This is a genomic window from Actinomadura montaniterrae (genome assembly GCF_008923365.1).
Lineage (GTDB): Bacteria > Actinomycetota > Actinomycetes > Streptosporangiales > Streptosporangiaceae > Spirillospora > Spirillospora montaniterrae.
Genome location: NZ_WBMR01000069.1, coordinates 1 through 43,698, shown reverse-complemented (window position 1 = coordinate 43,698; position 43,698 = coordinate 1). Strand labels below are relative to the sequence as shown.

Below are 43,698 nucleotides of genomic sequence, written 5' to 3'. Positions count from 1 at the left end.
CAACGGGCACTGCGTGCGATCGCTGCATCGCTCCGGCTCGCCCAGGGGCTCGCTGCGCGATCGAGTTCTCGCAAGCTCGAACTCGGCTTCGCACGCGATCGCAACGCTCGGGTCCGCGCGGGCCGGGGTTCGGACCACTGACGATGGTCCCGGTCACCGGGGGCTTGCGGGGGGAGTCGGCGGAGGGGTTGTCACCCTGGGGCATGCGGCGCCCTCCTTCGGCGGGCAACTGGGCGAACGTGGGGGACGCTTCGGCTCGCTTCGCGTTCGGATTCTCGCAAGCGCGGCGCCGGGTTCGCAGACGTTCGGGGGTTCGCGGAGCAGACCGTGTCCGGACGGTCAGGTCCGGGCCGATCGCTCCCGTCGCGGGGGCCACACGGGTCATCCGCGCCTCCGGAACAGGCCGTAGCCGACGAGGGCGGCGATCGCGAGGGCGACGAACAGGCCCGTCCGGACGCCGCCGGCGTCGCGGTGGCCCTGGTCGGCGTTGTCCTTGCCGGTCTTCTCCGCGGCCTTCGCGGACGCCGGCGGCGAGGCGGACGGCGCGGCCGCGCCCGGCACGGGGACCTTGTAGACGGGCTGGTTCTCGCCTTCGGACCCGGCGAGGAAGTACCTGCCGTCGGGCGTGTAGGTGATCGACTCGCCCTGCGGCTGGAACGGCAGCGACACCGAGCCGAGCGACTTGCCGGGGCTCCCGTCCGGCTTCACGGCGTACATGCGGGCGCCGAAGTAGGTGCGGATGACGCAGGTGCGGCCGTCGGGGGCGAACGCCCCGTCCGTCGCGATCGCGGGCGCCTTGCCGATCTTGTGCATGACGTTGTAGCCGGACGTCCGCAGCCGCTTCGGCGCCTCGTAGACCGCGCCGCCGAACAGCTTGCTGGCGATGTACAGCCGGTTCGTGCGCGGGTTGACCATGAGGGTCTCGGCGTTGCGCGGCCCGTCCGCGTACTTGATCCTGAACGCGGTGGCGCGGATGGTCTGGCTGCGCATCTGCGCCGGCTCGGGGATCCGGTAGACGGTGACGTACGGCCAGGCGCCGCCGAGGTTGTCGCCGATGTCGCCCATGTAGATCGCGGGACGGCCCCGCTCGTCCTTGCCGAGCGCCATCGCCTCCCAGTCCCGTGCGGACGCGCCGCCGAGCGTCAGCACGGCCCGCACCCTCCCGTCCGGGCCCAGCGCGTAGATCTTGGGGACGCCGCCGGAGTCGTTGTGGGTGTAGACGATGCCGGGGTGCGCCGTGCTCGCCGCGAGGCCGCTGGACTCGGTGATCCGCGGGTCCCGGATCGTGAAGGCGGCGGTGTCGCCGGCCGCGGTGCCGGCCGCCGCGGGCGGGGCCCAGCAGGCGGTCGCGGCGGCGCCGAGCGCCACCGCGGCGGCGGCCCCGAGCAGGGCACGCGGGGCGGACGGACCCACTGACATCTCGCGATCAACCCCGTTCCCCCGCCCGGTCGATCATACGACGCGCCCCGCGAACCGGGCCCGCACCGGCGGTCAACGCAGCAGCGCGCCGACGACCACGGCCAGGATCAGCGCGGTCAGCACGGTGGGGAGCAGCCATTGGGGCGCGCGGTTCACGCATTGAGCTTATGCGGCCCCGCGCACGGCGCGAACCGGACGGCGATGATCTGCATCTCATCTGGCATGTGCGGTTTGTTCGGGGTGGTCCGCTCGCCCTTCGCCGATGATCCGGGACGGGCGTCGGACGTGTTCGTGACGCTGGGGGCGCTCGCGGAGGAGCGCGGCACGGACGCGGCGGGCGTGGCGCTGCTCGGCGGCTGGCCGGGGCTCGGGCACGACGGCTGCCGGGTGGTGAAGGGCCGCGGCCGGTTCTCCGCCGTCTGGCGCGCCGAGCTGCTCGCCGAGCTGGACCGGGCGCCGGTCGCGCTGGGCCACACCCGCTGGGCGACGCAGGGGTCCCCGGTGGAGCCGGCGAACGCGAGCCCGATGCTGGTCGGCGCCCCCGGGGCCGCCGGGATCGTCGGGACGCACAACGGCGACGTCGACGCCGCGGCGCTGCGGGCGCGGTTCGCGCTGCCCGCCCCGTCCGGCGGGACGGACAGCGAGGCGGTCTTCCAGTTGCTCGCCGGGCGGCGCGGCTCGTCCTGCGTCACCGGCGCCCTGGAGGCGCTGGTCGGACGGGCCGCGCTGGCCTGGGCCGACCGCGACCGCCCGGGCCAGGTGCATCTGGCGCGGGCCGCGCTGAGCCCGCTCGCCGTCGCGGTCGACTCCGAGCAGAACATCTACTGGGCGTCGAACCCGCGCTGGTTCCGGGTGGTGCAGCGGTACACGCGGGTCCGGTTCGTGACGATCGTCATGCTCCGCGAGGGCACGTACATGCGGGTCGGGACGGAACGGGCGCCGGGGCGCCGCGACCGGCCGCAGGTGCTGGCGGCGGCGTCGTTCGTCCCGACGGCGCGTCCGGTGGACCACGACGACCGGGTCTGGACGGGCTTCACCGAGGCCGACCGCGCCCGCGACCAGTCCACCCTCCGCCACCGCCTCGCGACCCCCGGCCTCGTGACGGTGGCCTGACCCCGGAGCCGAAGCCCCGGGGAAGGCACTCCGAACCGCTAGAGGCGCTCTACGACGTAGTCGATGCAGGCGGTGAGGGCTTCGACGTCGGCCGGGTCGATCGCCGGGAACATGCCGATGCGCAGCTGGTTGCGGCCGAGCTTGCGGTACGGCTCGGTGTCGACGATGCCGTTGGCGCGCAGCGCCTTGGCGACCGCCGCCGCGTCGACGTCGTCGTTGAAGTCGATCGTGCCGACGACCTGCGAGCGCTGCGCCGGGTCGGTCACGAACGGCGTCGTGTACGAGGTCTTCTCGGCCCAGGTGTACAGGCGCTGCGAGGAGTCGGCGGTGCGGGCCGTCGTCCAGGCCAGGCCGCCCTGCGCGTTCATCCACTCGATCTGCTCGGCGAGCAGGATCAGCGTGGCGACGGCCGGGGTGTTGTAGGTCTGGTCCTTGGACGAGTTGTCCCGGACGGTCTTCAGGTTGAAGAACTCCGGCACGTACCGGTCGGACGAGGCGATCTCGTCGATCCGCTCCAGCGCGGCGGGCGAGGCGAGCGCGACCCACAGGCCGCCGTCGGCGGCGAAGCACTTCTGCGGTGCGAAGTAGTAGACGTCGGTCTCGGCGACGTCGACGGGCAGGCCGCCCGCGCCGGACGTGGCGTCCACCAGGACGAGCCCGTCGCGCGCGGTGGTGCCGGCGGGACGCTTGATCGGCATGGCGACGCCGGTCGAGGTCTCGTTGTGGGTGAGCGCGTAGACGTCGACGTCCTCCTCGGCGGACGCCTCCGGGTGCTGGCCCGCGGGACTCTCGATGACCGTCGGGTCCCCCAGCCACGGCGCGCCCGTGGTGACCTTGGCGAACTTGCTGGAGAACTCACCGAACGTCAAGTGCTGCGAGCGCTGCCGGACGAGGCCGAACGCGGCGGCGTCCCAGAACGCGGTGGTGCCGCCGTTGCTGAGCAGCACCTCGTAGCCCTCGGGGAGGGAGAACAGCTGCGCCAGGCCCTCGCGGACCCGGCCGACCAGGGACTTGACCGGCTTCTGCCGGTGCGAGGTGCCCATGTACGTCGAGCCGGACTCGGCGAGCGCGGCGAGCTGCTCGGGGCGGACCTTGGACGGCCCGCATCCGAAGCGGCCGTCGGCGGGCTTGATGTCGGCGGGAATGGCTATGGCTGGATTCGCGCTTTCGGTCACTCGCAGAAGGCTACTTGGTGCGGTGTACGACCCAGGTAAGCAGGGCCACCAGCATCACTCCGCAGACAGCGGCGACGACCCCCGGCGGGTAGATCCAGTCGCGGCCGTGGGCGTGGTCGTCGACGGCGGCGCGGACGGCGTCGTAGGTGAGGAACGCGAGCAGGACGGCGCCGAGGGCGGCGGCGACGCGGCCGGAGACGGCGTTGGTGCGGCGGCGGCGTTCCTCGCGCTCCGCCGCGTACCGGCGCATCTCCTCGGCCGGGCCGGGCTCCGGCTCCGCGGGGCGGACGGCGCGGGCGGCGGGTCCGATGTCGCCTTCCAGCGGCTCGTCCGGGTCCTCGGTCATGACGCCCATGATGGCAAACACGTGCAGGTCGGGGCACCCCGCCCGGGCCGGCCGCGGTGGTGGAATTACCACGATCCGTAGTCGGATCTCGGAAATTTTCGATCCATTTCGCTGTACGCGACGTCCAATGTCTCAAAGGGGGCGCGCAAGGAGGCGCGCGCCGGGACGAGGAGCCGCCGGGGGACGAGCGCGAGAGCGAGGGGTTTTCCATGCCGGGCGACGGCGACCGGATCCTGTCGGAGGATCGGCTGCGCGGAGTGCTCGACCTGTTCGAACGGCTGCGGGAGCGGCCGCCGTGGCGCTGGCGGGAGCGGCTGCGGCCGCTGCTCCTGCTGCTCGGCCCGGCGGGACCCGCCGCGCACGTCGCGGAGATGCTCAAGAACCGGTGCGAGCAGGAGCGCGCGCCCGTCTCGCACATCGCGGCCGACACCCCCGCCACCGACGTCGCGGGCGTGCTGCGGGAGGCGAAGCGGGAGCTGTCGCAGCCGAGCAGCCGGGCGCGCGGCGAGCCGGCGCTGCGGTTCCCGCTGCTGGAGATGGCGCTGTGGCTACGGGACCTGCGGGAGATCCGGCTGGCCGGCGACCAGTCGCCGCCCCGGTACGCGTCCCCGTCGGAGCGGGAGAACTTCCAGCTCGTCCGGCGGCTCACGCACCCGCCCGTCGGCGACAACGAGAACGCGCGGCGCCGCGAGCTGAACCGGGTGATCCGGCGGCGCGGCCGGGACGTCCTGCGCGACCTGGAGGAGCCGCGCAGCCGCACCGCGACGTTCCTGTCGTTCCTGGAGCAGATCGCGCCGATCGGCGTCGCGGTCGTCGCGCTGATCAGCGCCGGGACCGCCGCCGCGCTGGACCTGGCGTCCGCGGTGCTGGCCGCCGTGGTCGGGCTGGCGTTCGTGACGGTGCAGATCGTCGCGCGGACGCGCGGCTGGTACGGGGTGCGGCGGTTCGGCTGGTTCGTCGGGCAGCCGTACTTGCAGCGCGACTCCACCGGCTTCCTCGGCTTCGCGCTGGGCGTGTTCGACCCGCGGCCCGTCGAGCCGGACGACCACGCGGAGCAGCTCGACCTGCTGCTGGTCGCCGCGTTCCTGGAGGACCTGCGGCGCAACTACCGGCGCGACTACCGGCGGGCGGCGTGGGCGCGTGTCCGCTACCCGGTGCTGATCTTCGAGCATCTGGCGCCCGGGCATCCCGGCGTGCGGGTGATCGAGTACATCGAGCACGTGCGCGCCGACAGCGGCGACGGCGCGGCGCTGCCGGGCTTTGACCCGCTGGTCGTCACGGCGGGCGTCGACCCGGCCACGCCCGCTGAAGACGGCCCGTCCGCCGCGTCCGGGCCCCGGCTGGTTGACCGGCTCGCGCAGGCGGTCCGGGTCGACCTGTGGTCGGGGGAGCCGCAGAGCGTGTTCGCGGCGCGCGCGCTGTGGGACCGGTACTGGCGCGAACAGCGGCGCGTGGGCGTCCTCGGGTCGCGGCGGGAGCTGCGCGTCGACATCACCCGCGACCCCGGCGGCGACATCCCGCCCGTTCGGCCGGTGCGGCGGCGTCCGCGGCTCACCCATCCGGCGCTGCCGTGGATCGTGATGGTCGCGGTCGCCGCCGCGTCGATCACCGTCATCTCCGTCCAGGTGGACCGGTACTGCTCGCCGTTCGGCATCAAGCGGACGGCGTCCGGCGAGTGCATCGGGATCACCGACGGGTCGTTCAAGTTCGGCGAGGCCAGCGACGGCGAGAACAACGACAACCGGCTGTCGTCGGTGCTCGGGCGGCTGAAGAAGCAGAACGACGCGGTGGCGCGGTCCGGCAAGCCGCACGCGACGATCGTCTACCTCGGGCCGATCACCGCCGACCCCGCCATCCAGAACCGGCAGCTCGACCTGCTCGCCGGCGCGGAGGGCGAGCTGGTCGGCCTCGCCATGGCGCAGGAGGAGTTCAACGCGGCCAGCCAGAGCCTGCGGATGCGGGTGCTGGTCGCGAACGCGGGCGCCCGGTTCCAGCACGCCCGGCAGGTCGCCGAGCAGATCCGCGGGCTCGCGCTGAAGGACCGGTCCGTCGTCGCGGTCGTCGGGTTCGAGCAGAGCCGCGCCGAGACGCAGGACGCGATCAAGGTGCTGTCGAAGTCGGCGCTGCCGATGGTCGGCACCGCCAACAGCTACAACGAGACGGGGATGCTCGACCACGACGCGGGCTTCTCCCCGTACTACTTCCGCCTCGCGCCGCCCAACCGGCGGCTGGCGCAGCACGCCGCCTACTGGGCGAGCCACGGGCAGGTCGGCGGCAAGCGCGCCCGCACCGTGGACGTCATCTACAACGCCGACCCGCACGACCTGTACAGCAGGGATCTCGCCTCGTCCTTCAAGAGCTCCTTCACCGGCTACGTGAAGGACGGGCAGGTCGTCGTCCGCGACTACGACAGCCCGGGGAACCTCGGCAAGACCGTCCACGAGCTGTGCCAGAAGCCGCCGGACCTGTTCTACTACGCGGGCCGGTCGGACGAGTTCCGCACCTTCACCAACGTCCTCCAGCACACCTGCCCCAGCGGGCAGATCGTCCTCGCCGACGACGAGATCGCCAAGTACGTCAGCGACAACGCCCCGCAGATCGGCAAGGTCGCCACGTTCCGGCTGTTCTACATGCCGCTCGCCGCGCACGAGGCGTGGACGGACGCGTGGGTCGGCGACCGCCGCAACGTGTTCTTCAACGCCTACCCCGGCGCCGTCGACTCGATCATCGGGAGGAACGCGCCGCGCGACCTGCGGCCGTCGGAGACCCGCGCCGCCGTCAGCTACGACGCCGCCTCGGTGATCGGGTTCGTGGCGGGGCAGGTGTTCACCGCGCAGGCGGCGCCGCCGACCGCGGGCGGCGTGTTCGCGGCGCTCGACGACCCGGGCGAGGGCCCGCTGTGGAACGGCGCGAGCGGCGTCCTGCAGTTCACCGGGCGCGCCGACGGACACGTGGTGGAGGACAAGCCCGTCCTGCTCGCGACCGTCCGCGCGGGCGGCGCCGTCGAGGTCAGGGAGGTCTGCGGCCGCCTCGTCACCGGCCACCAGGCCCGCGCCGACTGCCCGGCGGGCGACGGCACGCCGTCCGAGCCGTCCCGCTGACGCCGGCCGGGGCGCGAGCCGGGCGAGGGCGCACGAAGGCCCCCGGTTCCGTGTGAACCGGGGGCCTCAGGCGCGTTCAGCGGGGGCGGGAGCCGGCGTGTCGGCCGGCCGTGCTGTCAAGCACTGCGCTTGAGGACCTCCGCCGCTCCGGCCACGTCGTCGATCGACCGGGTGCCCGGCCCGACGTACCGGGCGCTCGGCCGGACGAGGCGGCCGGTGCGCTTCTGCTCCAGGATGTGCGCGGCCCACCCGGCGGTCCGGCCGCAGGTGAACATCGCGGGCATCATCGCGGTCGGGACCTCGGCGAAGTCCAGGATGACCGCGGCCCAGAACTCCACGTTCGTCTCGATCGGCCGGTCCGGGCGGCGCTCGCGCAGCTCGGCGAGGGCGGCGTCCTCCAGGGCCTTCGCGGCCTCGAAGCGCGGCGCGCCCAGCTCCTTGGCGGTGCGGCGCAGCACCCGGGCGCGCGGGTCCTCGGCGCGGTACACGCGGTGGCCGAAGCCCATCAGCCGGTCGCCGGAGTCGAGGATGTCGGTGACGACCTTGCGGGCGTCGCCGAGCTGCTCGACCTTCTCGATCATCGGCAGGACGCGGGCCGGGGCGCCGCCGTGCAGCGGTCCCGACATCGCGCCGATCGCGCCGGAGATGCTCGCCGCGACGTCCGCGCCGGTGGAGGCGATGACGCGGGCGGTGAAGGTGGAGGCGTTCATGCCGTGCTCGGCGGCGGAGACCCAGTACGCGTCGATGGCCCGGACGTGCTTCGGGTCGGGCTCACCGCGCCAGCGGACCATGAACCGCTCGGTGATCGTCGCGGCCTCGTCGATGCGGCTCTGCGGCACCATCGGGACGCCGATGCCGCGCGCCGACTGGGCGACGAACGACAGCGCCGTCACCGACACCCGCGCGAGGTCGGCGCGGGCCTGCTCGTCGGAGATGTCGAGCAGCGGCTTCATCCCGTACGCGGGGGCGAGGGTGGGGAGCGCGCTCTGCACGTCCACCCGGACGTCGCCGGAGGTGACCGGCAGGACGTGCGGGTCGGCGGGGGCGAGGCCCGGGTCGAAGCTGTCGTCGACCAGCAGGCCCCAGGCGTCGCCGAAGGAGACGCGGCCGACGAGCTCCTCGATGTCGACGCCCCGGTACCGGAGGGCGCCGCCCTCCTTGTCCGGTTCGGCGATCTCGGTCTCGAAGGCGACGACCCCCTCAAGACCGGGTTTGAAGTCGGACATGTCGTCCTGCCTTTCGTCCCCAAGAGTGATAAGGCGGTGCCGTGCCATTGAACCCTGTCCGCCTTACTGACCAGTACCCAGGTCCATGTGAGATGCACAAACCCCAGGTGAGAGGCTCAGACGCTGTGGATTCCCCAACGCCCGACCCCGCACGGCTCCGCAGATCCTACGAGGGGGGCGAATTGGCGGAGGCGGCCGTCCCCGCCGATCCGCTGGCGCTGTTCGCCGCGTGGTTCGCCGACGTGCACGCCTTCGGGCTCCCGGAACCGAACGCGATGGTGCTGGCCACGGCGTCCGCGGACGGCGTCCCGAGCGCCCGGACGGTCCTGCTGAAGGGGTACGGGCCGCACGGGTTCCGCTTCTTCACGAACTTCACCTCCGCCAAGGGCCGCGACCTGGCGGAGAACCCGCGCGCGGCGCTCGTGTTCCCGTGGCACGCGATGCACCGGCAGGTGCGCGTCGCCGGCCCGGTGTTCCGGCTGCCGCCGGACGAGTCGGAGGCGTACTTCCGGACCCGGCCGTACGGGTCGCGGCTCGGCGCGTGGGCGAGCGAGCACCAGTCCGGGGTGATCGCGGACCGCGCGGCGCTGGAGCGACGGTTCGCGGAGCTGGCCGAGCGGTGGCCGGATCCGGCCGCGACGCCGGGCGGCGACGCGGTCGCGGAGGGCGACGCGGTGCCGCTGCCGGACTTCTGGGGCGGGTTCCGCGTCGTCCCGGAGAGCATCGAGTTCTGGCAGGGCAGGCGCGACCGGCTGCACGACCGCATCCGGTACCGGCGGACGGCGCTGGACGACCAGGGCCGCCCGCTCGACGCGGACCCGGGCGCGGCCGGTCAGTGGGTGACGGAGAGACTGTCTCCGTGACACCGGAACAGCAGCCACCCCCCGCCTACGCTCCTGACACCCCCGCAGAGACCGCCCCGGACGCCGCGGACGCGGCCGCCGACGAGCCCGAGAATCCGCCCGGACGAGCGAAACCCGAGCGACCGGACGAACCCGAGCGCCCCGAGAAATCCGAGCGACCCGAGAAATCCGAGCGACCCGAGGAACCCGAGGCGCCGGGCTCCCGGCCGGCCGCGCGGAGCCGCCGCGGCCTGGTCCGGCGGCTCGCGATCGACACCCGCCCGCTCGGCCACCCCCCGTACCGGCGGCTGTGGCTCGGGCAGGGCGTGTCGTTCATCGGCTTCCAGGTCACCGCGGTCGCGGTGCCCGTCCAGGTCTACGACATGACCGGGTCGTCGTTCTGGGTCGGCGTGCTCGGGCTCGTCAACCTCGTCCCGCTGATCGTGTTCGGGCTGTGGGGCGGCGCGGTCGCCGACCACATGGACCGGCGCAGGCTGCTGTTCTCCTCGTCCTGCGTGATGTGGGGCGCCACGCTGCTGCTGCTCGTCCAGGCACTGCTGCACCTGGACAGCCTCCTGCTGATCATGGTGGTGGTGGCGGTGCAGGCGACCGGGTTCGCGGTGTCCTCGCCGACCCGCAGCGCGATCATCCCGCGGCTGGTGGACAAGCCGCTCGTCCCGGCCGCCAACACGCTGAACTTCACCGCCAGCCAGGTCGGGATGCTCGCCGGGCCGCTGTTCGCCGGCGTCATCCTCGCCCGCTGGAGCTACGGCGCCGCCTACGGGATGGACGCGGCGCTGTTCACCGTCGGGCTGTGGGCGGCGCTGCGGCTGCCGTCGATCCCGCCGCTCGGCGACGTCGCGGGCGCGCCCGGGCTCCGGTCGGTGATCGACGGGCTGCGCTACCTCGGCACCCAGCCGGTGCTGCTGATGTCGTTCGTCGTCGACATCATCGCGATGGGCGTCGCGATGCCGCGCGCGCTGTTCCCGGAGCTGGCCGAGACCCGGTTCGGCGGCGAGGGCGCGGTCGGCTACCTGTTCGCGGCGATCGCGATCGGCGCGTTCCTCGGCGGGCTGATCTCCGGCTGGATCGGCCGCGTGCACCGGCAGGGCATCGCCCTCGTCGTCTCCATCGTGGTGTGGGGCCTCGCCGTGGCCGCCGCGGGCCTCGCGCACCAGCTGTGGCTCGCGGTGCTGCTGCTCGCCGTCGGCGGCGGCGCCGACCTGGTGTCGTCGGTGTTCCGGCAGACGATGCTCCAGACGTACGCCCCCGACGAGATGCGCGGCCGCCTCCAGGGCGTCTTCACCGTCGTCGTCGCGGGCGGCCCCCGCCTCGGCGACGTGCGGGCGGGCGCGGTCGCGAGCGTCGCCGGCGCCACCGCGTCGTGGGTCGGCGGCGGCATCGCCTGCGCGGTCCTGGTCGTCGCGGTCGCCTTCCTCGTCCCGGCGCTCCTGCGCTACGACACGAGAACCGCCGAGACCGTCCCCGTCCCCTGACCGCTCGCGTCAGCGGAGGGCCTGGTCGGCGGCGGGACGGCCTGGTCAGCGGAGGGCCTGGGCGGCGACCTTGAGGTCGTCGACGAGGCCGGCGTACAGGGCGTCGCGGTCCTCGGCGCGCAGCACGGCGGACGGGTGGATCGTCGCGACGACCTGGGCGTCCGCCTCGCCCGGCGGGGTCTCGTCGATCTCCCGCCCCGCGGCCGGGGTGCCGATCGTCTCCAGGTCGGGCAGGGCGAGCAGCCGCCCGCGCAGCCTCGTCACCCGGAACGACGAGCCCAGCAGCGCCTTCCCGGCCGTCGCGCCGAGCACGACGACGACGTCCGGGTCCAGGGTCCGCAGCTCGGCCAGCAGCCAGGGGCGGCACGCGCGCATCTCGCCCGCGTTCGGCGTCTCGTGGATCCGCCGCTTCCCGCCCGCTTGCCGCTTGAACTTGAAGTGCTTGACGGCGTTGGTGACGTACACGTCGCCGCGCTCGATCCCCGCCTCCTCCAGGGCCTGGTCGAGGACGCGTCCGGCCGGGCCGACGAACGGGTGGCCCTTGCGGTCCTCCTGGTCGCCCGGCTGCTCGCCGACCAGCACGACGCGTCCGCCGGCGGAGCCCTCGCCGAACACCGTCTGCGTCGCGTTCTCGTAGAGGCCGCAGCCCCGGCAGCCGGCCGCCGCCCGGCGCAGCGCGCCGAGATCGGAGCGCTCCGCGGGGGAGTCCGGGAGGAACGGCTCGGCGTCCTGGGAAGTTTTCGCGTTCATCTCGCGTTTCCCCGTACCCGCTGCCCGCGGGATATTCGCGGGGCCCGGCGGCGGGGGACCCATAGCAAGTAGACTTCAAGGCCATAAGACTGGAGGGAGCTGTGACCTCACACGGCCTGATCGATACCACGGAGATGTATCTCCGGACGGTGTTCGAGCTCGAAGAGGAGGGGATCATCCCCCTCCGCGCGCGCATCGCCGAGCGGCTCTCCCAGAGCGGCCCGACGGTGAGCCAGACGGTCGCGCGGATGGAACGCGACGGGCTGCTGCGGGTCGAGGGCGATCGGCACCTCGAGCTGACCGACAGCGGCCGCGGCCTGGCCACCCGCGTGATGCGCAAGCACAGGCTCGCCGAGTGCCTGCTGGTCAACGTCATCGGGCTGCCCTGGGAGGACGTCCACATCGAGGCGTGCCGGTGGGAGCACGTGATGTCGGAGGAGGTCGAGCGGCGGCTGGTCGCGCTGCTGGACAACCCGACCACCTGCCCGCACGGCAACCCGATCCCCGGCCTGGACGAGCTGGGCGGCCACGGTGACGACGCCGCCGCGGCGCCGCTGTCGGTGATGACCGCGGTCGCGAGCGCCTCCGGCGCCGCCGCCGTCGTCCGGCGGATCAGCGAGCAGGTGCAGATGGACAGCGACCTGATGCTTAGACTCAAGCAAATAGGGATACAACCGGGACGAGAGGTGACTCTCCGGGCGACCGATGACGGGGTGCGGGTGACCTGTGACGACGAGGCCGACGGTGCTGCGACGGAACTGCCGCGCGACATCGCCGAGCACGTCTTCGTCAGCAGGCGCTGACACGGTCGGCGTGCCGCCCCCCGCCCCCGCCGCGACGGTCTATACCGAAGATCTCCATACCATCGCGCCGTTCGGGCGTATCCCGGTGGCGGGTTCGTCGTTCAATACGACGAGGCAAACACGTACGAGCACCGCGCCGCGACGCCAGGTGATCATCACGGCGGGCGGTGCGGACCGGCCGCGCGGAGGCGGCGCGGCTGCCGGCGGGACCGCGACTGTGATCGGGATGGGGAGATGAAGCGTTGGGGGGAAGCGCCCTTCGAGGCGCATCTGCCGCCCGAGACCGTCCTCAACCAGATGGAGATGGCGGTCATCGTCTGCGACCGCTTCAGCAACGTCATCTACGGCAACGCGTTCGCGCGCCAGCTCTTCGGGTTCGGCGGCGACGAGATCATCGGGCACTCCATCCTGTCGCTCGGCATCGCCGAGGAGGACCACGAGCAGGCCACCGAGCTCGCCCGGCACGTCCTCAAGGGCGGCGTCTGGGAGGGCACGTTCTGCAACCTGCGCGCCGACGGCACCACCGTGTACACGCGCGCGCACGCCGTCCCCCTGCGGCACCCGTCCGGCGCGGTCGACGGCGTCGTCATCTTCGCGCGCGAGGCGCTGCGCTCCAACCAGCGCGACCAGGAGCGGTACGGGCTGCTGGAGCGGATCGGCGAGCGGCTCGCCGGGTCCCTCGAGCTGGAGGCGACGCTGCGGCGGGTCGCCGACACCCTCGTCCCGCAGTTCGCCGACCACTGCTTCATCGACCTGTACAGCGGCGACCGCCTCTACCGGCGGGTGTCCCGGCACGCCGGCAACTGGGAGCCGCCGCCCGGCACCTGGGCGGAGGTCGGCGAGCCCGTCTCCTACCCGCCCGGCCACTTCAGCGCCAAGGCGATGGCGCGCCGCGACGCCGTCCTCGTCGAGGACATGGTCCAGCACCGGTTCGCCGCGCCGACCGAGTCGTCGCTGCGGCTCGGCGAGTCGATGGGCATCACCTCGGTGATCTCCGCGCCGCTGCTGGTGCGCGGCGAGCTGCTCGGCGTGATGAGCCTGGCGCTGTCCAACCTGTCGAAAAGACCCGACCCGCACTACGACGGCTTCGACCGCGACCTGCTCGGCGCCATCGCCAGCCGCGTCGCGCTCGCCGTCGACAACGCGCTGCTGTTCGAGGAGGAGCGCGAGACCGCGCTCGCCTTCCAGAAGCACCTGCTGCCCGGTGACCGCCCGCCGCCGCTGGACGGCCTGCAGATCGCCTGGCGGTACGAGCCGGCCCGCCCGCTTGAGGCGCACGGCCACGGCATCCAGACCCAGGTCGGCGGCGACTGGTACGACGTGATCCCGCTGTCGGCCGGGCGCGTCGGGCTCGTCATCGGCGACGTCGAGGGCCGCGGCGCCCGCGCCGCCGCGGTGATGGGGCAGCTGCGCGCCGCGCTGCGCGCGTTCGCGCAGGACGACAAGCCCCCGGCCGACATCCTCCGCAAGCTCGACGAGTGGGTCCGCACGATGACCCGGCCCGAGCGGATGCGGTCCGGCTGGAACAGCGACGACCTCGTCCGCCCGCCGCTGGTGTCGTGTACCTACTTCGTGTACGACGCGTGGTCGCGGGTGCTGGAGTTCGCCAACGCCGGCCACGACCCGCCGCTGCTCATCGTGGACGGCGAGGTCGGCGAGCTGGAGTTCGAGAGCGAGGGCGCCATGCTCGGCGTCCGCGCGCCCGGCATGGGCGGCGAGATCCTGTTCAACGAGGAGCAGTCGGAGCTGAAGCCCGGCTCCACGCTGGTGCTGTACACCGACGGGCTCATCGACCGGCGGCCGAAGGACGACGGCGAGTACTACACGCGGGAGGAGTCCCGCGAGATGGTCCGCGCGGCCGTGCAGGAGGTCGCGCGCGGCGGCGTCGAGGCCATCGCGAACGCCGCGTACGACGCCGTCCCCGGCGACATCGACGACGACGTGGCGATCGTGGTGATCCGCACCGCCGCCGACGAGCTGGCGGTCGAGGAGCGCACGTTCCCCGCCGAGCCGATCATGGTGTCGGAGGCGCGCCGGATGGCGGCCGACGCGTTCGCGTCCTGGGGGATGCTCGACGAGCAGGCCGAGCTGGCCTGCCTGCTGGTCTCCGAGGTCGTCACCAACGTCGTGCTGCACGCCACGTCGACGCCGCAGCCGCGCCGCGAGATGGTCGTCCCGGTGCCCGCGGGGCCGCCCGGGCGCGGCGGCGAGCCGCTGAGCGCGCCGCCGCCCGTCCAGTTCAACACCGCGCAGGTCGGCGGCTCGTTCGAGGCGGGTCTCGACCCCGCGATGGACGCGGGCGGGTTCGACGAGGACGACTGGAACCTCGGCGCCGACCTCGGCCGCCGCGAGCCGCCGACGAAGGAGTTCCGGCTCCGGCTGCGGCGCGGCGGCGACGCGATCTGGGTCGAGGTGTTCGACTCCGACATGCGGCTGCCGCGGATCCGCAGCGCCGGCGAGACCGACGAGGGCGGCCGCGGCCTCTACCTCGTCGACCAGCTCGCCACCCGGTGGGGCGCCCGTCCGACGAACGACGGCAAGGCCGTCTGGTTCGAGCTGCCGCTGACCCCGTGATGCGGGCGTGGGCGGTGGACGCGCCGGCTCCGATCGCCTCGGGGCCGCTGCGCCGCGCCGACCGGGACGTCCCGTCGCCGGGCCCGGGTGAGCTGCTGGTGCGCGTGCTGGCCTGCGGCGTCTGCCGGACGGACCTGCACGTCGCGGAGGGCGACCTGCCCGTCCACCTGCCCGGCGTGACGCCCGGCCACGAGATCGTCGGGGAGGTCGCCGAGGCGGGCGCGGGCACGCTGCACGCCGCCGGCGACCGGGTCGGCGTCGCGTGGCTGCGCGGGACGTGCGGGGCGTGCCGGTTCTGCCGCCGGGGCGCCGAGAACCTTTGCCCGTACTCGGTGTACACGGGCTGGGACGCGCACGGCGGCTACGCCGAGTACGCCCTCGCCGTCGACGCCTACACCTACGCGCTGCCGCCCGAGCTCGACGACGTCCGCGCCGCGCCGCTGCTGTGCGCGGGCATCATCGGCTACCGCGCCCTGCGCCGCGCCGACCTCCCGCCGGGCGGGCGGCTCGGGATCTGGGGGTTCGGCGGCTCCGCGCACCTCGCCGCACAGATCGCGATCGCCGAGGGCGCCGACGTGCACGTGTTCACCCGCAGCCCCGCGGCCCGCGAGCTGGCCCGCTCGCTCGGCGCCTCGTGGGCGGGCGACTCGTTCGACGCCTCGCCCGACCCGCTCGACTCCGCGATCGTCTTCGCGCCCGCCGGCGGGCTCGTCCCGGCAGCGCTCGAACGCCTCGACCGCGGCGGCACCCTCGCCATCGCCGGCATCCACCTGAGCGACATCCCGTCCCTGGACTACCAGCGGCACCTGTTCCAGGAGCGGCAGGTCCGGTCGGTGACCGCCAACACCCGCGCGGACGGCGAGGAGTTCCTGCGCCTCGCGGCCCGCCTCGACGTCGCCGTCACCACCCACCCCTACCCGCTGGACGAAGCCGACCGCGCCCTGGCGGATTTAGCCGCCGACCGCTTCACCGGAGCTGCCGTCCTCGTCCCGTAACTGTTACGACCACCTCAACCGACGCCCCGGCCACGCAACGACCTGGACCGTCGCGATCGCGAGCGAAGCCGGATTCGAGCTGGCGAGAATCCGATCGCGCAGCGAGCCCCCAAGGCGAGTCGGAGCGATGCAGCGATCGCACGAGCGCCCGTTGAAGGGAGGGCGTCCAACGCCCGACCGCCGAGGGCGGTCAAATAGGCACAGCCGCCACGTGGGCCCAGGACTGGGTGAACCAGAGCTCGCCGCCGATCACGCGGGGCTTCGCGCCGGTCTTGGGGCCGCCGTCGACCTCGTCGGTGAGCGCCTCGCGGATCCGGTCGGCGGACGCGTCGTCGCGCGCGCCCGCGAGCCACGGCTCCACCGGCCGCTCGACGGTGAACACGTCGAGCCGGCGGATCGTCGCCCCCGCCGACGTGATCATCTCGGTGAGCCGGGCGATGGACGGGGTGCCGGGGTGGTCCGGGTCGCGCAGCCGCTCGATCCGGTCCCGCTCCGGGCCGGCGAGGTTGCCGCGGACGAGATCGGCGATGATCAGCCGCCCGCCGGGCCGGCAGACCCGCAGCAGCTCGCGCAGCACCCGGTCCGGCTCGCCCAGCGTGTACAGCGAGAACCGGGCCGTGACCAGCGAGAACGCGTTGTCCCTGTAGGGCAGTGCGGTGGCGTCGGCCTGCACCGCCGGGCCGGTGGGCTGCGGGCGCGGGTCCTCGCGGGTCGCCATCGCGGGCGGCCGGTCCCCGTCGCCGGCCGGGCCGGTGATGCGCACCGGGCCCGTCCCGAACTCGACCGTCGACATCCGGCCGCCCCGTCCCGGTTCCTCCGGCGCCGGCGTCGCGTCCACCGCGGTCATGTACCGGACCCGGGGGCGCAGCGCGGCGGGCATCGGCCCGCGGCCGCGCGCCACGTCCAGGCACACGTCGTCGCGGTCGGGTTCGACGAACTCCAGCAGGCGCCGCAGGTGCGGGGCGATGCCGCCGGCGGTCTCCTGGACCGCGGTCGCCGGATGCGGCACGGGTGGTCTCCCTCGGCTCGGACCGGCTCCTCGGGCACGGGGACAGGCGTGAAGCCGGTTTCGCCAGTTATGACTCCCGGTGCGGGCGGGAAGTTCGGATCCGGGGCCGGGGAAATTCGCCGCCGGCGGCGTCAGCCTCTCAGGTGCTCGCCGTACAGCGCCCCCACCACCAGCACGAACACGATGATCACCGCGGCGCGGGTGGGCATCGGCATGCGGAGCTTCACCGCGACCCAGCGCACGCAGAACGCGGCGAGCAGCGCGACGACCGCGAGGCTGAGGAGGCCCTCGTCCATGGTCACCTTCAATCCGGGGGGAGTGCCGCCATCTAGAACGATAGACGCGTAAGGCAAGGGTTACCTCGGAGTAGGAGCCGCGCGAGCCGCCCGATAATCTCGCGGATGTGGCAGATGCGAAGGAAGTAGACGGCCGGGACCGGCTGGACGACCTGATGACCAACGTGGCGCGGGCGCGGGTCGCTCTCGGCCTCGCGGCGTTCGCCGCGCCGAAGCTGACCGTGAAGCTGATGACGTCGGCGGGCGGTACCGACCCGGGACGCGACTACGTCGCCCGGATGTTCGCCGCCCGCGAGATCGCGCTCGGCGCCGGCTACCTGCTGAGCGACGGGCCCGGGCGCAAGCTGTGGGCCCGCGCGGGGCTGCTCGTCGACTCCCTCGACACCGTCAGCGGGCTGCGCACCCGCCGCGGCCTCCCGCTGTGGGTGACGGCCGGGGCCACCGCGATCGCGGGCGGTTCCGCCGCCCTGGGCGCCGCCAAGGTCGCCCGCGACATCATGCGCTGACGTCCCCGGACGGGTCCCGGCCTCCGCGCCGGGGCCCGGATCCGGCGCCGCCGCGCTCCGATTTGCGGTGATCTCTGTGGGTAGACCTCCCTCGTCCGGCTGGCGAGGGGGGACGGCGGTATGACCGCTGACACGGTGGCGCGCGGCGAGCAGACCATGCCCAAGGGCAGGGACCTCTACGTCATCCTCGGCGCGCTGATGCTGGCGATGCTGCTCGCCGCGCTGGACCAGACGATCGTCTCCACGGCGCTGCCGACCATCGTCAGCGACCTCGGCGGCCTCAACCACCTGTCCTGGGTCGTCACCGCGTACCTGCTGGCGTCCACCGCGTCGACGCCGCTGTGGGGCAAGCTCGGCGACCAGTACGGCCGCAAGCGGCTGTTCCAGGGCTCGATCGTCATCTTCCTGGCCGGGTCGGCGCTGTGCGGCATCGCCCAGGACATGAACGAGCTGATCTTCTTCCGGGCGCTGCAGGGGCTCGGCGGCGGCGGGCTGATGGTCCTCGTCGTCGCGATCGTCGGGGACGTCGTCCCGCCCCGCGACCGCGGCCGCTACCAGGGGATGTTCGGCGCCGTCTTCGGCATCGCCAGCGTGTGCGGGCCGCTGCTCGGCGGCTGGTTCGTCGACAACCTGTCGTGGCGCTGGGTGTTCTACATCAACCTCCCGATCGGCGTCGTCGCGCTGGCGGTCATCGCCGCCGTCCTGCACGCCTCGGGGGAGCGGGAGCGGCACCGCATCGACTACCTCGGCACGCTGCTGATCGTCGGCTGGTCCGTCGGGCTGGTGCTGATGACGACCTGGGGCGGCACCCGCTACGACTGGCTGTCCGCCCCGATCGTCACGCTCGCCGTCGTGTCGGTGGCGCTGATCGCGGTGTGGCTGCTGGTCGAGCGGCGCGCCGCCGAGCCGATCATGCCGCCGCACCTGCTGCGGCACGCGGTGTTCTCGCTGTCGTCGGCGATCAGCTTCGTGGTCGGCTTCGCGATGTTCGGCGCGCTGACCTTCCTGCCGATCTTCCTGCAGGTCGTGCACGGCGTCTCGCCCACGCTGTCCGGCGTGCACCTGCTGCCGATGATGATCGGCATGCTGGTCGCGTCGATCGGCTCCGGGCAGCTGATCAGCCGGACCGGCCGGTACAAGATCTATCCGGTGGTCGGCACGCCGCTCATCGCGATCGCCCTGTACCTGCTGTCGCGGCTGGACGAGAACTCCTCCACGCTGTCGATGAGCCTGCGGTTCGCGCTCCTCGGGTTCGGCCTCGGCCTGGTGATGCAGGTCCTCGTCATCGCGGTGCAGAACGCCGTCTCCTACCAGGACCTCGGGTCCGCGACGTCCGGCGTCACGTTCTTCCGGCAGATCGGCGGGTCGTTCGGCGTCGCCGTGTTCGGCTCCGTCTTCAGCAACGAGCTGGCCTCCCACGTCGAGGACCTCGCCAAGGGACGGCTGCTGCCGCCCGGCTTCAACCCGTCCGCCGTGCAGGGCAACCCGAAGCTGCTCGACCGGTATCCCGGGCCGGTGAAGCAGGGCGTCCTGCACGCCTACGCGCAGTCCATCGACACCGTGTTCCTGTGGGCGGTGCCCGTCGCGGCGGTCGCGTTCGTCCTCACCTGGTTCCTGCGCGAGGTCCCGCTCCGCGCCACCTCCCAGACCCCCGACTACGGCGAGGGCTTCGGCGCGGCGCCGACCGTCCGCTCGTCCCGGCACGAGATCGAGCGGTCGCTCAGCGAGCTCATGCGGCGGGACGCGAAGGCCGCGGAGGTCTACAACCGGCTCGCCCGCCTCTGCGGCGTCGACATGCCCGCCGGCAGCATCTGGGCGCTGTGCCGCATCGCCAAGGACGAGACGGTCGCCGGGACGGACCTCGCCGACCGCGCCGGCGTCCCGATCGAGCAGGGCCGCCCGTACGTCGACCGGCTCGTCGACGCGGGGTACGTCGACCGCACCGGCGGCGTCCTCGCCATCACCCCGGCCGGCCGGGCGACCGCCGAGCGGCTGTTCGCCGCCCGCCGCGAGGGCCTGGCGAAGCACGTCGAGGGCTGGTCTCCGGAGGAGCATCCGGAGCTGTCCGACGTGCTGACCCGGCTCGCCCGCGTGTCGCTGGGGCAGGACGCCGACGGCGACGTCCTGAAGCGCGGCCCCGCCGCCGAGACCGCCACCTGACGCGCCCGCGTCCCGGGCGCCGCCGGCGCCGTTCCGTCCCGCGGTGAGCATCGGGTCGCCGAGACTCAGCTCACATGGCGTTGCGCTACGAGGGATGTAATCTCATACTGACGACCGAATCTCACTCGGTTTCGGGACGGAACCCCAGAATTTTGGAGGCGTAGTGGCCGAGGCGTACATCGTCGGCGCGGTCCGTACCCCCGTCGGTACCAAGAAGGGCGCCCTCAAGGACGTGCACCCCGCCGACCTCGGCGCGCACGTGCTCAAGGAGCTCGTGAACCGGACCGGCGTCGACCCCTCCGCGGTCGAAGACGTGATCATGGGCTGCGTCATGCAGGCCGGACCGCAGGCCCTCGACATCGCGCGCACCGCCTGGCTGTCGGCCGGGCTGCCGGAGAGCGTGCCCGGCGTCACCATCGACCGCCAGTGCGGCTCCTCCCAGCAGGCGATCCACTTCGCCGCGCAGGGCGTGCTGTCCGGCACCCAGGACCTGGTGATCGCGTCCGGCGTCGAGCACATGGCCAAGGTGCCGATGGGCGCCACCATCGTCCAGGGCCTCGACTTCCCGTACGGCGAGGGCTGGGGCGAGCGCTACGGCCAGCAGGAGATCTCCCAGTTCCGCGGCGCCGAGCTCATGGCCGAGAAGTGGGGCTTCACCCGCGAGGACCTGGAGAAGTTCGCGCTCGAGAGCCACCGGCGCGCCGCCAAGGCCATCGAGGCCGGCTACTTCGACCGCGAGATCGCCCCGCTCGCCGGGCTGACCAAGGACGAGGGCGCCCGCCCCGACACCACGCTGGAGAAGATGGCGGGGCTGAAGACCCTCCGCGAGGGCGGCGTCATCACCGCCGCGGTGTCCTCGCAGATCTCCATCGGCTCGTCGGCGCTGCTCATCGCCTCCGAGGAGGCCGTCAAGCAGCACAACCTGACGCCGCGCGCCCGCATCCACACCCTCGCGCTCACCGGCTCGGACCCGGTCTACATGCTGACCGGCCCGATCCCGGCGACGGAGAAGGCGCTGGCCAAGTCCGGCCTCAAGATCGACGACATCGACGTGTTCGAGGTGAACGAGGCGTTCGCCCCCGTCCCGATGGCGTGGGCGCACGACACCGGCGCGTCGCTGGAGAAGACCAACCCCAACGGCGGCGCCATCGCCACCGGCCACCCCCTGGGCGCGACCGGCGGCATCCTGATGACCAAGCTGCTGCACGAGCTGGAGCGCACCGGCGGCCGCTACGGCCTGCAGACGATGTGCGAGGGCGGCGGCCAGGCCAACGCCACCATCATCGAGCGTCTCTAGTTTCTGCAATCCCGGCCCAAGGGGCTCGCCTGGCGGCTCGCCCCTTGACCGCGATTGGGCGAGCGCGACCTCGCTTCGCGAGCTTCCCGGTGGGGGCTCGCCTTCGGCATCGCCCCCACCGGTCAGATAACGCGCTCGCATGACGGCTGGGCGTTCCTTCGTGGCCCATCCCCGGTTCGGGGGTGGGCCACGGGCGTTGGCGCGGGAGGATGATGGCCGGGTCGTGCCGGTGCACCGCGGGGAGAGGAATATGTACGAGACGATCGTCTACGAGGTCGCGGAGCGGGTCGCGCGGATCACGCTGAACCGGCCCGACGCCCGCAATGCGCTCAGCGACCAGATGATCGACGAGCTGCTCGACGCGTTCGAGCGGGCGAAGGCCGACGACGGCGTCCGGGTCATCGTGCTGACGGGGGCGGGCGAGCGGGCGTTCTGCGCGGGCGCCGACCTCGGCGGGCTCGGCCGGGCGCAGGCGGACGGGCGGTCCGTCGCGGACGCCGGCGCGATCCGCGAGAGCGCCCCGTTCCGGCTGTTCACCGCGTTCCCGAAGCTCGGCAAACCGATCATCGCGCGGCTCGCCGGGCACGCGGTCGCCGGCGGGCTCGGCCTCGCCGCGGCCTGCGACCTGGTGGTGGCGGCCGACGACGTGAAGCTCGGCACCCCCGAGGTCAACGTGGGCCTGTGGCCCATGATGATCATGGCGATCATCAACCGGAACGTCGCGCCGAAGCACGCGTTCCGGCTCTACTACACCGGGCAGCGGATCACCGCGGCCGAGGGCCGCGAGATCGGCCTGGTCACCGAGGTGGTGCCGCGCGCCGAGCTGGACGCGCGGGTGGACGAGCTGGCCCGCACCATCGCCGCCAAGAGCCCGCTCGGCCTGCGCCGCGGCCGCGACGCGTTCTTCGCGATCGAGGGCCGCCCGCTGGAGGACCAGGTGGAGCACCTGCTGTCCGAGCTCGTCGGGCTGGCCGCGACGGAGGACGCCAAGGAGGGCATCACGGCGTTCCTGGAGAACCGCGCCCCCGACTTCCAGGGCCGCTGACCGCGCGCGCGACGGGCGCCGGCGGCGCCGGCGGTGTCAGGAGACGGCGGTGAGGGTGAGCGTCCGCTGCAGTTCGGCGGCGCGGGCGTGCATCCGGTCGGCGGACTTCTCGATCCGGGAGAGCTTGCCGGTGCGGCAGGAGATGGCGAGCGCGCCGATCGCGGTGCCGGTCGCGTCCGTGACCGGGACCGCGGCGCAGCCGGTGCCGAGCGCGTACTCGTCGCGGTCGAGGGAGAGCCCGCAGGGCGAGCTGAGCGTGCTCAGCAGCCGCGCCGGCTCGGTGATGGTGTTCGGGGTGAGGTCGACCAGCGGGTGCCGGGACAGGTAGTCGCGGCGCCGCTCCTCGTCCAGCTGGCTCAGCATGCACTTGCCGAGCGCGGTCGCGTGCGCGGACTCGTCGAAGCCGACCCACAGGTCGACGCGGGGCGCGCGCGGGCCGTCGGCGATGTCGATGAGCCGGATCTCGTCGTCGACGTGCATGCCGAAGTAGCACGCGACGCCGAGCTCGTCGCGGAGAGCGATCAGCGTCGGGCGGACGCGGGCGAGCAGCTGCTGCGTCCGGCTCCGGCCGTGCAGCGACTGGACGCGGTCGCCGAGCACCCAGACGCCGTCCGGGAGCCGCATGGCGTAGCCCTCGTAGGCGAGGGTGCGCAGCAGGTGGTAGGTGGTGGCGAGGGGCAGCCCGGCCTCGCGGGCCAGCTGCTTGGCCGGCGCGCCGCTCGGGTGCGACGCCACCACCTCCATGAGGTGCAGGGCCCGCTGCACCGAGGCGATGAGAGTGGGTCTGCGTGTCTCATCCATCACGCACAGCGAACTCCTCCGGCCCGGCCGGGTCAAGGGCTTTGCCGGTACTCGGCCCTGGCGGCCGCGACACGCCCGCGCGGCGGAGGAGTACACGGCGGGCCGACCGGGGAGTAACTTCGGGACAGTGCAACCTCTGGGGGCGGATCCCCCAGACCCCCAGGGCTGCCGCCCGGAGGGCGGGCGGGAGCAGCGGGAATCGCTTCCGAGGAGCCGGCATGAGCCAGCCGAGTCGCAGCCAGACGACCGTCGACGAGCGGACCGCCCGGCGGGTCGCCGAGGAGGCCCGGGAGACCGAATGGCGGCTGCCGAGCTTCGGCAGGCAGCTGTTCCTCGGCGACTTCCGGCTCGGCCTCGTCCACCCGCATCCCCGCCCGGACGACGACGCGCGGCGGCGCGGCGAGGCGTTCCTCGCGCGGCTCACCGAGTTCTGCGCGACCCGGATCGACCCCGCGCTGATCGAGCGGGAGTCCCGCATCCCCGACGACGTCGTCGAGGGGCTGCGGGAGATGGGCGCGCTCGGCATGAAGATCCCCGAGCGGTACGGCGGGCTCGGGCTCAGCCAGCTCTACTACGGGCGGGCCCTGATGGTCGTGGGGTCGGTCAGCCCGGCGCTCGGCGCGCTGCTGTCGGCGCACCAGTCCATCGGCGTCCCGCAGCCGGTGAAGATGTTCGGCACCGAGGAGCAGAAGGACCGCTGGCTGCCGCGGTGCGCCAAGCAGATCAGCGCGTTCCTGCTCACCGAGCCCGACGTCGGCTCGGACCCGGCGCGGCTGCGCGCCACCGCCGTCCCCGACGGCGACGACTACGTCCTGAACGGCGTCAAGCTGTGGACGACCAACGGCGTCGTCGCCGACCTGGTCGTCGTCATGGCGAGGGTGCCGAAGTCGGACGGGCACAAGGGCGGCATCTCCGCGTTCATCGTGGACATGGCCGCGCCCGGCATCACGGTCGAGAACCGCAACGCGTTCATGGGGCTGCGCGGCATCGAGAACGGCGTGACGCGCTTCCACGACGTGCGCGTCCCGAAGGCGAACCTGATCGGCGCGGAGGGCGCGGGCCTGAAGATCGCGCTCACGACGCTGAACACCGGGCGGCTCTCGCTGCCCGCGATCTGCGCGGCGAGCGGCAAGTGGGCCGCCAAGATCGCCCGCGAGTGGTCGCGGGAGCGGGTGCAGTGGGGGCGGCCCGTCGGCGAGCACGAGGCCGTGGCCCGCAAGGTCGCGTTCATCGCCGCGACCGCGTACGCGCTGGAGGCCATCCTCGACCTGTCCGGGCAGCTCGCCGACGACGAGCGCAACGACATCCGGATCGAGGCGGCGCTCGCGAAGCTGTGGTCGTCGGAGATGGCCTGCCGGATCGCCGACGAGCTGGTCCAGCTGCGCGGCGGCCGCGGCTTCGAGACGGCCGAGTCGCTGGCCGCGCGCGGCGAGCGCGGCGTGCCCGCCGAGCAGCTGCTCCGCGACCTGCGGATCAACCGGATCTTCGAGGGCTCCACCGAGATCATGCACCTGCTGATCGCGCGGGAGGCGGTGGACGCGCACCTGTCCGTCGCGGGCGACGTCATCGACCCCGACGCGTCCGCCGCGACGAAGGCGCGCGCGGCGGCGAAGGCCGGCGGGTTCTACGCGCGCTGGCTGCCGACCCTGGTGACGGGCGCGGGGCAGCGGCCGAACGCGTACGCCGAGTTCGGCGCGCTCGCCAAGCACCTGCGGTACGTGGAGCGCGCCTCCCGCAAGCTCGCCCGGTCCATCTTCTACGCGGCGGGCCGCTGGCAGGGCAAGCTGGAGTACAAGCAGGGGTTCCTCGGCCGGATGGTCGACATCGGCGCCGAGCTGTTCGCGATGAGCGCCGTGTGCGTGCGCGCCAATGCCGATTCCTCCGGCCTTGGTCCGCTTTCCGGATCCATTGTCGACGGCGCGGGCGAGGCCAATGTTCCGGGCGCGTCCGCGGTGCTGCTCGCCGACGCGTTCTGCCGGCAGGCGCGCGTCCGCGTCGAGGAACTCTTCGACGGGCTGTGGCGCAACACCGACGAGATGGACGTGAAACTCGCGCGCGCCGTCCTCGCCGGAGATTTCGCCTGGGTCGAGGAAGGCGTATTGGACCCCTCCATTCCCGGTCCGTGGATAGCGCCCGCCGAACCAGGGCCGAGCGAGCGGCCGAGCGTGCACCGCACCATCGGCTGAGAGGACCGCGCCGACCTGCGGTGCGTGACCGCCGGGCCGCCGTGCGCTACGGTGGCGTGTCCCGGTCGCCGGTCCGTGGGACCGGTCACACCGGGACAGACCGGTCGCCGATTCCGTAGGCCGATTCCCGAACGCCGGGCATTCCGGTTCCGTACGGGTGGGTAGACTGTCCCGACCTTGCGCCAGAGATCAGACCATCCCGAGGGATCCGGTCCGTCGATCCGGCGAAAACAAGCAGAACGCCAACGCACCCAGCGAGCGGGAAGTATGCAGCAACCTGGTCAGAAGAAGTCCATCGCAGGCACCCTACTCAACCTCCTCGGCAGCGGGCCGAAGCCCGAGCCGTCGGCGCCCACCGCGGGCGACGGCGAGGTCATCCAGCCCGCCGCCGGCGACGGCGCCCTGGAGAACCACCTGGGCGGTGACGAGGCCCGCAACTACCGCAAGTACGAGTACGAGACCGTCGCCCCCCACGTCGGGCGCTCCCTGCTGGAGATCGGCTCCGGGCTCGGGCACTTCTCCGAGCAGTTCGCCGGACGCCTCGACTACCTCGTCGTCAGCGACAACGACCCGTACTGCGTCGGCGAGCTGCGCAAGCGCTACGAGGACAACGACGACGTCGAGGTCATCGACCTCGAGCTGCCGGCCGAGATCGAGATCCGGCAGAAGGTCGACACCGTCGTGATGATGAACGTCCTGGAGCACATCAAGGACGACGTCCAGGCGCTGCGCGACCTCGCGTCCGTCACCCTGCCCGGCGGGCGGATCGTGATCTGGGTGCCCGGCTACATGCAGCTGTACGGCGACTTCGACCGCAAGGTCGGGCACGTCACCCGCTACACCCCGGCGACGCTGGAGGCCTCCGTCCGCGAGGCCGGCCTCGTCCCCGAGGTGCTCAAGCCGATCAACTTCCTCGGCGGGATCGCCTGGTGGTTCGCGGTCCGCCGCGGCGGCGCCGGCTACCCCGACCCGCGGCTGGTCAAGATCTACGACCGGACGGTGGTGCCGGTGACCCGCGCCATCGAGCGGCTCGTCCGGCCGCCGTTCGGGCAGACCGTCTTCTGCGTGGCCCGCGTCCCGCGCTAGCGCGGCGGCCGTCCCGCGCCCGCGCGGCGGCCCGGCGACGCCCCGGCGGGCACGAGATCATCACCATGTGAACTCGTGCCCGCCGTTTTCGGTATGTCGCCCGTTACACGGCGCAATGGGCGGAGCACACTGGGAAGTGGCCGGAACGGTCGCGGACCGCCTCTCCGGGGGGAGGAGCACCGCATGCTTCCGCGGTGCGCGCCCGTGAAGGCCGGCCACGTCCGTTCCCGTGTGGTCCGACGGTTCAGTGGCGGGGGTCCGGGAGGGGGGCTCCCGCCACGGAACCATGCCCGTTCGCTGCGGAGCCCCCGCCGGAGCGCGCGGCGGAGCGCGCGGCGGAGCCGGCGAACAGCGCCAGCCGGTGCGCGGTCGCGGCGGCCTCGCCGCGGTTGGCCACGTCGAGCTTGCCGAGGATGTTCGACACGTGCACGCTCGCCGTCTTGATCGAGATGAACAGCGCCTCGGCGATGTCGCGGTTGCTGCGGCCCTCGGCGACCAGGCGCAGCACCTCGTACTCGCGCGGGGTCAGCCCCAGCGGCGCGGACGGCTCGGCGCCGTTCCGGCGCGGCGCCCGCGTCCGGCGCAGCAGGTCGGCGACCTGCCCGGCGAGCGGCTCCGCGCCGAGGCCGGCGGCGATGTCCGCCGCGATCCCCAGCCGCGCGGCCGCCGCGTCGTGGTCGCCGTCCGCGAGCGCGGCCTCGGCGGCGTGGACGAGCGCCTGCGCGCGGGCGTACGGGTTGCCGATCCCCTCCCACGCGGCGGCGGCCGCGTCCCAGGCGGCGAGGTCGAGGACGCCCCGGGCGCGGGCCGCCTCGGCGTCGAAGACGAGCTTGTGGGCGCGCTGCAGCGGGCCGCTGATCGTCAGGCCCGCGGCGCGCTCCTCGATCCGGCGCAGCACCGGCGCGGCGGGCGCGCCGATCTCGGCGCAGGCGGTGGCGCCCGCGACCAGCACCGGCAGCGCGTAGCGGGCGTCGTCGGGCAGGCCCGCCTCCTCGATCACCCGCTCGACCGGCGGGAGCACGTCCTGCGGGCGGCCCTCGGCGAGCGCCATCCGCGCCTCGAGCCACAGGGTGCTGAAGTAGTCCTGCGTCTTCAGCCACTTCATCTTGAGCCGCATGATCTCGCGGGAGCCCGCGAGGCGTTCGCGGGCGGTGGCGAAGTCGCCGCGGGCGAGCGCCACGGCACCGGACAGGACCAGCAGCGACGTCCGGATCGTCACCGCCGGCTCCTGCTCCATCGCGTGGTTCATCACCGCGATGGCCTCGTCCCAGCGGCCGAGGGAGACGAGCGGCTCGGCCTGGTTGATGCACAGGAACGTGCCCTGCGTCCGCGCCACGCCGTACTCGCGGGCCAGTTCCTTGCCCTGCGCGGCGACGGCCGCGGCCTCCTCGTGCCGGCCCGCGCCCTCCAGGAAGTGCGACTTGATGACGTAGTAGCGCAGCAGCACCCGGTGGTTGCCGGCGGCGGTGACGATCCGCTCGATCTCGGCGAGCGTGCCCTCCGTCGCGGCGCTGTAGTCGGAGTAGTCGATGTCGGCGCAGAACAGCGTGATGAGCGCCTGCGCCTCGGCGACCGGGTCGTCGAGCTTGCGCGCGATGGCCAGCGACTCCGCCGCCGCGGCCTGGGCCTCGGGGATGTCGGTGGAGAAGCGCACATAGGTCGCGAACGTCGCGAGGACGCGCGCGCGGAGCACGGTCGGGGGATCGGCGGGCAGCGCCTTCACCGCGGCCCGCAGGTCGTCGACGAAACCGGGCCGCGCCATCTCGTAGCGCATGTGGCCGCGCAGCTCCAGCAGCGACGCCCAGCGCTCGGTGTCCATCGCGTCCTCGCCGGCCGCCTCGACCTCCTTCAGCGCGGCGGTCGCGAACTTCAGGCCCCGGTCGTACTCGCCGGCGAGGTCGGCGGCGGCCGCGGCGTCCTCCATCACCTTGGTGTGGTCGGCGCCGATGCGCTCCGCGGCGTCGGGCACCCGGTCCCAGAGGTTCAGCACCCGCGACAGCATCGTCAGGCACTCGGCGTACGCGAGCGCCTTGCGGGCGTCGGCCGCCGCCCGCCACGACGCGACGAGCGCCCACGTGGCGTCGTTCGCGGCCTTCCAGTGGTGGCTCAGCTCCACCCAGAGCCGTCCGGACGGGACGAGGCTCGGGTCGTTCTCCAGGGCCTCGGCGTAGCGGGTGTGCAGGCGCGTGTACTCGCCGGGCAGCAGGTCGTCGTGGACGGCCTCGCGGATCAGCGCGTGCCGGAACGCGTAGCCGTCGCCGTCCACGACCAGCACGTTCGCGGCGACGGCCGGGCGCAGGACCCGGGTCAGCGCGGCGTCGTCCAGCCCCGACACGGCCGCCAGCAGCGCGTGCTCGATCCGGGTGCCGCCGCCGCTGGCGTCCCGCAGCACGTCCTGGGTCTCCTCCGGCAGCCGCTGCACGCCCGCCAGCAGCAGGTCGCGCAGCGACTCGGGCAGCTCGCAGGCGAGCGTCCCGTCGTCGTCGAGCAGCGCCTCGATGAACAGCGGGTTCCCCTCGCTGCGCGCGTCGATCCGGTCGACCAGGCCGGCCGGCGGCGCGTGCCCGAGCACCTCGGTGACCAGCGCCGCGACGTCCGAGCGGGCCAGCCGGGTGATCTCCAGCCGGCTCACCCGGTCGACCCGCTCCAGCCCGCCGAGCAGGGGCCGCAGCGGATGGGCGCGGTGCAGCTCGTCGGACCGGTACGTCACCACGATCAGGACGGGCGCGACGCTCAGGTTGCGCACGAGGAACGACAGCAGGTCGCGGGTGGAACGGTCCGCCCAGTGGGCGTCCTCGATGACGAGGACGACCGGCTGCCGCTCGGCGAGCCGCTCCAGCAGGGTCAGCACCACCTCGAACAGCCGGGCGCGCTCCTCGCCGGACGCGGCGTCGCTCTCCGGCTCGCCGAACTCCGGCAGCAGCCGCGCGAGGCTCCCGGTGTCGCCGCGCGGGACGAGCGCCGCGACCCCGTCGATGCCGATGTCGCGGACCAGGCCGCGCAGCACGGTGGTGAACGGCGCGAACGGCAGGCCGTCGGAGCCGAGCTCCAGGCAGCCGCCGAGGAGCACGCGGGCCTGCCCGCCGCCGCCGACGGACGCCGCGAACTCGCGGATCAGCCGGGTCTTGCCGAGGCCGGCCTCACCGCCGACCAGCACCGCGCCGGGGGCGGCCGCCAGCGCGTCCTCCAGCACGGCGAGCTCGGCTGCCCTGCCGACCAGGACGGGACTCATCGCACGCGCGCTCACGTCACAAGAATGCCAAATGAATCCGACAATCCCACCTGAATATCAGTCGGTGAGATGGCGCCAGCCCTGACCGCGGTGCTCGTCCAGCCCGGCGACCGGCCCGCCCGGCAGCGGCGGGTGCGCCGAGGTGCGGACCGGGCCCGCGTCCAGCACGCCGCGCGCGCGGAAATGATCGAGGTCGAGCATCTCGGCGCCGGTCAGCAGCGGCGCCACCGGCGCCCCGGCGGCCGACAGCCGCTCCATCGCCTCGTCCCTGGTCAGCCGGGCGATGGCGGCCGCCACCCCGGCGTCCAGCTCGGCGACCCGGCCGAGCCGCTCGGCGAACGGGACGCCCGCCGCCTCGTCCAGGCCCAGCGCGCGGCACGTCGCCGCCCACAGCCGCTCCTCCGACACGACCCCGAGCGTGATCTTCAGGCCGTCCTTGGTCGCGTAGACCCCGTACCCGGGCACGGGCCCGGTCACGTGCGGCGCCGGGGCCGCCGGCTCGACCGGTTGCGGCCGCGTCGCCTCCGGGACGGTGCTCGTCCAGTGCGCGAGCACGTCGGCCATCCCGAGGTCGATCCGGTCGCCCTCGCCGGTGGTGCGGGCCTTGAGGCATGCGGCGGTGATCGCGAACGCGGCCATCGTCGCGGCGGCCATGTCGGCGACCGGCAGCTCCTCCAGGGACGGCGACACCGCGTCCGGCGGCAGCGTCGCCGCGTACGCGCGGTAGTTGACGTCGTGCCCCGGCACCTGCGCGAGCGGCCCGTCGGCGCCGTAACCCGAGATCGAGCAGTACACCAGCCTTGGGTTGCGCGCGCGCAGCACGGCGTCGCCGACCCCGAGCCGGTCCGCGACGCCGGGCCGGAACCCTTCGACGAACACCTCGGCGTCCTTCGCGAGCTCCAGGCACCGCTCGCGGCCCTCGTCGGACTTGAGGTCCAGCACGATGCTCCGCTTGCGCCGGTTGAGCAGGTCGAAGTGCCCCTGGAACATCCGCATGGGCTCGCCGCCGGGCGGCTCCACCTTGAGGACGTCGGCGCCGAGCTGCGCGAGCAGCTGCGTGGTGTACGGGCCGGGCCGCCACATGGTCAGGTCCAGCACGCGCAGTCCGTCCAGCGGCGCCATGTGATCTCTCCGCGGTCTCGGCCCTCCGGCGGGCGGGCGCCCGTCCTCCCGCCATCGTGTCGATCTCCGGACCGCTCAGTCAAGCAAGTGCTTGGTCAGAACCAGCAGGGACCGGTGCCCCAGGCCCAGGACCACTCCTCCGGCACGAGCAGGTGGATGTGGCACGACATGTCGCCCCAGACCACGTACGGCCCCTTGTCGTCCCAGCCGACGAAGCCCAGCTCGACCTGCGTCCGGAGTTGCGCGGGCAGCTGCTGGGGCGTCGCCTTGGGCTTGGGGGCGGCCTCCGCGGGCAGCGTGCCGAGGGCCAGCGTTCCGGACAGCGCGAGCGCCGCGACGGCGGCAGTGACCTTCCTCATGCGCCGATCCTGCCTCCCCTCACCCGAAAATGCCAGTGTTTACTGGCAAGATCCTGCGGGCGGGCTCGGGAACGGGCACTACGGTCACTCCCGTCCTATCCGGACCAGTTCCACCGGAGATCGCGCCACGAGGATGAGCATGGGGATGCAGACCGTCTGGGTCGGCGAGAAGCGGCTGTGCCAGGTGACCGTGTCGGGCTTCCAGGACGTACCGGGCTTAGGCCTTCTTCCCCGGGGCCGGGTGAACGGGGGCGCGGAGATCGTGCGGGGCGCGCGGGCGAGGCTGCTCCGGCACGGCGTCGTGATCGCCGAGGACCTCCGCATCGGGGCGCTGATGGGAAAGGCCGCCCTCACGTCCCGGCTGGAGGCCAGGGAGCGGGTCGGCATCCTGGGCCGGTGCGTCCTGGCCATCGGTCACCGGAGCGTCCTCGACGGCGATCAGATACAGGCGTACGTCCGCGCGGAACCCGCGGGGGTCCCGCCCGATCTCGTCCTGGGGTACCAGGATCCGTTCCCGGAGCAACGGCGGCTGCTCGGACGAGCCGAGGTCCGCGAGGTCGCCGTCGACCCCCTGGCCGGGCCCGTCGCGCGGGCCGTCGTCACCGAAGGCGGGCTGGCGGTCGGCGCCCGGGTACGGGTCGTGCGCGATGGGCGGCCGGTGGCCGAGGCGCTGCGCCTGCTGGCCCTCGCGGACGGCGGCGGCGGACCGCTGGACGAGCTGACGCACGGAAGCACGGGGACCCTGTACCTGGGCCATCCCGATGTGCGTCCCGGAGACATCGTCCAGGCGTATGACGTGCCGCCTCCGCAGCAGACCGAGGGACGCAAGCGGCTCCTCACCGTCCTGTCCGCCGGGTCGAACGCCACGGTGGCCGTGGCGCGCGTCCAGCCGGTGCAGTTCTCGCCCCACGGAGGAGAGGAACTGGCCGTCGGGCACCGCGCACGGGTGCTCCGCGACGAGGTCGTCGTGGCCGACGGGCTGACCGTCGGCATGGTCGAAGAGCCGGGCGTGCTCAAAGAGGTGGGCGTCAGTTACGGCCTCAATACGCGCGTCGGCTGGCTCGACGTCGGCGTCGACTTCCCCGGCCTCCAAAGTGGAGACGAGATCGAGCCGTACGAGGTCCTTGCCGCCGACCACGAGCCGGAACCGGAGATCAGGCGGCCCGAGAGCAGGCGGTTCCTGATCGGTTTCACCATCGGACTCGGCGCCGTCATCGCCTCGTTCGGTTCCGCGGACATCTGGGCGGCCGTTATGGCATGGCGGTCGTTCCGGACACCGCCCGCGGGCGACGGCGCCCTGGACGGGGGCTCGGCGCTGGGTCTCGTCCTGCTCTTCACCGTGCTCGCCGCCCTGTCCACCTGGATGCTCGTCCTTGGCCACGTCCGCCAGCGCCAATGGCGCCGGCAGGCGCGCCGGCGCGCCGGTGCCGCCGGGGACGTCCGTTGACGGGGCGTCCAATTCGGGTGATGCTGGCCGGGTAGGCCAGGCCAGGGGCGCAGTCTGTTTCCGCTGGTGGGGGTGGTCGAGATTCGGTTCGGGCTCTTCTACGACGTGCGGCCGCCACGGCGGTTGAGCCACGCGGAGAGGGCGCGGCAGATGCATGCACGGATCTTCGTCGATGACGGATGCTCTTCGGCCAGGTAGCGGCTCGTCTTGGTCGTGAACGCGGGGCCTGTCAACCTGTGCAGGACGGGAGCGCATAATGCGGATATGCCCTCCTGGCGCAGCATTTCCCCACGCGGCAAACTCGCGGTCATCGTCGTGGCGTACTCGATGGCGCTGTTCGCCGCGATCATGGCCCTGGGTGAGCGATCGGAGGGCACGGACCTCCAGCACTCGCACGCTCGGACCTGGGCGACGGTGGTCGCGAAGCGCACGAGCAGCAAGTATGGAACTGACTACGGGTTGACGTTCAACGACCGATCGGGGCAGGCCCGCACGGTCAAGACCAGCGAACTGGCTTCCAGGTACAAGGTCGGCGACCGCCTGGAGATCTACTACGCCCTCGCTGACGAATCGACGATCAGCGCGGTCCGAGATGGCAGCCCCGGAGCGGCGCAGTTCCGCGAGGCGATCGCTTCCGCGGCGTTCTCGGCGATCTGCCTTGTCCTGGCAGTCGGCCTGACAGTCGTGCGAATCCGCCGGAACCGCGAAGAACGTGGCCCGTTCCGTGGCCACACTCCGGTCGGCCCGGCAGGCGGTTCCATTCGGGAACTCCGCAGACTCAACGGCAGAACCTGAAACTGAGACCCGCTGACGAGTCTGGACGGGTGTGTAGTGGCTGCGGGCATGCCGCCGGTCGGGGGAGACCGTTGACGGAGTGTCTAGTTCGGGTGATGCTGGCCGGGTAGGGCCAGGTTGCGGCCTGTTTTGGCTGGTCACGGGTGGGGAGGTGGTTGAGATTAGGTTTTCACTCTTCTACGAGCACCAGTTGCCGCGGCCCTGGGCGGACGGGCAGGAGCTGCGGCTCTACCAGGACGCCCTCGACCAGGTCGAGATCGCCGACCGGGTCGGGTTCGACTACGTCTGGGAGGTCGAGCACCACTTCCTGGAGGAGTACAGCCACTCGTCCGCGCCGGAGGTGTTCCTCGCGGCGGCGTCCCAGCGGACGAAGCGGATCCGGCTCGGGCACGGGATCGTCCAGCTCCCGCCCGCCGTCAACCACCCGGCGCGGATCGCCGAGCGGATCGCCACGCTCGACCTCGTGTCGAACGGGCGGGTGGACTTCGGGACGGGCGAGTCGAGCTCCGGCGCGGAGCTCGGCGGGTTCGGCGTGCGGCGCACCGAGAAGCGGGCGCAGTGGCAGGACGCGATCGACGCGGTGACCAGGATGTTCGTCGAGGAGCCGTTCGCCGGATGGCGCTCGCCGTACCTGCGGATGCCGCCCCGGAACGTCATCCCGAAGACCGTGCAGAAGCCGCATCCGCCGCTGTGGGTGGCGTGCTCCAGGCGGGAGACCATCCAGTTCGCGGCCCGCAACGGGATAGGCGCGCTGTCGTTCTCGTTCGTCGAACCCGAGGACGCCGGGAAATGGGTGGACGAGTACTACCGCATCCTGGAGTCGGACGAGTGCGTCCCGGCGGGGTTCGCGGTGAACCCGAACGTGTCGGTCGTGCTGCCGATGATGCTGCACGAGGACGAGGCCACCGCGATCGACCGGGGCATCGACGGTGCGCACTTCTTCGCGTTCGCGCTGGCCCACTACTACGGGACGACACCGCACGACCCGGGGCGCACCAGCGTGTGGGACGAGTTCCAGGAACGGCGGGCGTCCAAGGGGTTCGACCGCGAGCGGATCATCGCCAACGCGGAGTCGCTGAACGTGAACGTCGGCTCCCTGCGCGGCGCGGTCGGGACGCCCGGGCAGGTCGTCGATCTGATCCGGCGGTACGAGTCGGTCGGCGTCGACCAGATCTCGTTCGTGCTGCAGGCCGGCCCGAACGAGCACGAGCACATCTGCGAGAGCCTCGAACTGTTCGGCGAGGCGGTGCTGCCGCACTTCACCGAAGGACGCGAGGAGCGGGAGGCGGCCAAGGCGGAGCGTCTCGCGCCCGCCATCGAGGCGGCGCTGGCGCGGCGGAAACCGGCCCGGAGGTCGCCGCCCGGGTACCGGATCGACGAGGACGCCGAGGTCGCCCGCGTCCAGCGCTCGTCCCGCTCCCGCCGTCCCGTGCGCCAGGAGATCCGCGCGGCGGCGAGGCGGCGCGCCACGCGGGGCTTCTACACGCTGGTCCACGGCAGGACGGACGAGCAGATCGAGCGGCGCTTCGGGCCCGGCGCGCAGCGGCTCTTCTTCACCGGGATGGCCCGCGCGTACGATCCGTCCGCCGCGGCCGGGTTCGCGGGCGACATCGAGTTCCGCCTGACCCCCGGGCACGGGCCCGCGACCGCATGGACGATCCGGGTCTCCGGCGGGCGGGCCAGGGCCCGCGCCGGCGGGTCACCGGAGCCCGATATCGTGCTCGCCGCCCGCACGGCCGACTTCCTGCGCGTTCTCGCCGGCGACGAGAACCCGGCGACGCTGCTGATGGACGGCCGGCTGGCGATCCGGGGGAACTACGAGCTGGCGCCGAAGATCAGCGAGATGTTCGGCGGCCCGTCCCCCTACTGAGCCGTCCCTCTACTTGAGGAGGGGTGGCCGTGGTCCCCCGATCACCACGGCCACCACTACGTCTGATGCACCCGGCCCCGTCCGGGTTCGCGGCGGGTTAGCTTGGGCGGGTGAGGATTCGGGGGATCGTCGCCGGTGTGCTCGTTCTGCTGCTGGGCGGGTCCGCCGTTCCTGCGCGTGCGGCGGACGGGCTGGGGCCGCTCGTCGACGTGGCGGCGCGGCGGCTCGACGTCGCGGACCTGGTCGCCGCCGCCAAGTGGGGGACGGGCAAGCCCATCGAGGACAAGGCGCGCGAGCAGCAGATCCTGGACGCGGTCGCCGAGCGGTCCGCGGCGATGGGCGTCGACCCGGCGACGGCGCAGCGGATCTTCCGCGACCAGATCGAGGCGGGCAAGCTCGTCCAGCGCGGCCTGTTCGCGCGGTGGGCGCTCCGGCCCGGCGACGTCCCGGCGCACCGGCCCGACCTGGAGAAGGAGGTCCGGCCGCTGCTCGACCGGATCACCGGCGAGCTGCTCGCCGGCATCAAGGACACGCGGGACGTGCGCCGGAGCCCGTCCTGCCGAACGGAGCTGGCGAAGGCCGTCGGACGGGTCGAAGGCGCCCGGCATCCCGACGCGCTGCATCGCATCGCGCTGACCCGCGCGATTCCCTCGATCTGCTGACGAAGTGCCCCCGCGGGGTTATTGGACCCGGTGTCGGCATGGTTATGTGCCTCTGTGACACGGGATGCGGGACACGTCGTGATCGGCCGGTACCGGCTGGTGGAGCTGCTGGGCGAGGGCGGGATGGGCGCCGTCTGGCGCGCGCACGACGAGCGGATGCGGCGGGACGTGGCGCTCAAGCGGCTCAAGCTGCCGACGAGCCTGGAACCGGGGCTGCGCGACCAGCTGGTGGCGCGCATGGAGCGGGAGGCGCGGTCGGTCGGGATGCTGAAGCATCCGGGGATCATCACCGTCCATGACCAGTTCCACGACGAGGACGGCCTGCCCTGGATCGTGATGGAGCTGGTGCGGGGCCGGTCCTTGGACGCCGCCGTCCGCGAGGACGGCCCGCTGGACGAGGCGGAGGCGGCGCGGATCGGCGCGCGGATCGCGGAGGCGCTGGCGGCCGCGCACCAGGCGGGGGTCGTGCACCGCGACATCAAACCGGCGAACATCCTGCTGGAGGGCGAGCGGGTGGTGGTGTCCGACTTCGGGCTCGCCGCCGTCCCCGGGGAGACCGCCCTCACCGCCACCGGCGCCCTGCTCGGCACTCCCGCGTTCCTGGCTCCCGAGCAGGTCGACGACCGCGAGGCGACCGCCGCGTCCGACGTCTGGTCGCTTGGTGTCACGCTGTACGCCGCCGTCGAAGGGCGTCCCGCGTTCACCGGCGGCAGCATGGCGGCGCTGCTCCTGGCCATCTCGCGGGGCGAACCCGCACCGGCGCGGCGCGCCCGGCTGCTGGCGCCGGTCCTGCGGGACCTGCTGCGCCGCGACCCGCGGCGGCGTCCGAGCGCCGCGGCCGTCGCCGCCACCCTCAACGCGCTCGCCGGAGACCCGCCCGCCGAGACGCCGCCCGCCGCCGAGCCCTCGCCGCCTGCCGACGCCGTTCCGCCGACGCCGTTCGCGGAGCCCTCCCGCCGCGCCTTCCTGCTCAGCGGGGGCGCCGCCGCCGTCGCCCTGGCCGTCCCCATCGGCTATGCCCTCACGCACGACGGGAAGTCGGGGCGCCCTCACGCGAGCCGTTCGCCCGCCGCTTCGGGCCCGCCGCCCCTGGGGAAGGTGCTGAAGGGCCACACGGACTCGGTCACGGCGGTGGCGTTCAGCCCGGACGGGACCGTCCTCGCCAGCACGAGCGACGACGGCACGGTGCGGCTGTGGGACCCGAGGACGGGCGCGCCCATCGGGCAGCCGCTCACGGGCCACAAAGGCGCGGTGCGCTCGGCGGCCTTCAATCACGACGGAAAGACCCTGGTCACCGGGGGCGACGACAAGACGGCGCGCGTGTGGGACGTGGCCGCCCGCCGACCCGACGGCAAGCCGCTCACCGGCCAGTACGACACCGTCTGGGCCGTCGCGTTCAGTCCCGACGGCAAGATCCTCGCCACCTCGAGCGGCCGTGACGTGCTGCTGCGGCACGCGGCCACCCGCAAGGTCTTCGGCGTTCCCGTCGTACATCTCAACACCGTCAGCTCGATGGCGTTCAGCCCTGACAGCCGAACCCTGGTGACCACGACCGAGGAGGTGTTCCTGTGGGACCTGGCCGACCCCGACCCCGCCCACGCCCGCTGGAGGCACCTCAAGGGCGACGCGGGCAGCGTCAGCGGGGTGGCGTTCAGTCCCGACGGCAAGATCCTTGCCACCGCGAGCGCCGCCGACGGCACGGTGCGCCTGTGGAAGGCGGCCACCCGCAAGCAGATCGGGAAGCCCCTCGCCGGCCATGAGGGCGGCGCCGAGGCGGTGGCGTTCAGCCCCGATGGCAAGATCCTGGCCAGCGTGGGCAGGGACAAGGCGCTGCGCTTGTGGGACGTGTCCGCCCGCAAGCCGCTCAGGCCGCCCCTCCAGGAGCACACGGACATCGTCGGCGCCGTGGCGTTCAGCCCCGACGGCAGGACCCTGGCCACCGCGAGCGGCGACAACACCCTCCGGTTGTGGGACATGGCGACCCTGAACCCGCACGCACCTGCCTGACCGGGCGCACGGGCGGTCCGGGCCGTCGAACCGCCGCCGCGGGCCGTGCAACCTTCCGGCGCCCCGGCCGCATCAGGTGGAGTGTGGAGCGGCCGAGGAGCGTGCGCATGCCCGGACGGGACGACGATTTCACCGCCTATGTGACGGCCAGGACGCCGTGGCTGCGGCGGGTCGCGTACCTGCTGTGCCAGGACTGGCACCGCGCGGACGACCTCGTGCAGACCGCGATCACCCGCCTGTACCTGCACTGGCGCCGCGCGTCGGCGGCCGACAACATCGACGGCTACGCGCGGACGGTGCTGGTCAGGGTGTTCCTCGCCGAGCAGCGCGGCGGCTGGCGGCGCCGCGTCCGGCTCGTCGCCGAGGCGCCCGACGGGCCCGGCGGCGCGGCCGACCTCGACGGCGCCCTGGACCTGCGGGAGGCGCTCGCCGCGCTGCCGCCGAGGCAGCGGGCCGCCGTCGTCCTGCGCTTCTACTGCGACCTGTCGGTCGAGCAGACCGCCGACGTCCTCAACTGCTCCACGGGGACCGTCAAGAGCCAGACGGCGCGCGGCCTGGACGCGCTGCGCCGCGTGCTGCGACCGGCGCAGCGCCTCACGGATGGGGAGAACCCGGCATGAACGACCTCAAGGAACGGCTGGCGGAGATCGCCGCCGCGCCCGGACCCGTGACGTCCGTGGACGCCGCCGCGGCGATCAGGAGGGGGCGCCGGATCAGGCGCGGCCGGCGCGCCGCCGCCGGGACGGCGCTGGCCGGGCTCGCGGCGGCCGTCACGGCGGTCGCGGTGCTGCCCGGCTCGCCGGACGGCCCGCACCGCACCGTCCGGCCCGCAGAGCAGGCGGGATACCCGGCCCTGCTGGTGCCGCCGGCCGCGTTCGGCTGGCTGCCGAAGGGGTACGCGCAGATAGCGGTCACGCGGTCCGAAGACGACGGGACCAGCTACACGGTGCAGGCGGGACGGGGCGGCCGCCCGGCGCTGGAACTGACCGTCCTGGAGTCCCGCACCGAACCGCCGATCGCCAACCTCCCCGGCGGGAAGAAGGGCCGCTGGATGAAGACCGCGCTGATCAACGGGCACATCGGGCACTGGACGATCGTGCCGGGCGGCGCGGGCTCGAACCAGGTGCCCGCCGAGCTGCGGTGGGAGTACCAGCCGCACCACTGGGCGCTGCTGTCGGTGACCGACGGCGCGGTCGCGCAGGAGGCGACCGTGCTGCGCATCGCGAAGGGCGTGACGTTCGGTTCACGCGGACCGGCGGCGTTCCCGTTCCGGGCCCGGGGCGTCCCGTCCGGGCTGAAGCCGATCCAGGTCCGCGTCGGCACCGGCCCGGAGGCCTCCGTCCGGCTGACCTCGCCCGGCACGCCGGGCGGCGACCTGGGGATCGAGGTCATGCCCGCGAAGCGGACCCGCCCGCTGGTGAACACGAAGATCGACGGGCACCCCGCCTTCGACTCCCGGTTGCAGCACGGCGGCCCGAAGGCGGACCGGAACCCGTCCGAGGCGCAGCGGCTGGTCGTCTACGGCGTGCGGGGCTTCGACGTCGCCGTGGAGGCGACGGGCGGGCCGCTGCGGCGGCTGCAGGCGTCCGGCGGGCTGACCGGCCTGTACCGCCGCGTGCAGCTGCTCGGCGACGAGCCGGTGCGCTGGACGGCGCCGCTCGGCTGACCGGCGCGCATGGGCCGTTTGTGCCGATGAGGGTCTTCGGCGATGCTTGGGGCGTGTCAACGGAGACTCTCATCGGCGCTGCCGAACTGCGCGCGTTCCTGCACGGTCTGCCCGGCGTGGACCAGGTCGGGGCGGAGGAGCGGGCGGCGCGGCTCGCGTCCCGGTCGATCAAGACGTCGGCGAAGGCCGAGGCGATCGATCTGGCGATTTCGATGGTGGATTTGACCACGTTGGAGGGTGCGGACACCGCCGGGAAGGTGCGGGCGCTGTGTGCCAAGGCCGTCCATCCCGATCCGTCTGATCCGTCGGTGCCGAAGGTCGCGGCGGTGTGCGTGTATCCCGACATGGTCGAGACGGCTGTGGCGGCGTTGGCGGGGTCGGGGGTCGGTGTCGCCAGTGTGGCGACGGCGTTCCCGTCGGGGCGGGCGCCGTTGGAGGCCAAGCTCGCCGACACCCGCGCGGCGGTGGCGGCGGGGGCGAGCGAGATCGACATGGTGATCGATCGGGGCGCGTTCCTGTCCGGTGACGTGGTGAAGGTGTTCGAGGAGACCGTCGCGGTCAAGCAGGCGTGCGGGGACGCGCATCTGAAGGTGATCCTGGAGACCGGTGAGCTGGCCACGCTGGACAACGTGCGGCGGGCCTCCTGGTTGGCGATGCGGGCCGGCGCGGACTTCATCAAGACCTCGACCGGGAAGATCTCGCCGGCGGCGACGTTGCCGGTGACGCTGGTGATGCTGGAGGCCGTGCGTGACTACCGGGCGGCGACGGGCCGTCAGGTCGGGGTGAAGCCGGCGGGTGGGATCCGCACCACCAAGGACGCGATCAAGTATCTGGTGCTGGTGAACGAGACCGCCGGCCCGGACTGGCTGAGTCCCGCCTGGTTCCGGCTCGGCGCCTCCAGCGTGCTCAACGATCTGCTGATGCAGCGCCGCAAGCTGTCCACCGGTGTCTACTCCGGTCCCGACTACTTCACCCTGGACTGAGAGACATGACTGTTTTCGAGTACGCACCGGCCCCCGAGTCCCGGTCGGTCGTTGACATCCGCGGCTCCTACGGGCTGTTCATCGACGGTGAGTTCACCGACGGGCACGGCGAGCCGTTCAAGACGATCAACCCCGCCGATGAGAGTGTGCTGGCCGATATCGCCTGCGCCGATGAGGCGGATGTGGACCGCGCCGTGAAGGCCGCCCGGGCTGCTTATGAGCGGGTGTGGGGGGCGATGCCGGGCGCTGAGCGCGGCAAGTACCTGTACCGGATCGCGCGGATCATCCAGGAACGCTCCCGCGAGCTGGCCGTCTTGGAGTCGATCGACAACGGCAAACCGATCCGCGAGTCCCGCGACGTCGACGTCCCCCTGGTCGCGGCGTGGTTCTTCTACTACGCCGGCTGGGCCGACAAACTCGGCCACGCCGGATTCGGCCCCCACCCCCAACCGGTCGGCGTCGCGGGCCAGGTGATCCCGTGGAATTTTCCGCTGCTGATGCTGGCGTGGAAGATCGCGCCGGCGCTGGCCTGCGGGAACACGGTGGTGTTGAAGCCGGCCGAGACCACGCCGCTGACCGCGTTGCTGTTCGCCGACATCTGCCGCCAGGCCGACCTGCCGCCCGGCGTGGTCAACATCATCACCGGCGCCGGTGACACCGGCCGCGCGCTGGTCGCCCACCCCGGGATCGACAAGGTCGCCTTCACCGGTTCCACCGACGTCGGCCGCCAGATCGCCCGCACCCTCGCCGGAACGTCGAAGAAACTCACCCTGGAGTTGGGTGGGAAGGCCGCCAACATCGTCTACGCCGACGCCGCGCTCGACCAGGCGGTCGAAGGCATCGTGAACGGGATCTTCTTCAACCAGGGGCACGTGTGCTGCGCCGGGTCGCGGCTGCTGGTGCAGGAATCGGTGGCCGAGGAGGTGCTGGAGCGGTTGAAGGCGCGGATGGCGACGCTGCGGGTCGGTGACCCCCTGGACAAGAACACCGACATCGGCGCGATCAACTCCGCCGCCCAACTCGACAAGATCCGCGAACTGTCGGCGTCCGGCGAGCAGGAGGGTGCGGATCGGTGGTCGCCGCCGTGCCGGCTGCCCGATCGGGGGTTCTGGTTCGCGCCGACCCTGTTCACGGGGGTGGCGCAGTCGCATCGGATCGCGCGGGAGGAGATCTTCGGGCCGGTGCTGTCGGTGCTGACCTTCCGCACCCCTGAGGAGGCGGTGACCAAGGCCAACAACACCCCGTATGGGTTGTCGGCGGGGATCTGGACCGAGAAGGGCTCGCAGATCCTGTGGACCGCGCAGCACCTGCGCGCCGGGGTGGTGTGGGCCAACACCTTCAACAAGTTCGACCCCGCCTCCCCGTTCGGCGGCTACAAGGAATCGGGATACGGCCGCGAAGGCGGACGCCACGGGCTGGAGGCCTACCTCAATGTCTGACCGCCTCGCTGTACGCAAGACCTACAAGCTCTACATCGCAGGCGCGTTCCCGCGCTCGGAATCAGGCAGGTCCTACCCCGTGACCGACGGCAAAGGCCGGTTCGTCGCCAACGCCGCCCACGCCTCCCGCAAAGACGCCCGCGACGCCGTCACCGCCGCCCGCAAAGCCTTCCCCGGCTGGGCGGGCCGCACCGGATACAACCGCGCGCAGATCCTCTACCGCATCGCCGAAATGCTCGAAGGGCGCCGCGACCAGTTCACCGCTGAGGTCCGTCACACCGGCGCGTCCAAGGCTCAGGCCGCTGCCGAGGTCGACGCGGCGATCGACCGGTGGGTCTGGTACGCCGGCTGGGCCGACAAGATCACCGCCGTGGCCGGCGCCGCCAACCCCGTCGCCGGACCCTACTTCAACTTCTCCACCCCCGAACCCACCGGCGTCGTCGCCGTCATCGCGCCCGACTCACCCCTGCTCGGCCTGGTCTCGGTGGTCGCACCCGCGATCGTCACCGGCAACACCACCGTCGTCGTCGCGTCCGAGCCCGCACCGCTCACCGCGATCACCCTGGCTGAAGTCCTCGCCACCTCCGACCTGCCCGCCGGCGTCGTCAACATCCTCACCGGACACCGCACCGAACTCACCCCCTGGCTCGCCTCCCACATGGACGTCAACGCCATCGACCTCACCGGCGTCCCGGACGGCGACGTGCCCGCTCTCGAGGACAAGGCGGCCGAGAACCTGAAGCGCGTCTTCCGCGCCTCCGACGACTGGGCCGGCGACCCCGGAACCGCGCGTATGACGGCGTTTCTGGAGGTCAAGACGGTGTGGCACCCCGTGGGCGTCTGAAAGCGGAAATGCCGCGGAGTGTGTAGAGCGTCACGAACGGTGGAATAGAACCCCCCGTAACTGATCATCACGGGGGGTAGATCAGTGCCTACCAAGACCGCATCGCGTACGACGACGAGCCGAGGTACGGCCGGGCGTACGAAGAGCACCACGGCGAACAAGTCCACGGCCGCCAAGAAGACGGCCACCAAGAGCACCTCGGCCGCCAAGTCGCCGTCGAGGTCCACGACCAGCCGCTCGACCGCGAGGAAGACTCCGGCGAAGCGGACCAGCGCCGCGTCGAGCCGGACGTCCACGGCGGCGTCGACGCGCGTCACCAAGGCCGCCGACCAGGCCAAGGCCGCCGCCACGCAGATGAAGTCGGTGGCGACCAAGGCGTCCTCGTCGGCCAAGGCCATGACCGCGATGACCAAGGCCATGACCACCGCCACCAAGGCGATGACCGACGCCGCCAAGGCGATGAACGCCGCGGCGAAGGACATGGCGAAGCAGAAGGCGGCCACGGCCGCCAAGAGCAGGACGGGGACGACCGCGCGCAAGAGCACGGCGTCCGGGACGGCGCGCAAGACCACGTCGGCGGCGAGCCGCTCGCGGTCCACGGCGTCGGCGCGGGTGACCTCGCCGAAGTCGACGGCGCGCAAGACCACGGCGTCCAAGACCAGGCCGTCCACCGCGAAGAAGACGACGGCGGCCAAGCCGCGGACCAGCGCCGCGCGCAAGTCCACCGCGTCCTCGTCCCGGACGACCGCGAGCGCCCGGAGCGGCACCGCCCGCAAGAGCGGCACGTCCCGCTCGTCCGGCACCGCCCGCAAGTCCAGCGCGTCCGGGGCGGGCAAGACCGCCTCGACCCGCCCGCGAGCGGGCGGGGCGACGGCCCGCCGGACCGCCGAGACGGCCGCCACGGCGCCGCCCGCCGGGCCGATGGTCGAGCCCAAGACCTCCAACGGCCTGCAGCACTCGACCAGCACCGACGGCGGCTTCCTGACCGGCCTGACCAACGCCGGCCGGCGCTGACCCGCCCGCGCCCCGCCCGCAGCGGCGCACGG

The 43,698-nt window shown here is 73.0% G+C and carries 35 protein-coding genes; 24 read left to right on the top strand and 11 right to left on the bottom strand.

Annotated features, from left to right (window positions below; genetic code table 11):
- Positions 1-381 precede the first annotated feature (381 nt).
- Positions 382-1,419 carry a hypothetical protein gene (locus F9B16_RS23230; RefSeq protein WP_151542220.1) on the bottom strand — a complete coding sequence of 346 codons (1,038 nt, stop codon included), beginning with the start codon at positions 1,417-1,419 and terminating at the stop codon, positions 382-384.
- Between the two features lie 240 nt (positions 1,420-1,659).
- Between F9B16_RS23230 and F9B16_RS51085 the strand changes: the two genes are divergently transcribed.
- A complete protein-coding gene (locus F9B16_RS51085) occupies positions 1,660-2,532 on the top strand; it encodes a class II glutamine amidotransferase (RefSeq protein WP_225991879.1) in 873 nt (290 codons plus the stop codon).
- A gap of 38 nt (positions 2,533-2,570) precedes the next feature.
- Here the strand turns inward: F9B16_RS51085 and serC are convergent, their stop codons facing one another.
- Together serC and F9B16_RS23215 are read right to left on the bottom strand one after the other, a co-directional pair.
- A complete protein-coding gene (serC, locus tag F9B16_RS23220; RefSeq protein ID WP_151542219.1) occupies positions 2,571-3,707 on the bottom strand; it encodes a phosphoserine transaminase in 1,137 nt (378 codons plus the stop codon).
- 10 nt (positions 3,708-3,717) lie between these two features.
- Complete coding sequence (locus F9B16_RS23215) at positions 3,718-4,053, bottom strand: hypothetical protein (protein ID WP_151542218.1); 336 nt, start codon at positions 4,051-4,053, stop codon at positions 3,718-3,720.
- 209 nt (positions 4,054-4,262) lie between these two features.
- On the opposite strand from F9B16_RS23215, the gene F9B16_RS23210 reads away from it, so the two are divergent.
- Complete coding sequence (locus F9B16_RS23210) at positions 4,263-7,154, top strand: ABC transporter substrate-binding protein (protein WP_151542217.1); 2,892 nt, start codon at positions 4,263-4,265, stop codon at positions 7,152-7,154.
- A gap of 116 nt (positions 7,155-7,270) precedes the next feature.
- Here the strand turns inward: F9B16_RS23210 and F9B16_RS23205 are convergent, their stop codons facing one another.
- Positions 7,271-8,380 (bottom strand): citrate synthase 2, encoded by a 1,110-nt coding sequence (locus F9B16_RS23205; protein ID WP_151542216.1) that lies wholly within the window; start codon positions 8,378-8,380, stop codon positions 7,271-7,273.
- 92 nt (positions 8,381-8,472) lie between these two features.
- Between F9B16_RS23205 and pdxH the strand changes: the two genes are divergently transcribed.
- Both pdxH and F9B16_RS23195 read left to right on the top strand, forming a co-directional pair.
- The gene (gene pdxH / locus F9B16_RS23200; protein WP_151542215.1) at positions 8,473-9,243 is read left to right on the top strand and encodes a pyridoxamine 5'-phosphate oxidase; all 771 of its coding nucleotides are present in this window, start codon (positions 8,473-8,475) and stop codon (positions 9,241-9,243) included.
- Positions 9,240-10,718, top strand: a complete 1,479-nt coding sequence (locus F9B16_RS23195; RefSeq protein WP_225991878.1) for an MFS transporter — start codon at positions 9,240-9,242, stop codon at positions 10,716-10,718. The genes pdxH and F9B16_RS23195 overlap by 4 nt, the downstream gene beginning before the upstream one ends.
- 45 nt (positions 10,719-10,763) lie before the next feature.
- Here F9B16_RS23195 and F9B16_RS23190 read toward each other — a convergent pair whose 3' ends face one another.
- Positions 10,764-11,468: a UdgX family uracil-DNA binding protein gene (locus F9B16_RS23190; protein WP_151542214.1), complete on the bottom strand. Its 705-nt coding sequence runs from the start codon at positions 11,466-11,468 to the stop codon at positions 10,764-10,766.
- A gap of 101 nt (positions 11,469-11,569) precedes the next feature.
- Here F9B16_RS23190 and F9B16_RS23185 point away from each other — a divergent pair, with 101 nt between their 5' ends.
- From F9B16_RS23185 to F9B16_RS23175, 3 genes are all read left to right on the top strand, one after another.
- The gene (locus tag F9B16_RS23185) at positions 11,570-12,271 is read left to right on the top strand and encodes a metal-dependent transcriptional regulator (RefSeq protein ID WP_151542213.1); all 702 of its coding nucleotides are present in this window, start codon (positions 11,570-11,572) and stop codon (positions 12,269-12,271) included.
- Positions 12,272-12,505: 234 nt separating this feature from the next.
- Positions 12,506-14,845: a SpoIIE family protein phosphatase gene (locus F9B16_RS23180; protein WP_151542212.1), complete on the top strand. Its 2,340-nt coding sequence runs from the start codon at positions 12,506-12,508 to the stop codon at positions 14,843-14,845.
- A gap of 14 nt (positions 14,846-14,859) precedes the next feature.
- A complete protein-coding gene (locus F9B16_RS23175) occupies positions 14,860-15,840 on the top strand; it encodes a zinc-dependent alcohol dehydrogenase family protein (RefSeq protein WP_404800515.1) in 981 nt (326 codons plus the stop codon).
- Between the two features lie 190 nt (positions 15,841-16,030).
- On the opposite strand, the gene F9B16_RS23170 is transcribed toward F9B16_RS23175, so the two are convergent.
- Together F9B16_RS23170 and F9B16_RS51080 are read right to left on the bottom strand one after the other, a co-directional pair.
- Positions 16,031-16,849 (bottom strand): class I SAM-dependent methyltransferase, encoded by an 819-nt coding sequence (locus F9B16_RS23170; RefSeq protein ID WP_151542211.1) that lies wholly within the window; start codon positions 16,847-16,849, stop codon positions 16,031-16,033.
- Positions 16,850-16,980: 131 nt separating this feature from the next.
- Positions 16,981-17,145, bottom strand: coding sequence for a hypothetical protein (locus F9B16_RS51080; RefSeq protein ID WP_173096635.1), 165 nt, complete (start codon positions 17,143-17,145; stop codon positions 16,981-16,983).
- A 107-nt stretch (positions 17,146-17,252) separates the two neighbouring features.
- Between F9B16_RS51080 and F9B16_RS23165 the strand changes: the two genes are divergently transcribed.
- The 4 genes from F9B16_RS23165 (at position 17,253) to F9B16_RS23150 (ending at position 22,153) form a co-directional block, all read left to right on the top strand.
- Positions 17,253-17,651: a hypothetical protein gene (locus F9B16_RS23165; RefSeq protein WP_225991877.1), complete on the top strand. Its 399-nt coding sequence runs from the start codon at positions 17,253-17,255 to the stop codon at positions 17,649-17,651.
- Between the two features lie 120 nt (positions 17,652-17,771).
- Positions 17,772-19,811: an MFS transporter gene (locus F9B16_RS23160; RefSeq protein ID WP_151542210.1), complete on the top strand. Its 2,040-nt coding sequence runs from the start codon at positions 17,772-17,774 to the stop codon at positions 19,809-19,811.
- Positions 19,812-19,974: 163 nt separating this feature from the next.
- Complete coding sequence (locus tag F9B16_RS23155) at positions 19,975-21,108, top strand: acetyl-CoA C-acetyltransferase (protein WP_151542209.1); 1,134 nt, start codon at positions 19,975-19,977, stop codon at positions 21,106-21,108.
- Between the two features lie 250 nt (positions 21,109-21,358).
- Positions 21,359-22,153 (top strand): enoyl-CoA hydratase-related protein, encoded by a 795-nt coding sequence (locus tag F9B16_RS23150; protein ID WP_151542208.1) that lies wholly within the window; start codon positions 21,359-21,361, stop codon positions 22,151-22,153.
- A 36-nt stretch (positions 22,154-22,189) separates the two neighbouring features.
- Here the strand turns inward: F9B16_RS23150 and F9B16_RS23145 are convergent, their stop codons facing one another.
- On the bottom strand, positions 22,190-22,954 hold the full coding sequence (locus F9B16_RS23145) for an IclR family transcriptional regulator (protein ID WP_151542222.1): 765 nt from the start codon (positions 22,952-22,954) through the stop codon (positions 22,190-22,192).
- 218 nt (positions 22,955-23,172) lie between these two features.
- On the opposite strand from F9B16_RS23145, the gene F9B16_RS23140 reads away from it, so the two are divergent.
- The gene (locus F9B16_RS23140) at positions 23,173-25,140 is read left to right on the top strand and encodes an acyl-CoA dehydrogenase family protein (protein ID WP_151542207.1); all 1,968 of its coding nucleotides are present in this window, start codon (positions 23,173-23,175) and stop codon (positions 25,138-25,140) included.
- A gap of 267 nt (positions 25,141-25,407) precedes the next feature.
- The gene (locus F9B16_RS23135) at positions 25,408-26,226 is read left to right on the top strand and encodes a class I SAM-dependent methyltransferase (protein WP_151542206.1); all 819 of its coding nucleotides are present in this window, start codon (positions 25,408-25,410) and stop codon (positions 26,224-26,226) included.
- A 244-nt stretch (positions 26,227-26,470) separates the two neighbouring features.
- Here the strand turns inward: F9B16_RS23135 and F9B16_RS53910 are convergent, their stop codons facing one another.
- The 3 genes from F9B16_RS53910 to F9B16_RS23120 all read right to left on the bottom strand — a co-directional run bounded on the left by F9B16_RS53910 (position 26,471) and on the right by F9B16_RS23120 (position 30,939).
- The gene (locus tag F9B16_RS53910) at positions 26,471-29,473 is read right to left on the bottom strand and encodes a helix-turn-helix transcriptional regulator (protein ID WP_318839254.1); all 3,003 of its coding nucleotides are present in this window, start codon (positions 29,471-29,473) and stop codon (positions 26,471-26,473) included.
- 42 nt (positions 29,474-29,515) lie between these two features.
- Complete coding sequence (locus F9B16_RS23125; RefSeq protein ID WP_151542205.1) at positions 29,516-30,580, bottom strand: CaiB/BaiF CoA transferase family protein; 1,065 nt, start codon at positions 30,578-30,580, stop codon at positions 29,516-29,518.
- 95 nt (positions 30,581-30,675) lie between these two features.
- Positions 30,676-30,939, bottom strand: a complete 264-nt coding sequence (locus F9B16_RS23120; RefSeq protein WP_151542204.1) for a hypothetical protein — start codon at positions 30,937-30,939, stop codon at positions 30,676-30,678.
- A 139-nt stretch (positions 30,940-31,078) separates the two neighbouring features.
- On the opposite strand from F9B16_RS23120, the gene F9B16_RS23115 reads away from it, so the two are divergent.
- The 11 genes from F9B16_RS23115 to F9B16_RS23065 all read left to right on the top strand — a co-directional run bounded on the left by F9B16_RS23115 (position 31,079) and on the right by F9B16_RS23065 (position 43,666).
- On the top strand, positions 31,079-32,386 hold the full coding sequence (locus F9B16_RS23115; protein ID WP_151542203.1) for a hypothetical protein: 1,308 nt from the start codon (positions 31,079-31,081) through the stop codon (positions 32,384-32,386).
- A 264-nt stretch (positions 32,387-32,650) separates the two neighbouring features.
- Positions 32,651-33,181: a hypothetical protein gene (locus F9B16_RS23110; RefSeq protein WP_151542202.1), complete on the top strand. Its 531-nt coding sequence runs from the start codon at positions 32,651-32,653 to the stop codon at positions 33,179-33,181.
- Positions 33,182-33,332: 151 nt separating this feature from the next.
- On the top strand, positions 33,333-35,051 hold the full coding sequence (locus tag F9B16_RS23105; protein ID WP_151542201.1) for an LLM class flavin-dependent oxidoreductase: 1,719 nt from the start codon (positions 33,333-33,335) through the stop codon (positions 35,049-35,051).
- Between the two features lie 110 nt (positions 35,052-35,161).
- A complete protein-coding gene (locus F9B16_RS23100) occupies positions 35,162-35,713 on the top strand; it encodes a chorismate mutase (protein ID WP_151542200.1) in 552 nt (183 codons plus the stop codon).
- 54 nt (positions 35,714-35,767) lie between these two features.
- Positions 35,768-37,720 (top strand): WD40 repeat domain-containing serine/threonine protein kinase, encoded by a 1,953-nt coding sequence (locus tag F9B16_RS23095; RefSeq protein ID WP_151542199.1) that lies wholly within the window; start codon positions 35,768-35,770, stop codon positions 37,718-37,720.
- A gap of 107 nt (positions 37,721-37,827) precedes the next feature.
- A complete protein-coding gene (locus F9B16_RS23090) occupies positions 37,828-38,340 on the top strand; it encodes a SigE family RNA polymerase sigma factor (RefSeq protein ID WP_151542198.1) in 513 nt (170 codons plus the stop codon).
- Entirely contained in the window at positions 38,337-39,386 is a 1,050-nt protein-coding gene (locus F9B16_RS23085; protein WP_151542197.1) for a hypothetical protein, read from the top strand. The genes F9B16_RS23090 and F9B16_RS23085 overlap by 4 nt, the downstream gene beginning before the upstream one ends.
- Before the next feature lie 26 nt (positions 39,387-39,412).
- Entirely contained in the window at positions 39,413-40,369 is a 957-nt protein-coding gene (gene deoC / locus F9B16_RS23080; RefSeq protein ID WP_151542196.1) for a deoxyribose-phosphate aldolase, read from the top strand.
- Between the two features lie 5 nt (positions 40,370-40,374).
- Positions 40,375-41,808, top strand: coding sequence for an aldehyde dehydrogenase family protein (locus tag F9B16_RS23075; RefSeq protein WP_151542195.1), 1,434 nt, complete (start codon positions 40,375-40,377; stop codon positions 41,806-41,808).
- On the top strand, positions 41,801-42,652 hold the full coding sequence (locus F9B16_RS23070; RefSeq protein WP_151542194.1) for an aldehyde dehydrogenase family protein: 852 nt from the start codon (positions 41,801-41,803) through the stop codon (positions 42,650-42,652). The genes F9B16_RS23075 and F9B16_RS23070 overlap by 8 nt, the downstream gene beginning before the upstream one ends.
- An 84-nt stretch (positions 42,653-42,736) precedes the next feature.
- On the top strand, positions 42,737-43,666 hold the full coding sequence (locus F9B16_RS23065; RefSeq protein ID WP_151542193.1) for a hypothetical protein: 930 nt from the start codon (positions 42,737-42,739) through the stop codon (positions 43,664-43,666).
- Positions 43,667-43,698: the final 32 nt, after the last annotated feature.

Bases quoted from the DNA above. Each gene is read 5' to 3' on its own strand.
- F9B16_RS23115 (WP_151542203.1), top strand. From the start codon at position 31,079: ATGGGGATGCAGACCGTCTGGGTCGGCGAGAAGCGGCTGTGCCAGGTG.
- F9B16_RS23180 (WP_151542212.1), top strand. From the start codon at position 12,506: ATGAAGCGTTGGGGGGAAGCGCCCTTCGAGGCGCATCTGCCGCCCGAG.
- F9B16_RS23215 (WP_151542218.1), bottom strand. From the start codon at position 4,053: ATGACCGAGGACCCGGACGAGCCGCTGGAAGGCGACATCGGACCCGCC.
- F9B16_RS23070 (WP_151542194.1), top strand. From the start codon at position 41,801: ATGTCTGACCGCCTCGCTGTACGCAAGACCTACAAGCTCTACATCGCA.
- F9B16_RS23090 (WP_151542198.1), top strand. From the start codon at position 37,828: ATGCCCGGACGGGACGACGATTTCACCGCCTATGTGACGGCCAGGACG.
- F9B16_RS23190 (WP_151542214.1), bottom strand. From the start codon at position 11,468: ATGAACGCGAAAACTTCCCAGGACGCCGAGCCGTTCCTCCCGGACTCC.
- pdxH (WP_151542215.1), top strand. From the start codon at position 8,473: ATGCACAAACCCCAGGTGAGAGGCTCAGACGCTGTGGATTCCCCAACG.
- F9B16_RS23150 (WP_151542208.1), top strand. From the start codon at position 21,359: ATGTACGAGACGATCGTCTACGAGGTCGCGGAGCGGGTCGCGCGGATC.
- F9B16_RS23210 (WP_151542217.1), top strand. From the start codon at position 4,263: ATGCCGGGCGACGGCGACCGGATCCTGTCGGAGGATCGGCTGCGCGGA.
- deoC (WP_151542196.1), top strand. From the start codon at position 39,413: ATGAGGGTCTTCGGCGATGCTTGGGGCGTGTCAACGGAGACTCTCATC.
- F9B16_RS23145 (WP_151542222.1), bottom strand. From the start codon at position 22,954: ATGGATGAGACACGCAGACCCACTCTCATCGCCTCGGTGCAGCGGGCC.
- F9B16_RS23125 (WP_151542205.1), bottom strand. From the start codon at position 30,580: ATGGCGCCGCTGGACGGACTGCGCGTGCTGGACCTGACCATGTGGCGG.
- F9B16_RS23160 (WP_151542210.1), top strand. From the start codon at position 17,772: ATGACCGCTGACACGGTGGCGCGCGGCGAGCAGACCATGCCCAAGGGC.
- F9B16_RS23110 (WP_151542202.1), top strand. From the start codon at position 32,651: ATGCCCTCCTGGCGCAGCATTTCCCCACGCGGCAAACTCGCGGTCATC.
- F9B16_RS51080 (WP_173096635.1), bottom strand. From the start codon at position 17,145: ATGGACGAGGGCCTCCTCAGCCTCGCGGTCGTCGCGCTGCTCGCCGCG.
- F9B16_RS23230 (WP_151542220.1), bottom strand. From the start codon at position 1,419: ATGTCAGTGGGTCCGTCCGCCCCGCGTGCCCTGCTCGGGGCCGCCGCC.
- F9B16_RS23075 (WP_151542195.1), top strand. From the start codon at position 40,375: ATGACTGTTTTCGAGTACGCACCGGCCCCCGAGTCCCGGTCGGTCGTT.
- F9B16_RS23085 (WP_151542197.1), top strand. From the start codon at position 38,337: ATGAACGACCTCAAGGAACGGCTGGCGGAGATCGCCGCCGCGCCCGGA.
- F9B16_RS23205 (WP_151542216.1), bottom strand. From the start codon at position 8,380: ATGTCCGACTTCAAACCCGGTCTTGAGGGGGTCGTCGCCTTCGAGACC.
- F9B16_RS23135 (WP_151542206.1), top strand. From the start codon at position 25,408: ATGCAGCAACCTGGTCAGAAGAAGTCCATCGCAGGCACCCTACTCAAC.
- F9B16_RS23140 (WP_151542207.1), top strand. From the start codon at position 23,173: ATGAGCCAGCCGAGTCGCAGCCAGACGACCGTCGACGAGCGGACCGCC.
- F9B16_RS23120 (WP_151542204.1), bottom strand. From the start codon at position 30,939: ATGAGGAAGGTCACTGCCGCCGTCGCGGCGCTCGCGCTGTCCGGAACG.